At 44.6% G+C, this 57671-nt stretch carries 41 protein-coding genes and 2 tRNA genes (2 of these 43 cut by a window edge); 22 read left to right on the top strand and 21 right to left on the bottom strand.

Annotation, left to right across the window (positions count from 1 at the left end; translation table 11 throughout):
- The 11 genes from ACQEXS_RS05290 to ACQEXS_RS05240 form a co-directional block, all read right to left on the bottom strand.
- A protein-coding gene (locus ACQEXS_RS05290) for a phosphoglucomutase/phosphomannomutase family protein (protein ID WP_427013063.1) crosses the window boundary here: on the bottom strand, positions 1 to 812 show its 5' portion. Its footprint begins 601 nt before the window's first position; the window shows 812 of its 1413 coding nt (coding positions 1-812); its start codon is at positions 810 to 812; the stop codon falls past the left edge of the window.
- A gap of 55 nt (positions 813 to 867) precedes the next feature.
- Positions 868 to 3273, bottom strand: a complete 2406-nt coding sequence (locus ACQEXS_RS05285) for a GH36-type glycosyl hydrolase domain-containing protein (protein WP_427013062.1) — start codon at positions 3271 to 3273, stop codon at positions 868 to 870.
- Positions 3274 to 3367: 94 nt separating this feature from the next.
- Positions 3368 to 5281: a beta-N-acetylhexosaminidase gene (locus ACQEXS_RS05280; RefSeq protein WP_427013061.1), complete on the bottom strand. Its 1914-nt coding sequence runs from the start codon at positions 5279 to 5281 to the stop codon at positions 3368 to 3370.
- 9 nt (positions 5282 to 5290) lie between these two features.
- Entirely contained in the window at positions 5291 to 6166 is an 876-nt protein-coding gene (locus ACQEXS_RS05275; protein ID WP_427009860.1) for a BadF/BadG/BcrA/BcrD ATPase family protein, read from the bottom strand.
- Positions 6167 to 6168: 2 nt separating this feature from the next.
- A complete protein-coding gene (locus tag ACQEXS_RS05270) occupies positions 6169 to 7893 on the bottom strand; it encodes a glycoside hydrolase family 9 protein (protein ID WP_427013060.1) in 1725 nt (574 codons plus the stop codon).
- Positions 7894 to 7970: 77 nt separating this feature from the next.
- Entirely contained in the window at positions 7971 to 8963 is a 993-nt protein-coding gene (locus tag ACQEXS_RS05265; protein ID WP_367987286.1) for an ABC transporter ATP-binding protein, read from the bottom strand.
- Positions 8964 to 8996: 33 nt separating this feature from the next.
- Positions 8997 to 9980, bottom strand: a complete 984-nt coding sequence (locus ACQEXS_RS05260) for an ABC transporter ATP-binding protein (RefSeq protein WP_367987285.1) — start codon at positions 9978 to 9980, stop codon at positions 8997 to 8999.
- 2 nt (positions 9981 to 9982) lie between these two features.
- Positions 9983 to 11008, bottom strand: a complete 1026-nt coding sequence (locus tag ACQEXS_RS05255; RefSeq protein WP_367987284.1) for an ABC transporter permease — start codon at positions 11006 to 11008, stop codon at positions 9983 to 9985.
- A gap of 2 nt (positions 11009 to 11010) precedes the next feature.
- Complete coding sequence (locus ACQEXS_RS05250; RefSeq protein WP_367987283.1) at positions 11011 to 11997, bottom strand: ABC transporter permease; 987 nt, start codon at positions 11995 to 11997, stop codon at positions 11011 to 11013.
- Between the two features lie 172 nt (positions 11998 to 12169).
- The gene (locus ACQEXS_RS05245) at positions 12170 to 13852 is read right to left on the bottom strand and encodes an ABC transporter substrate-binding protein (RefSeq protein WP_367987282.1); all 1683 of its coding nucleotides are present in this window, start codon (positions 13850 to 13852) and stop codon (positions 12170 to 12172) included.
- Positions 13853 to 14787: 935 nt separating this feature from the next.
- The gene (locus ACQEXS_RS05240) at positions 14788 to 16080 is read right to left on the bottom strand and encodes a peptidoglycan DD-metalloendopeptidase family protein (RefSeq protein WP_427013059.1); all 1293 of its coding nucleotides are present in this window, start codon (positions 16078 to 16080) and stop codon (positions 14788 to 14790) included.
- Positions 16081 to 16209: 129 nt separating this feature from the next.
- On the opposite strand from ACQEXS_RS05240, the gene tyrS reads away from it, so the two are divergent.
- The gene (gene tyrS / locus ACQEXS_RS05235; RefSeq protein WP_427009863.1) at positions 16210 to 17397 is read left to right on the top strand and encodes a tyrosine--tRNA ligase; all 1188 of its coding nucleotides are present in this window, start codon (positions 16210 to 16212) and stop codon (positions 17395 to 17397) included.
- A 26-nt stretch (positions 17398 to 17423) separates the two neighbouring features.
- On the opposite strand, the gene ACQEXS_RS05230 is transcribed toward tyrS, so the two are convergent.
- Positions 17424 to 17825 (bottom strand): YbaN family protein, encoded by a 402-nt coding sequence (locus ACQEXS_RS05230; protein WP_367987279.1) that lies wholly within the window; start codon positions 17823 to 17825, stop codon positions 17424 to 17426.
- A 383-nt stretch (positions 17826 to 18208) separates the two neighbouring features.
- On the opposite strand from ACQEXS_RS05230, the gene ACQEXS_RS05225 reads away from it, so the two are divergent.
- Entirely contained in the window at positions 18209 to 19054 is an 846-nt protein-coding gene (locus ACQEXS_RS05225) for a magnesium transporter (RefSeq protein WP_427013058.1), read from the top strand.
- On the opposite strand, the gene dacB is transcribed toward ACQEXS_RS05225, so the two are convergent.
- Both dacB and ACQEXS_RS05215 read right to left on the bottom strand, forming a co-directional pair.
- Positions 19033 to 20460: a serine-type D-Ala-D-Ala carboxypeptidase gene (gene dacB, locus ACQEXS_RS05220; protein WP_427013057.1), complete on the bottom strand. Its 1428-nt coding sequence runs from the start codon at positions 20458 to 20460 to the stop codon at positions 19033 to 19035. The two genes, ACQEXS_RS05225 and dacB, sit on opposite strands and share 22 nt — an antisense overlap.
- 104 nt (positions 20461 to 20564) lie before the next feature.
- On the bottom strand, positions 20565 to 21578 hold the full coding sequence (locus tag ACQEXS_RS05215; RefSeq protein WP_427013056.1) for a porin: 1014 nt from the start codon (positions 21576 to 21578) through the stop codon (positions 20565 to 20567).
- A 554-nt stretch (positions 21579 to 22132) separates the two neighbouring features.
- Here ACQEXS_RS05215 and greA point away from each other — a divergent pair.
- Positions 22133 to 22606 (top strand): transcription elongation factor GreA, encoded by a 474-nt coding sequence (gene greA / locus ACQEXS_RS05210; RefSeq protein WP_367987275.1) that lies wholly within the window; start codon positions 22133 to 22135, stop codon positions 22604 to 22606.
- A 61-nt stretch (positions 22607 to 22667) separates the two neighbouring features.
- Here the strand turns inward: greA and yhbY are convergent, their stop codons facing one another.
- The gene (gene yhbY / locus ACQEXS_RS05205) at positions 22668 to 22964 is read right to left on the bottom strand and encodes a ribosome assembly RNA-binding protein YhbY (RefSeq protein WP_367987274.1); all 297 of its coding nucleotides are present in this window, start codon (positions 22962 to 22964) and stop codon (positions 22668 to 22670) included.
- A 138-nt stretch (positions 22965 to 23102) separates the two neighbouring features.
- Between yhbY and rlmE the strand changes: the two genes are divergently transcribed.
- The 12 genes from rlmE (at position 23103) to truB (ending at position 35279) form a co-directional block, all read left to right on the top strand.
- Positions 23103 to 23732, top strand: coding sequence for a 23S rRNA (uridine(2552)-2'-O)-methyltransferase RlmE (rlmE, locus tag ACQEXS_RS05200; RefSeq protein ID WP_367987273.1), 630 nt, complete (start codon positions 23103 to 23105; stop codon positions 23730 to 23732).
- Between the two features lie 108 nt (positions 23733 to 23840).
- Positions 23841 to 25805, top strand: coding sequence for an ATP-dependent zinc metalloprotease FtsH (gene ftsH, locus ACQEXS_RS05195; protein ID WP_427013055.1), 1965 nt, complete (start codon positions 23841 to 23843; stop codon positions 25803 to 25805).
- 66 nt (positions 25806 to 25871) lie between these two features.
- Complete coding sequence (gene folP / locus ACQEXS_RS05190) at positions 25872 to 26702, top strand: dihydropteroate synthase (RefSeq protein ID WP_427013054.1); 831 nt, start codon at positions 25872 to 25874, stop codon at positions 26700 to 26702.
- Positions 26703 to 26728: 26 nt separating this feature from the next.
- Entirely contained in the window at positions 26729 to 28069 is a 1341-nt protein-coding gene (glmM, locus tag ACQEXS_RS05185; protein WP_427013053.1) for a phosphoglucosamine mutase, read from the top strand.
- Between the two features lie 255 nt (positions 28070 to 28324).
- Complete coding sequence (gene secG, locus ACQEXS_RS05180) at positions 28325 to 28660, top strand: preprotein translocase subunit SecG (RefSeq protein ID WP_367987269.1); 336 nt, start codon at positions 28325 to 28327, stop codon at positions 28658 to 28660.
- Between the two features lie 18 nt (positions 28661 to 28678).
- Positions 28679 to 28762: transfer RNA gene (locus ACQEXS_RS05175), tRNA-Leu, on the top strand.
- Positions 28763 to 28818: 56 nt separating this feature from the next.
- Positions 28819 to 28895: transfer RNA gene (locus ACQEXS_RS05170), tRNA-Met, on the top strand.
- A 203-nt stretch (positions 28896 to 29098) separates the two neighbouring features.
- A complete protein-coding gene (gene rimP, locus ACQEXS_RS05165) occupies positions 29099 to 29554 on the top strand; it encodes a ribosome maturation factor RimP (protein ID WP_427013052.1) in 456 nt (151 codons plus the stop codon).
- A gap of 24 nt (positions 29555 to 29578) precedes the next feature.
- Positions 29579 to 31066 carry a transcription termination factor NusA gene (nusA, locus tag ACQEXS_RS05160; protein WP_427013051.1) on the top strand — a complete coding sequence of 496 codons (1488 nt, stop codon included), beginning with the start codon at positions 29579 to 29581 and terminating at the stop codon, positions 31064 to 31066.
- 23 nt (positions 31067 to 31089) lie between these two features.
- Complete coding sequence (infB, locus tag ACQEXS_RS05155; RefSeq protein ID WP_367987266.1) at positions 31090 to 33810, top strand: translation initiation factor IF-2; 2721 nt, start codon at positions 31090 to 31092, stop codon at positions 33808 to 33810.
- Positions 33811 to 33924: 114 nt separating this feature from the next.
- Entirely contained in the window at positions 33925 to 34332 is a 408-nt protein-coding gene (gene rbfA, locus ACQEXS_RS05150) for a 30S ribosome-binding factor RbfA (protein WP_427013050.1), read from the top strand.
- On the top strand, positions 34332 to 35279 hold the full coding sequence (gene truB, locus ACQEXS_RS05145) for a tRNA pseudouridine(55) synthase TruB (protein WP_427013049.1): 948 nt from the start codon (positions 34332 to 34334) through the stop codon (positions 35277 to 35279). Before rbfA ends, truB begins: the two co-directional genes overlap by 1 nt.
- 60 nt (positions 35280 to 35339) lie before the next feature.
- Here the strand turns inward: truB and ACQEXS_RS05140 are convergent, their stop codons facing one another.
- The 5 genes from ACQEXS_RS05140 to gltB (ACQEXS_RS05120) form a co-directional block, all read right to left on the bottom strand.
- Positions 35340 to 35768 carry a DUF1499 domain-containing protein gene (locus ACQEXS_RS05140; RefSeq protein ID WP_427013048.1) on the bottom strand — a complete coding sequence of 143 codons (429 nt, stop codon included), beginning with the start codon at positions 35766 to 35768 and terminating at the stop codon, positions 35340 to 35342.
- A 91-nt stretch (positions 35769 to 35859) separates the two neighbouring features.
- Positions 35860 to 37272 carry an FAD-dependent oxidoreductase gene (locus ACQEXS_RS05135; RefSeq protein ID WP_427013047.1) on the bottom strand — a complete coding sequence of 471 codons (1413 nt, stop codon included), beginning with the start codon at positions 37270 to 37272 and terminating at the stop codon, positions 35860 to 35862.
- A gap of 20 nt (positions 37273 to 37292) precedes the next feature.
- Positions 37293 to 41756 (bottom strand): glutamate synthase large subunit, encoded by a 4464-nt coding sequence (gene gltB, locus ACQEXS_RS05130; protein ID WP_427013046.1) that lies wholly within the window; start codon positions 41754 to 41756, stop codon positions 37293 to 37295.
- Positions 41757 to 42189: 433 nt separating this feature from the next.
- Positions 42190 to 43659: a glutamate synthase subunit beta gene (locus tag ACQEXS_RS05125; protein WP_427013045.1), complete on the bottom strand. Its 1470-nt coding sequence runs from the start codon at positions 43657 to 43659 to the stop codon at positions 42190 to 42192.
- Positions 43659 to 48209, bottom strand: coding sequence for a glutamate synthase large subunit (gene gltB, locus ACQEXS_RS05120; protein WP_427013044.1), 4551 nt, complete (start codon positions 48207 to 48209; stop codon positions 43659 to 43661). The genes ACQEXS_RS05125 and gltB (ACQEXS_RS05120) overlap by 1 nt, the downstream gene beginning before the upstream one ends.
- 551 nt (positions 48210 to 48760) lie before the next feature.
- Here gltB (ACQEXS_RS05120) and ACQEXS_RS05115 point away from each other — a divergent pair.
- From ACQEXS_RS05115 to ACQEXS_RS05100, 4 genes are all read left to right on the top strand, one after another.
- Entirely contained in the window at positions 48761 to 49705 is a 945-nt protein-coding gene (locus tag ACQEXS_RS05115) for a TIGR01212 family radical SAM protein (RefSeq protein WP_427013043.1), read from the top strand.
- Positions 49706 to 49773: 68 nt separating this feature from the next.
- Positions 49774 to 51519: a sensor domain-containing diguanylate cyclase gene (locus ACQEXS_RS05110; RefSeq protein ID WP_367987257.1), complete on the top strand. Its 1746-nt coding sequence runs from the start codon at positions 49774 to 49776 to the stop codon at positions 51517 to 51519.
- A gap of 81 nt (positions 51520 to 51600) precedes the next feature.
- On the top strand, positions 51601 to 53940 hold the full coding sequence (arcB, locus tag ACQEXS_RS05105; protein WP_427013042.1) for an aerobic respiration two-component sensor histidine kinase ArcB: 2340 nt from the start codon (positions 51601 to 51603) through the stop codon (positions 53938 to 53940).
- A gap of 5 nt (positions 53941 to 53945) precedes the next feature.
- Positions 53946 to 54392: a hypothetical protein gene (locus tag ACQEXS_RS05100; RefSeq protein ID WP_427013041.1), complete on the top strand. Its 447-nt coding sequence runs from the start codon at positions 53946 to 53948 to the stop codon at positions 54390 to 54392.
- An 80-nt stretch (positions 54393 to 54472) separates the two neighbouring features.
- Here the strand turns inward: ACQEXS_RS05100 and tolC are convergent, their stop codons facing one another.
- The gene (gene tolC / locus ACQEXS_RS05095; protein ID WP_427013040.1) at positions 54473 to 55816 is read right to left on the bottom strand and encodes an outer membrane channel protein TolC; all 1344 of its coding nucleotides are present in this window, start codon (positions 55814 to 55816) and stop codon (positions 54473 to 54475) included.
- 237 nt (positions 55817 to 56053) lie between these two features.
- On the opposite strand from tolC, the gene nudF reads away from it, so the two are divergent.
- The 3 genes in view from nudF to cpdA are tightly spaced (at most 14 nt apart) and all read left to right on the top strand, a layout consistent with a single transcriptional unit that may run on beyond the window.
- On the top strand, positions 56054 to 56683 hold the full coding sequence (nudF, locus tag ACQEXS_RS05090; protein WP_427013039.1) for an ADP-ribose diphosphatase: 630 nt from the start codon (positions 56054 to 56056) through the stop codon (positions 56681 to 56683).
- Positions 56671 to 57111, top strand: coding sequence for a DUF1249 family protein (locus ACQEXS_RS05085; RefSeq protein ID WP_367987252.1), 441 nt, complete (start codon positions 56671 to 56673; stop codon positions 57109 to 57111). The genes nudF and ACQEXS_RS05085 overlap by 13 nt, the downstream gene beginning before the upstream one ends.
- 14 nt (positions 57112 to 57125) lie before the next feature.
- Positions 57126 to 57671, top strand: the 5' portion of a protein-coding gene (cpdA, locus tag ACQEXS_RS05080) for a 3',5'-cyclic-AMP phosphodiesterase (protein WP_427013038.1). It continues 276 nt past the right edge of the window; the window shows 546 of its 822 coding nt (coding positions 1-546); the start codon lies at positions 57126 to 57128; its stop codon lies beyond the right edge, outside the window.

The following is a 57671-nucleotide window of genomic DNA, read 5'->3' as shown; positions in this document are numbered from 1 at the left end:
AGCACTTCATTTGGATGAATAAAGTTGCCTTTTTCATCTATGATCCCCAAACGGTCTGCATCACCATCAGTACCGATACCAATGTCGTAACCTTCTTGTTCCACTAAGTGCATCAAGCGGTAGAGCGTTGCAGCACTTGGTGAAGGCATCAAGCCGCCAAAGTCAGGGTTTTTGCCATCGTTGATCACATCAACTTCACAGCGGCCATTGATCAGTACGGTTTGTAGTGCGTTTTTAGCTACACCAAACATTGGGTCGATTAGTACACGAAGATTTGCTTTCTTGATCGCGTCGATATCGATGAAATCGATAATGGAATCGACAAACTCGTTCATCGGGTTGATGACCTGAATCAGTTTATCCTCGATGGCTTGCTCAAAGTCGACACTTTTCACTTGCTGGGCAGTTAGTGTTGCAATTTGCTGTTCAATTTTCTGTGTGATGATTTCATCTGCATCACGGCCACCTTCAATGAAGACTTTAATGCCATTGTAATCAGCAGGGTTGTGTGATGCGGTAATGCATGCTGAATAAGCACAGCCCATTTCCTTTGCTTTAAACATGACAATCGGCGTTGGGACAAATTTGTCGATAAAGCTCACCGGTACATTGTTAGCGGCTAATACTTCCGCAAACCAACGACCCGCTTTATCTGATAAAAAGCGTCGGTCATAACCGATGATGAAACCTTTGTCGGCAACCTTCTCATTGTTGATGATGTTTGCCACAGCTTGGGCAACTAAGCAGACATTGTCTTTGGTGAACTCTTCGCCGATAAACGCTCGCCAGCCACCAGTACCAAATTTGATCATATTGATAATCCTTCATTCAATGGAATGAGCCTCCGTAGAGGCTCATTGCTAGCGATTAACCAAGAACAACGACCACGTCATTAACACTGCCTTCAACTTGAACAGGAACAATGCTGTCCACTTCTTTGCCGTTAACCGTAATTGATTTGACGCCTTTGCTGACTGAGCTTGGGTTTTCGACCTTGATGTTGTACGTTGCGCCTAACCACTGACGAGTGACTTCAAACCCAGGCCAGTTTGTTGGGATACATGGATCGATGGTTAGACCGTCGAAGCCGGTACGTACACCTAGGATAAAGTTAGTGACTGCGAAATATGCCCAACCAGAGGTACCTGTTAACCACGGGTGGTTTGCACGACCATGATCTTGGTGATCGCGACCCATAATGAACTGAACGTATGAATATGGTTCTGCAATACGTTTTTCGATGATGTCGTTTTGGTTGTATGGGTTTAGTGCGTCGTAGAACTTCATTGCACGGTCACCACGACCAAGTTTCGCCTCAGCGACCCATGCCCATGGGTTAGGGTGTGAGAAGATCGCACCGTTTTCTTTTACGCCTTGGTATACGCGAGTAACGAAGCCGATATCATCGTTTGGTGTTGCAAATGATGGTGAGTTTAGGTGCAGACCGTATTCAGAGAATAGGTTCTCGTCTACCGCATCCATCGCCTTTTCACCGCGCTCTTGTGATACTGCGCCAGACAGTACAGCGAGTGTGTTTGACTCTAGATGTACACGGCCTTCTGCTTGTTGCGCAGTACCGATCTTGTCACCATCTTTAGTTAGACCACGGATATACCAGCCACCTTCGTCGTCCCAAAGGTGCATTTCACATGCTTCGCGAACGTTTGCTGCCATTTCAGTGTATTTCGTCACATCTTCTTCTTTGCCTAGGAATTTCGCTAGGTCGATGAACTCTTGTAGAGCCCAGAAATGCAGGAATGACACCATTGAAGACTCACCGCCACCAAGGTTTAGACAGTCATTCCAGTCAGCGCGTAGACCTTTACAGATACCCGTTTGACCAACGTATTCTGCTGAGAAGTCTAGTGCAGCTTTCATGTGATCGTAAACCGATGCATCACCACCATCTGCATAAGGGATCAGTTCGTCGAAGAAGCTATGTTCGCCCGTTTCCATCACGTATTTACAGATAGTTGGAACTAGCCATAAGTGATCATCAGAACAAGTGTCTTCAATACCGTGGATCTTGTCGTCATCCGATGGTGTTGGAACGACGGTTGGAGACTTCGATGGTGCTACATCTGCTTTTTCTGGATCGAACCAGTCTGGATCGAATAGGTGTAAACCGTAACCCGCTTTTACCTGACCACGTAGTAGGTCGACGATACGTTTACGTGTCATTGCAGGGTTCGCATGAGGAACGGAAATTGCGTCTTGCGCGGTATCGCGGTAACCCAAACCAGTACGACCACCAACTTCAATGAATGAAGCAAAGCGAGACCAAACCACACAAGTTTCTGCTTGGTAAAGTGTCCAAGCGTTGATCATAGTGTCTAGACCTTCGTTTGGTGATTTCACTTGGAACTTGTCACAACGCTCATTCCAGTGCTCTTTTATACCAGCAAATGCTGCATCTACATTAGCAAGATCTTGGTACTTCTCACGTAGGCGTTCACCGTTGCCTTTACCAATACCTAGGATGTAAGCAAAACGCACTTCTTCGCCTGGCTGAATAGTGAATTGCTTGTGTAGAGAACCACAGTGGTTGTAGCAAGTTTGCGCAGTGTTAAAGCACTTACCTTGCTCAACGGCTAGTGGGTTAGCTTCGTCACGGTATAAGCCCAGGAAACTGTCACGCTGACCGTCGTATGAATCTGGGTCAAACGTTGATGCTAGGTAGTAGAAGCCTTCAAAATCGTTAGTGTTGTAGTAAAGATCGTACTCAATCACACCATCTTTATATTCTGTGCCGGCAGAGTACAGAGACATCTGATGGTTTTGGTTATCAGATTGAATGTGGCTGAATGAGAACTCCACAAATGAGAACGCACTGATGGTACGTGGTTTGTCTGAAGTGTTTTTTATCACTACGTCCCATACTTCGGCATCTTCACCTTTAGGTACAAATAGTGTTTTCGTCGCGGAGATGCCGCTGTATTCACACTTGAACTTAGAGTAAGACAAGCCGTGACGAACTTCGTAGTTTGCTTCGTCTAAGCTTTTTGCAACTGGTTGCCATGAAATTGACCAGTAATCACCCGTCTCATCGTCACGAAGGTATACATAGTGTCCTGGGCGATCGAATGTCGCGTTAGGACGGAATTTGGTCACACGGTTATATTCAGGAGAGTTGTAAAACGAGTAACCACCTGCATTGTGTGAGATAACCGTACAGAACTTTTCTGTACCTAAATAGTTAGTCCAAGGAGCCGGTACATCCGGTCGAGTGATGACGTATTCACGATTCTCATTATCGAAATAGCCGTATTTCATTGTTAATTTCCTTTTTACCAAGCTGCTTAAATTCGCAGCTAAATTTTCAAAGCTAGAGAAAACTACTAACAGCAAGTGCTGTCAGCTCCTTTTGTTATTTCCATGGATTTCGGTATTCAATACCTTGTCGGTCAAGTAAAGCTAAATGCCCTTTTAACCGAGTCAGATAATCTTGCCAGTTTCGTTGTGGTTTATGGCTCCAGCATGCTTCTGCCATTGCTGTTAACCGAGGGAATACCATATAGTCCATACGCTGTTGATTGGTGACGATTTCACACCACAGCGCACACTGAATTCCTAAAATTCTTTTTCGTAGTGCATCGCTATCTGGTACTTGTGCCAGTGGCTCATAGCAATATGCACTCTCTAATGGGATGACGGCTGCCCAGTCGACACCGGGTTCTTCAGGAGCGTAATCTTGAGCCATATCGAGATAAGTTGTTTGTGCTGGTTGTAAAATTACATCGAAACCTTGCTTGGCGCAGTTCAAGGCGGCATCTTCACTCAACCACGAATAAATGACGGTGTCTTTGCTGACCTTATCTCCGTGTTGTGCTTCTTCCCAACCAACCATTCGTTTGCCAAGCGATTTCAATTTCCTTTCTGCATAGCGCAGCAAATGCCCTTGGAGTTCTTTTGCGCTGTGATAACCATGTTTTTCCATGAGCGCTTGACACTGTGGACTATGAATCCATACACCATCAGGAACTTCATCCGCGCCGATGTGTACCCAAGGGGCAGGAAATAGTTGTGCAACTTCTTCAAGTACTTTATCGAGAAATTCGTATGTCCCAGAAAGTGCAGGAGAAAGTACATTGTCTGAGTAATGTTGAATACTGCGATATTGTGACTTGTCATTGGGGTCGATTAGCATCTCTGGCAATGACTTTATGGCAGCTCGGCAGTGGCCCGGGATATCGATTTCAGGGATAACACTGATTCCTCGCTCTGCAGCGTATGCAATTACTTCACGCACTTCATTTTGGCTGTAGAAACCGCTTAATGTTGAGCCAAGATGGCTAAACTGAGGTTCGATCGCGCAATTTTGTCCGCGTTTTGCACCGATTTCTGTTAACTGAGGAAGTGATTTGATTTCAAGACGCCAAGCTTCATCGTCAGTGAGGTGCCAGTGAAAGTGATTGAATTTGTAGTGCGCCAGTTGATTGATTAGGCGTTTGACACGCTCGACTGGATGGAAGTGGCGTGCGCAATCAAGCATCATTCCACGATAGCGAAAACGAGGAGTATCGCTGATCTTAATATAGGGAATGCTAAGGGTATGGCGATCTTCATTAAATGAAATGAGTTGGAGTAGCGTCGCACTTGCATGCACAAAGCCAACACTTGAAGCAGCCTCTAATCGGATACCTGGTGCACCAACGGTAAGTTGGTAAGCACCTTCGTCCAATGTTGGGTTGGTACGATAGAGAATATGGCTTTGGCCAATGGATGGTGTCTCAAATGCAAAAAGTCGTTCCAATTCTTTCTGTAGCCAAGTCGCTGCTTTTTCAGCAAGTTTTGCCTGCAATGTTATTTGGCTATCGGTAGAAAGCTCAAATTGACCATTGAACTGTTCCATATGGTTTGGCTTTGGAATAAGCGCCAATGCATTGCTTTCTACGCAAGGAATGGTTTCGCGCTCTCGAAATGGGGAAGCCAAGGCTATAGGGGTGACCGATATTGGATGTTGCTCTTTACCGTGATTAGACAGCAGTAGTGCATCCTTCAAGCCATCCGTATAAAAACGTAGTGGTGCAGTACCAATACTAAATTCACAGTAATAGTGCTGGTTGGCGGGTAAGCAACTTGTCTCTGGAACTACGGTACAAAAGCTACCGATTTGGGTAATCTCACCATGGGTGAAGCTGTCTGGCAGAATAAAGCGATCAATAATGAACTGTAGTTTCCAGTCGAATAAATCTCGATCGCTGAGATTATGGATCGTTAATCCAAAGCGACAAAATTGCTTTTGTTCAGATAAAACAGCGAGATCAACACGATAGCTCATAATGCACCTCTAATACAGGTTATGCTCTGGCTTGCCAGCAAACATTAAAGCTCCTTCAATTGCGTCAAATTGAGGGCTCACTATCCAACTTTGAACGGGTGGTGATAGCCACGCAGAAATCCGCTCTGCAATGCTTCCCATTAAGCAAATGCGAGTTGCGCCTTTGCGGTTTAATGCGATAAGAAACATTTCAATGTCGGCTGCGGTTTGTTTGAGCATTTGTATTGCGAGAGCATCACCTTGTTGAGCAAACTGGAAAATAGCTGGAGAAAACTGACCGTAGTCACGGGGCAATGCTGATTTTGACCATTCAACAACTGAATCAACGTCATTATTGAAATGTGCCATGACATGTTGAGCAAGTGGGGTGTTTTCAACGATTTCATCTTGCGCAAGTAAAACTTGCTGGATCAGGTGAAGCCCCATCACCGCGCCGCCACCTTGATCGGAAATTGGGAATTCACGTCCGCCAACTACATGTTGCTGGCCACTCGCAAGGTAGATACCACAAGAGCCGGTGCCAGCGATCATGATCGCTCCATCGTCGCCGTTATGAGCGCCAATACAAGCGCCGTAAGCATCCGTATTTAATGTGATAGAGGCAAAAGGGTGCGCCTGCGCCATAAATGCTTGCCAGGCGGATTTTTGTTCTGCACCCGCAAGAGCTAAGCCGACATGCATTCGATTGAAGTCCGCGTCACTCAAGCCACCTTGTTGCGCCGCATCTTTAATGGCGCTGGTAATGGAACGCATAGCTACGTCAACGCCTAGAAGAATGTTTGCACTGCCACTTTTGGCTTCTCCGATGAAAGTGCCGTGTTCGTCGCGTATGCGGGCGCGGCAAGAGGTGCCGCCACCGTCAATACCTACATAGAATTTTGTCATGATTATGCCTCCGCCTGTAGAGAAGAGTAGTGAGAATACTGGCTAGTAATCGCCAGTAGATACCAGGCTCCGTGAGGAATCCATTGTTCGCCCCAACGCCAGTTTTGCAACATGTCATCTTTTTGCCCTGGAGGGTTAAAGGCGATATCTTCTTCATCTTCAAAGCCAGCAGTAATGCCGTTACAAACGCCGCCTTTAGCGTTGAAAAAACCGAGATGGGGAAGGTAATCTGGATTGTTGTGGCCATGTCCATCGAGCATACACATATCGTATGGATTAAGACCTAAGATCCAGTTGAGAGCGTTCTGGGCGTAACGTGTTAATTCATGTTTGAGCTTCGGATCGCTTAGCAAAGGTTGAATGAGATACGCCATAGTCGCTAGAGAGCCTAAGCGTGCGTTTTCCCCTTGCCACCAATATCCTGTCTCATTGTTATGCGCGACAAAGAAAGCGGTTCTTTTCTCGTTGTCGATGGGCTTAACATACTGACGCGGGTAACCAAATGGGTTTGCCACTTGTTGAGATATATTTAGTTCGAATTGACATGCTTTTTCGATAACAACCAAACAGTCAGCTTGTCGTTTAGCTTCTGGCTCTATTGTGATGTATTCCGCAAGGGCAATGACAGGTAATCCGGCTTCGGCTGCGTGATAGTAAGGGCGAGATCCATCTTGGTTTGCACTCCAAAAATGTTTGATATTACTATCACTGCATTGGCGCTGTGCTAGTCGTTGGGCCCAAATGCGGCTTTCATGCAAATAGCGTTCTTGAGAAGTGGTTCGATATAGCTCGACTACGGCTAGTAGTGCGCAGTATTCGTCAATGATGTTCTCTTCGCCATTATTAAGGTATTGGGTATTAAGCTCTTTTAGGTGCCAGTATCCTTTTTCGGCACATTCAAGATATTGAGCACGACTGAATTCACCTTCGATATCTAATCTCGCTGCAGCAGCAAGTGCGGCAATGCTGATACCTCCACCTTGGCGGAACCCGGCTTGGTAATCATCAGATTTATGGCCATCTTGTGTCGCGTACGCACAAATTTCACGTTGTGTGATGTCCTTTGACCATTTATCAAATACCGTCATGTAGAAGAAGCCTTGTTCGTTTTGCATCCGGACAAGGAAATCAGCACCAAATAAAGCTTCTTCAATTAAGCGAGTCTGGGTAAAACGGGCAAAACTATCCTCTTTCTGAGTGAGCTCAAACGCTTTGAGCATATTCCAAACGACCATTGGTGTTTGCTGAGGATTCAGATAGTTCGAATAGGATAAATGGCTTAGATATTTACTGACATCGCCAGATGCGTCGTACCAACCACCATGTACATCAATTAGCTGTTGTGTTCCGAGCAAAGGTACTTGATGGTCTTGTTTGTCGAAAGTGCCACCACAACGTTGTGATTTGAAATAATGCAGTACGTCAGAGAGAGTGGCGTCTATCAATAGGTTTTCAGCGATTTCGAAGGTTTCTGAACGAGTTTCATTGACTCTGAGGTAGAAGCGTCCACTTTGCTGAATGTCAGAAAAGTCGATGTGACAAAAATAGCCTTGATGCCAATTTGCAACACGCTCCCCTTTACTCACTTTCAACGTTGCAACTGTTTGATGGCTATTTGCACAGACTAATAAAGCTACGTCACAAGAGGGTTGGCTTTCTTGTACCATTAATACTGCTTGTTTGGGGCCAAAAAGGTCATAACCAATATGGTTAGTGAGTAACAGCATGCAAAACTCCGAAATAATCTAATTGTTCTTTTTAGAGGTAGAGAGCCAGAAGCAGGGCTTCTGGCTTTAGTTTGTGATTATTCGTACAAGTAACAGCGTACGAAGTGATTATCTGAAAGCTGAGTCACGCCTGGTAAACGTTCACGACATTTCTCCGTCGCGTGCTGACAGCGACCTGCAAAAGGACAGCCAACTGATTCAGGTGTCCACAGTGGAATTTCACCTTTATTTCCTTTCAGTTTCTCGTGGATGGATTTGCTTGGATCCGGTACGGCTGAAACAAGTAGCTGAGTATACGGGTGTTGTGGGTGATGAATGATTTCTTCAGTATCACCCCATTCAACCATATGGCCGACATACATAACCGCAAGATCTTCCGCGATGTAACGAGCCGTTGCGATGTCGTGAGTGATATAAAGTAACGACATCTTTTTCTCGAACTTCATCTCTTCCATTAGATTTAAAACACCAGCACGGATAGAGACGTCTAACATCGAGGTTGGTTCATCTGCAAGTACCACTTCAGCGCCAACGGCAATATTTCGGGCAAGGTTTACACGTTGGCGCTGACCACCAGAAAGTTGGTGGGGGAACTTCGCAGCGGTTTCTTTTGGCGGGATCAGGCCCACTTGTTCTAGCAGATCATAAACTCGTTCTTCCAACTCCTTCTTATTGCTAGGATCCACTTTTCTATGAATGATCAGTGGACGAGCAATATGATGGAAAATATTGTGTGTTGGGTTTAGTGAGCCAAACGGGTCTTGCCAAACCATTTGAATACCTTCGCGGTAATGCATCAGATCTTTTTTCGAAGTGATGTCTAAAATATCACGACCTTTGTACTCAATTGTGCCTGCTGTTGGTGCATACATCTTTGCAATCATTTTTGCTGTTGTAGATTTACCAGAACCGGATTCACCTACCACAGAAAGCCCGCGAGCTTTGTACATTTTGAAAGATACGTCATTAATTGCACGCATTCTTGATTGCTTTAACGAGTTACTATTCAACGGGAAGTCTTTGACGACATTTTTACCCTCGATGAGTAGTTCTCCATATTCTTTGCTCATAATTGCCTCCAGTAATTTTATACGTTATTGCTTTTACACTTTTGCTTGGGCAATAGGTTCGCCATATAAATGGCAGTTAGATAAACGACCTGGCTCGATTTCACGAAGCTTAGTTGGGACTCTGGTACAAGCTTCATGAACACGGTCACAACGGGCTTGGAAGCGACAACCTTGAGGAATTTCCAGAAGGTTAAGTGGATTACCAGGGATCCCTGTCAACTTGGTTTTAGGGCCAGTCAATGGAGGGAATGAGCTACCCAACCCTTTTGTGTAAGGGTGATATGGGCTAGTTAAAATTTCTTTTGATGGGGCGACCTCGATAAGCTCACCAGAGTACATGATGCCGATACGGTCTGAGAATTCGACCATAAGCGATAAGTCATGAGTGATGAAAAGAATCGAGAAACCAAACTCTTCTTTTAAAGCATAAATCTTTTGTAGGATTTCACGCTGGACCACAACATCAAGTGCTGTAGTTGGTTCGTCCATAATGATCATTTTAGGGTTAAGTGCGAGTGCAATTGCGATCACTAGGCGCTGACGCATACCCCCAGAGAATTGGTGAGGGTAGTCGTTCAATCGGCTAGGGTGGATATCGACTATTTCTAACAAGCCTTCAGCACGACGTTTTGCTTGTTCACGCGTCATGTTGGTATGGCGCATAATAACATCGCAGAACTGCTCTTCCATGGTTAGAACTGGGTTGAGTGCGTTCATTGCACTTTGGAATACCATTGACATTTCGCTCCATCGGAACGATTGCATGCGCTCGTCACTGTATTTCAAGATGTCTTCACCATTGAAGATCACCTCACCTCCGGTAATAAATGCTGGTGGCTTATGTAGGCGCATCAATGAGAAAGCAACGGTCGATTTGCCACAGCCAGATTCGCCAGCTAAGCCAAAGACTTCTCCAGGGGCTAGGTCAAAACTTACGTTATTACAGGCACGGACATCGCCCGCATCTGTAATGTAGTCAACGCAAAGGTTGCGGATAGAAATTAGTGGTGCAGTCATAATTATTTATCTCCGCTCCAAAGTGCATTTTGAGGTGGTAGTTCTGGCTCACGTTCATTTTTGTCTTGCTGTGCAAGCTTTTTCCAGCGCTTCATACCTTTGTGAGAACGAAGCTGTGGGTTCGCAATTTCATCTACTGCAAAGTTCAGTAGAGCAAGGCCAGTAACAAGGAATGTTAGTGCTAAACATGGAGCAATCAATTCCCACCAAGCGCCGATCAACATAGAAGAAGAGGTTTGAACATTGTAAAGCATGATGCCCCAACTAATGGTGTTCGGATCGCCCAGACCTAGGAACGAAATAATGGATTCCATAGTGATGGCGTACATAACTGAACCGATAAAACTCGCACCAACAATTGGGATTAGGTTTGGAAGAATCTCAACAAAAATAATACGGAAAGAAGACTCACCAAGAACTTCTGCGGCTTTCACAAACTCTTTCTCTCTCAACGCAAGGGTTTGTGAACGGATAACCCGCGCGCCCCACGCCCAGGAGGTACAACCAATGATAATGGCTATGGTTAGTGGCCCTGCCTCACCAATGAAAGCGGCCAAAACAAACAATAATGGATATTGTGGAATAACCAGCATGATGTTCATTGCAGCTGTTAACACGTCATCAACGCGACCACCAAAGTAACCAGCAGAAATACCGATAACGGTAGCTAGGAAACATACAGTGATACCAGCACCGAAGCCGACGGCTAGTGAAACGCGAGCACCATAAGCCAGCTGAGACCATACGTCGCGGCCCATACGAGTTGTACCAAGGACGTGGTCCGCTTTTTTCGACATGATGAGTGTGCGGCGATCATCAGCTAGATTTTTTGCTACCCAACCATCTGGATTTGATTGTGCTGATTTCACCACGAAAGAAGGGTATTCATGTGGGTTACCAGTACGCTTGTCTGGTGCATGCTTAGTGACGAGTGGAGCCGCCACTGCCATGAACAAGAACAAGCTAACAATAACTAGACCAACGCGTGCAATAGAGTTACGTAGAATAAGTTTAAATAGTTCTTTCATGATTATTTGCCTCCCTTACGTAGGCGAGGGTCTAGGACAACATAAAGCATGTCAGCAATCAGGTTAAATGACAGCATGAATAGCGTCATGATCAATAGTTGACCTTGAAGTACTTGGTAGTCACGTGCATTGATTGCGTTAAGAAGAACGGTACCGAGACCTGGGTAGTTGAAGATGATTTCAACGATAAGCTGACCACCGATCGCCATACCTAAAGACATAGAAAGTGCAGTGACACTAGGAAGTAGTGCGTTACGTGCCGCATAGTTAAATACAACGCGGTTTTCACTCAGGCCCTTACCTTTAGCCATGGTGATGTAATCTTCTGCTAGCAAGTTAATCATGTTGTTACGCATGTTTACTAGGAAGCCACCAATTTGAACAGCAGCAGCACAGAATAGGGGCAGTATTGCGTGATAAGCGACGTCTTTATAGAAAGCCCAGCTAGTCCAGTCTGGTGTAGTACCTGCCGTGTAAGCGTAGCCCGTTGGGAACCATTTAAGACCGATTGCAAAGATAAATAGGGTAAGCATTGCAATAACAACTTGAGGGACTGCTTGCATGATAAGCATACCTGGCGTTACGAATGCGTCATAACGGCTGCCTCGTTTCCATGCAGCAAAAATACCGAGTATTGAGCCGATAGAGAACGAAAGAATAACAGCAGAACCCGCTAAGAATAATGACCAACCAAATGCGCCACCAAGTAGAGAGTTTACAGATAGCGGATAGAACTGGATAGAAGTACCAAGTTCCCAGCTAAGAATGTTTTTCATGTAAGCAAAATATTGCATCCAAATCGGGCCATCAACGAAACCCAATAGTTGCTTCATCGCTTCAATACGCTCAGGGGTAACCTGAACGGAAGCGTTTGCAAACATCATGGTAACCGGATCACCCGGCATTGCTCTTGGAATAATAAAGTTTAATGTCGCCGCAACTAATAACGCGACCAAATAGAACGACAAACGTCTTAAAAAATAACCCATAACTCACACCTTACTCACCCAGATTTTCCCTGTTTCTGGTTTCAGGTCGCTCCTAGCGAAATTACAAATTTAGAGCGAACAATCCCCTGACGACTTGCGCCACACTGTAAACAGTATCAAGAGGAGATTTATAGCGGCGCACGGAAGTACGCCGCGAGGAATGAACTTCTACTTATTTAACTGGTTTTAGGTCCAGTACGTGAAGTAGACGCTCAGGGATACCAGCCCAAATGTTTGGACGGCCCTTAGGATTTTCTTCGTTCCACCAACCAGTGAAGCGAGTTGTGTTGTATTGGTACATGTATGCACCAGACATTACTGGGATAGTTACCTGATCCGCAGCGATGATCTGCTGAATGCCATGAGCAATCTCAAGCTGTTCGTTCTTATCAGCTGTTTTGTAGAAGCTGTTTAGAAGGCCGTCTAGCTTAGAGTTTTTGTAGAAGTGCATCGCGAAGCGAGGCATACCATCACCAGATTGAAGTGCTGAGTTGTAAGCACTGTTCCAGTATGTGTATGGGTCTGCACCGTGGAAGTAGTTGGTGTATGCAACATCGTATGTACCCTCAAGCATTGCTTGGTTGTACACAGAGAAGTCTGGAGTACGAGCTTTTGCTTTAATACCAACTTCTGCAAGTTGCTCAACAGCTAGCTGAACAGTGTTGTTGAAGTCAGTCCAACCATTTGGCGATTGGATTAGAAGCTCGAAAGACTTGCCTGATGGAGTGTCAACGAATCCATCTTTGTTTACGTCTTTAAAACCAGCTTTCTTAAGTAGCTCTTTAGCACCTTCAACGTTGTACGTGTTGAAAGACTTGTACTTGTTGTGAGTCTTTTCATCAGACCAAGCTTCGAATGCGTAACCTAGGCCAGATGCGAAGTCATTCACCGTACCACCACCGTAAAATGCGATGTCGATGATAGTCTGACGGTCAAGTGCCATAGAGAATGCACGACGGAAGTCTACGTTTGTTAGGGCTTCTTTCTTAGCTGCATCTGGGCTCTTGAAGTTAACTACAAATGCTTGAGTACCTGCTGGCGGGTACCAGTATTGGTGGTTAGGGCTTGCTGCTGCGTAAGTACGGTCAATGTCAGGAATGAACGAAGAAGTCCAGTCCATTTCACCATTTACAACTTTACCTAGGAATTGGTCATTGTTTGCGATTTGAGGTACACGTAGACAGTCAACGTCTAGGTTGTCTGCATCCCAGTAGTTAGGGTTAGCACACTGGACGTATAGCTGTGCAGTGAAAGTGTCGATTTCAGTGAATGGACCAGTACCTACTGGGTTTTCGTTAGTAAACGTTGCTGGATCTTTCACATCTTTCCATACGTGCTCAGGTACTACAGGTACTTTAGCAATTTCGTAAGGAACGTTTGAGTTCGCTTCGCTTAGACGGAATTTAACTTGGTAATCGTTTAGTTTTTCAACGCCAGTAACCCAAGAGTTGATACCACTTTGGTCAAGCTCTGGTTTTTCTTTTACTAGGTTGAAAGAGAATACAACGTCATCAGCAGTAAATGCTTGGCCGTCTGACCATTTAACACCTTTACGAATGTCGAAAGTAACACTCATTAGGTCGTCAGACATTTTGAAGTTTTCTGCTAAACGGAATACAGGCGTATTACCGTGCATTTCGTTGAAAACTACTAGAGGCTCGTAGATAAAATCCGTTGTAGTGTGCAAGTTTGTTGCACCTAGGTACGGGTTAAAGTTACGAACAAAAGTAGTAAATTCCTTAGGGTGGATCGTTAGTTCACTGCGCTCAGCTGCTGTAGCTACTGATGAAAAACCAGTTGTTGCTGTAGCAATGATTGCTGTTGCTAGTGCTGTTTTTTTAATGTTGGCAAGCATAGCTGTTCCTTACTATTTGCTTTCATTTCACTAATGGATAACGAATGTCATCAATTGATAAACACTCACTAAGGCCTACCTCAATGTCTTATCATCAGAGCGGAGGTGCTCATCCAATTTTGAGTGGCCTGTAGGCCTTAGGCAGAGTAAGAAAACACCTTTACTGATAAATAGGCAATTCCACATTCCGTTAAAAACGTTAAAAGGTCTAGTGGTGACGTTAATAACGTCATTTTTTTTGTTTGTCATTAAAAATTGTGTGTTTTTTCCAGTTTGAACTGGGTCGCATTAAGAGTGGTGTTGAAGTTTCTTTGTTAGTGTCCACTTACTTTGAGGGTGTTTTTCTATATTGTTTTGTTTTCTTGTTCTGGTTACTGAGATATCCATCACTCTCGTTAGTTAACGTTAATTTACGTAGATAAATTGAATCTGCCGTCTTGTTGTGATTGTTATCGCAATATGAAGTGTTTTTGTGCGATTTATATTTTTATCTTCATCAATTAGTACAAAAACGACTTTTTTAACCCATCCGTTTATTGTTCAAATGTGCTTATTTTAATGCGCGTAACAAGGTTAAATTAGGTAAGTTAGGTTGTGCTTAAGAAAGGCGGTTCTATTGGTGCAGGTATTGATTCTGTTCCATCTCTTTTTATGGGAGAGTTAGTTCAAGTTCAGCTTCATTGCTTGGACATGGCGTAAAAGTAATTTGATATCCAAACTGACCGTAACGAGACACAATAAGGGTGTATTGCAAAGCAGTGATAGAGGGGCTAAACGATTTGGTGAAGGTGCGTTAGTAAGGATTGCGTTTTAAATGTGCTGGCAACTTAGGAGTCTCTGTCATATTGCCTTGTTATTCCCCAAAAGAGAGTTCTGTTAAGCGAGCACGTAAAAAGCCTAGTCACTATGTGACTAGGCTTTCTGAAAAACTAAATCTAGTTTCGCGCGTATAACAGTTCACTGTATCGCTCTAGCTTAGCTTCGCGTTTTTTCGCATTAGCCAAGAATGTGCTTTTAGCTTTCCCTGTTAATGATTTTGATTGAGGGAGCTTCACCGTTCGAGCATTTTTATGTACACCATTAACTAAGAATTCATAATGGAGGTGGGGACCCGTAACCCGGCCTGTCCCACCTAACGTACCAATAGTCTGGCCTTGCTTTACTCGTTGCCCTGTTTTGACTAACCGACGAGTTAAATGCAGGTATTTAGTCACATAAGTATTACTGTGGCGTATAAAGACGTAATTGCCGTTAAATTTGTTATAGCTTGATTTTTGTACAATGCCGTCACCAGCAGCCCAAATAGGCGTGCCCACAGGTGCCGCATAATCAGTACCGCGGTGAGGACGAACTCGTCCTGTGACTGGATGGAGACGGCGTGGATTGAAATTCGAACTGACGCGACGGAAATCGAGCGGAGAGCGCAAGAATGCTTTTTTCATTGCTCTGCCATTTTCATCGTAATAGTTACCGCTGTTGTCATCGAAGAATGCTTTAAAGGTAGTGCCTTGGTTTGTGAATATAGCAGCAATGATCTTTCCTCGACCAACCACTTCACCTTCCACAACTTTTTCCTGATACAACAACTTAAATTCATCGCCTTTTCGGATGTCTAATGCAAAGTCGATATCCCAACCAAAAATGCCTGCTAACTCCATAATTTGGTTAGCAGATAGCCCTGCACTCTTGGCTGCGTTCCAAAAATTCGAGCTAATATCTGCTTCAGCGTAGTTGTATTGATAATGTACTTCTTTGCTATCGACTTTAGAGCGAAAGTTTTTATCGGCTTTGGTGATGATAAACGTTTCGTAAGGGCTCATTCGTCGCTTTAGTTGAACTAACTTGTTGTTTTCATCAAACCCAAACTCAAGTTTGTCTCCTGGCTTTAGGTGAGTCAGCTGACGCTTAATATCTACATTCGACGATGTAAGGCTATAGAGAAGACGAGAAGATAGTCCTAAGCGTTGAAAGAGTTTTGCAGCACTCTCACCAGACGCGACAGTGTGTTTTTCCCAGCGTAGGAGTGCGATAGGGGACACCGTCGTTTCTGGAGAAAGCGCTTCTGAGTTAATTGTTAATGGATAATGGCGCCCGATTTCCAAGCGTTTTACATTAGGACTGAGATCCTTCGGATCAGGAAGAAAAAACAGTGCGAAGACGATGATGGCACTAAAAAAGACAATTAATGCTCGGTGCATCCATGGTAGTCGAGCCCAAATAGACAACATTTTAAGTTCGTTCTGCAAATTTAAATAAAATTACGTATATAGTTAGTCTAACTGGTTTCAAAAAGCATCGCTATTCAAGTAAGATGGCAAATTATCAAATTTTTGCCAAATCTGTGGGAGTGAACAAGAATGGCGAGTATTGAAGCTGCACTGGCCGAGATTAAGCGCGGTGTTGATGAATTAATTCCAGAAGAAGAGTTGATTGCTAAATTAAAAGAGGATCGCCCTCTTCGTATCAAGTTGGGTGCTGACCCAACGGCTCCTGATATCCACTTAGGTCACACAGTTATCCTAAATAAGCTTCGTGCTTTCCAAGAACTTGGCCATGATGTGACATTTCTGATCGGTGACTTTACGGGCATGGTTGGTGACCCAACTGGTAAGAATACCACTCGTCCACCATTGACTCGTGAAGACGTACTGCGTAATGCAGAAACCTACAAAGAGCAAGTGTTTAAAATCCTTGACCCTGCAAGAACAAAGATCCAATTTAACTCAGAATGGCTATCAGAACTTGGTGCCGAAGGTATGATTCGTCTGGCGGCTAACCAGACGGTTGCACGTATGCTTGAGCGTGACGACTTTAAAAAGCGTTACAGCAATGGTCAGCCAATTGCAATTCATGAGTTTATGTACCCACTCCTACAAGGTTATGACTCAGTTGCGATGGAAACTGACGTTGAGCTTGGTGGTACTGACCAGAAATTCAACCTTTTGATGGGACGAGAGCTACAAAAAGCCAATGGCCAGAAACCTCAGGTTGTGTTGACGATGCCACTTCTTGTTGGCCTTGACGGCGAGAAGAAAATGTCGAAGTCAGCGAACAACTATATTGGCATTAGTGAAGCACCAAGCGAAATGTTTGGTAAGATCATGTCAATTTCAGATGACCTAATGTGGAGCTACTATGAGCTGTTGTCTTTCCGTCCTTTGGAAGAAATTGCTCAATTTAAAGCTGATGTTGAGTCTGGCAAAAACCCTCGTGATATCAAAGTTCTTTTAGCAAAAGAGATCATTGCGCGTTTTCACTCTGCAGCTGATGCTGACATGGCTGAGCAGGAATTTGTTAACCGTTTCGCTAAAAATCAAATCCCAGATGAAATGCCAGAGTTCACTTTTGATGCTGGTCTACCAGTAAGTAACTTGCTTAAAGAAGCTGGATTATGTGCATCAACATCTGAAGCGATGCGTATGGTGAAGCAAGGCGCTGCAAAAATTGAAGGTGAAAAGGTTTCTGATGCGAAGTTTGCACCTGAGTCAGGTACCTACGTGTTCCAAGTCGGTAAACGTAAGTTTGCTCGGATCACGATTCAATAAATCGTTTTTTGTTGATAAAAGCGCCGTTATGGCGCTTTTTTTGTGCATGTTTTAAAGCGTAAGATAAACCAAGTTTCGAACAGTAATAGTGCGGCAATGGCGTATTGCCAATGTGTCCCTAACGCAATGAAGTAAAATACACTGCCCATGGAGAGCCATATCATAATTAAGGAGTGGGTTTTCTCCTTGATCGTTAACCCTTCTTTATTTTTTAGACGTTGAGCTATAGGCCCGAGTGTTGCGTGGTTAAGTAGCCAGTTTTGGAATTTAGGAGATGCAGAACCAAAGCAGTAAAGTGCCAGTAAGATAAAAGGAACGGTTGGAAGTAAGGGAACAGTTATTCCAATCAAACCAAGAATAACGCATGTCCAACCAATACAGATATAGCCTTTACGCTTGATGTAAGCACGTCGCTCGATATTTTTCATGTCGCCCAGCCATTTTAGTTTTGATAGTGATAAGTATGAGCAGTGCTTTAAAGAATAGGCAAACTAATTCTCATTGATAAATAAATTTCAACTGCCACTTTGTATCAGTTTTGATATGATGCCTCGACTGTCGCATCGGCAGTGTCTTTGGAGATTTTTATGAACAATACCGACCATCCTCCTAGTTGCAAGGGAGAAAAATAACCCGCTTTGGTATTGATCATCTCTATCCTACCTTTGCGGTAGGGTAAACGCTTTCCTGTTTTCTCCCTTCTTATTTTTTTCCTTTATCTAGTTAAACAACTGTTTGGACATCATGCCGTTGCACGGTGTGCTAGATCGTTGTTGATGGTCGTTACCTATTGCCAATCGGGAGATTCGCCATGACGGTAATGAGCAATACATACATTGAAAACTGCGCACACTTTTCTCATGAAGAAATTAGTGCTGCGAGAAATGCATTTTTACAGTATGCACAAGAACAACAGTTACATTTGCTGACGGTGATGCCGATTGAAGAGGCAGTTGCAATACTCAATCACTGCTCAGTTGGGTTTGTCCAAGAGTTGATTTATCAGTTGGAAGCGTTAGGCCATGATAGTCTGGCAAGGCACTATGCCCATCAGTTGGGTTTTATTTATTCAGAAGTAGAGACTCCGCAAGGATATTTATCAACGTCAGTATTCGAACATGTTAGGCAGCGTATCGGCTGGATCATTGCACTTGCTTTGCTTGGCATCGTATCTGGTTTAATTATTTCTCATTATGAAAATACGTTAAGCCAATTGGTTTTACTCGCGATTTATATGCCAGTGATTGCCGCTGCCGGAGGTAATACGGGAAGCCAAGCTGCCACGCTAGTTATACGGGCATTAGCAACGGGGGAGCTTAAAAAACGCCAATGGTTGAGGGTGTTTTGGAAAGAAAGTCGTGTAGCTTTGTGTCTAGCTCTTGCAATTTCCGTCGTCATCATTGGTCGGATTTTACTATTTAGCGCCCCTGATTCTGCGAGAGAGTTTGATATTGAAACGGTTGCATTGGCAGTTGCTGTTGCATTATTTATTCAGGTTACGATGTCAACGGTACTCGGTGGACTCTTGCCAATACTGGCACGTGTAATGAAGTTGGACCCAGCCGTATTGGTGAGCCCAGTTCTTGCGTCGATTGTTGATATTTCGGGTATGTGGGTCTACTTTTCGGTCGTTAACTATTTCTTAGAGATAGTTTGACTGAATTTAATGACATCTTGATAAAACAACGTCTCGAATTGGACAATAGGAGCAGCGACAGGTTTGGCGTTGCTCTGTTTTTTGGGATGATAATCAGTGACAAATTGGACAAATAACGAGCTTGGCTTGCCCGTTTGATCTAAGCCGTAACCCGCCATGTTGTAACTGCCGTACAAAGACCCACTTTTCGCGATGAGTTGTCCTTTGATGGGGGGGGTTCTCATGCTACTGCGATACTGAAGCGTACCATTTTGCCCAGAAGTGGGGAGGTGCTCAATAAGGTGAAGTCGGTTATCGTTTTGCCAGATATACTGCAAAATGGCCGCCATGTCTTTGCTATTGAAACGGTTATTACGTGACAAACCAGAGCCATCCGCCATTTGCGCTTGCTCTAAATCAATCCCGGTATTGGCAAAAATGACTTGTTTGATAGCTTGTGTGCCATTTTTGAAGCTACCCGGTTGAATATAAAACTGTGCGCCAATTGTTCGAGTTAGGCTATCAGCGATGAGGTTATCTGATTTTTTCAACATGGTATCTAGCAATTGAGGCAGAGCGGCAGAACGGTGAATGGCTAAAGTTTTATAACGTCGACCTTCTGGGGTGCCAATTTTAACCTCTCCGTTGAGATCAATATCGAGTCGATTCAATTGGGTATAGATCATACGTTGTGCATACAAAGCTGGGTTTTGGATCGCGAATTTCAACGGCAAAGGTTTGCTGCGTGAAACAAGGCAGCCTTGCAACTCATAATGATTATCTGGCGTGGTTACCAGTTCAAGGTCACATTGTGTACTTTCTTGACCAGCTTTAGTGACTGTTTGAGCCGATGTTGTGACATGAATAGGGTAATGCTGCGGAACAAAGACGCGAGTCTGACCATTGTCCTTAGTATAAATTGAGGCTTGAGCGCAATTTTTGTCTAATGTAATTGCACTGGCTGGTGCACTGTAGCATACACCTAGAATATCCCAAGGCCACCCAACGGCACGATCGTACCCAGTAAAGGCCGAATTATCTAACCAAATATCGCCCGAGATACTTTTTAATCCATTCTCTTTGGCCATTTTTAACATATTGGCCAAATCCTCAGTGGTTAATGTTGGATCACCACTGAATTTTATCACTAAATCATTACCGACTTTGGATAGCTCTGTTTGGTAATGAAATTCATCACCTAATTCAAGTTTCGCAGCTAAAGCAGTAACCACCTTTAAAGTACTTGCTGGTGGGAAAAATTGATCAGTATTACCTGTGCTGTGTGACAAATTACGATTATTTAAGTCTTGAATCAGTAAGTTAACTCGAGAACCTTGAGGAAGCTTGTCAATAGGACTGGTCGCACTTACCTGTAGTGAAAGAGCAGAGAGAGTCACAAGTAATGTGGAACGTAGCTGGTATCTCATAAGTTAGAAGTCACAATTTTAGTGGTAATTATGCAAGTATAACGGGGAAAAAAAACGCCTGCTAGTAAGCAGGCGTCTTATCTTTTTGACTAATACAGAATGTATTAGAAGTCGTAACGTAGACCTAGAGCTAGTTCGTCTTCAGCAGCTACTTTACCTACAGTACCAGTACCTAGCTTGTCGCTTTCGTCAAGTAGGTTGAAGTTGTATGAGATGTAAGTACGGAAGTTAGGCTTGAAGTAGTAAGTTGCATCAAGCGCTACGTTGTTTGCAGAAGTGTCATTTGCAGTTTCTGCACTGTTGTACGTAGTTGTGAACACTGTTTGGCCTAGTGTGTAAGCTGCTGCAACTTCGTAACCAGTGTAATCTTGAACACCAGAGAAGTTTGAGCTTGCTAGGTTAGCATCATCAAAGTTCTTTTCACCGTCAGTGAATAGACCAGCGATGTAGAAATCTGCAATTGAGTAAGATGCCGCAGCCATGTACTCGTTGCTCTTGTTTTGGTCTGCGTAGCCAGCACCTAGCTGAAGACCAGTATCACCGATTGCATAGATAGCAGATAGTGAGTAACCGTCTTGTTTGTTATCAGTGAAACCATTTGCATCAGTTTCTTGATCAGCAAAACGGTAGCTTGCTTTAACGCCTAGGTTTTCGAATTGACCAGCGTATGCAACCATGTTGTCTGTACGGTCAGCTACAGCTAGTTTGTCTGCTGCAGAGTTACCGTGGTAAGCCATGATATCAGTGAAGTCTGTGATTACACCTAGAGCACCAGCTGTTTTACCGTAAGTAACTTCACCAAAGTTACCGCCTAGACCTGCGTAAGCGTAACGAGTGTTTAGATCGTTGTTGCTGTCTACTGCGCCATTTTCGCTAGTTGTGAACTCACCTTCGTAGAAACCAACACCGTATAGGCTATCGTTGATTGCAGCTTTACCTAGGAAGTTAAGACGTACGCGAGATTTGTCTTCTGCTTTACCGTCTTTTAGAGACATACGTGCTTCAGCACGGCCGCCCATTTCGATAGAGTTGCCATCTTGGTTGTAGATTTCTGCTGCGTTAACGCCAGTAGCCACTGCTGCAGCTGAAACTGCTAGAGCAATCAGAGTCTTGTTCATCTTATTAGTCCTAATTTACTGTCCATAAATAGTCATTTATTTTGCGAGTCATACCTCACAACGTAGGGGGTATACTCCACACATCGCTCAAGTCAATCAAGTTTCATATGTAAGATTTAAGTCAGTAATATGAAATGCTTAAATTGCAGTTCGAGCAATCCGTGAGCAATGTTTTAACGCTAAAGTTCCACTATGGGTTAGTAAAATGATATAAATCAGACTGATGAACACTGTTTTATTGTGGGTGAATTTTTATCAAGTTGATGATTATAAAGGACATTTGTTGCTATTGTTAAATTTCTATCAAGATGTGAATTTTATTTTTTTTTACCTAAAATACGTGAATAAATGTTTAGTAGACCGCAATTTCAAAAGCATAATTTGACTATCTACAATCTGAGTCACAGAGATAAGACGCGGGTGAACAAATTTGGATGATTTAGTTGAGGAGTTTGTTTACACTAGATGAAATTGATTCGTTAAACGACTACCTAATCCTACTGGGTTGGGTAGTTTTGTTTTGTCCAAAGATAACTTTGGCCTAGAGGTATAAAATGGAAAAAGTTCCAATGACTGTACGTGGCGAACAGCAGCTGCGTGAAGAGTTAGACAGACTGCTAAAGCTTCGTCCAAAGATTTCTGAAGCGATTGCTGAAGCTCGTGAACTTGGTGATCTGAAAGAAAATGCAGAGTACCATGCTGCGCGCGAAGAGCAGGGGATTTGTGAAGCCCAGATTCGTGATATTGAGTACAAGCTTTCAGTAGCCCAAGTTATCGATGTCACTAAAATGGACAATACAGGCAAAGTGATTTTTGGTACAACGGTTACTCTCATTGATGTTGATACAGATGAAGAAAAAACGTATCAAATCGTGGGTGATCATGAAGCCGATATTAAACAGGGACGCATTTCTGTTAGTTCCCCAATGGCTCGTGGGTTGATTGGCAAAATGGAAGGTGATGAAGTTTCTATCGTCACACCAGGCGGTGCTAAAGACTACGATATTGATAAAGTAGAATATCTTTAATCTGTCATATAAGCACAAAAAAGGTCGCAAGTGAGCGACCTTTTTTATAATGAGCTAAAAACTATTTGCGAGGTAGCTCAATTTTACGTTCTTCGGAAGGGCGGTATAACACCAATACTTTACCGATAACTTGCACTTTTTCTGCTTCAGTTTCGCGCACAATGGCTTCGATAATCAGGTTTTTTGTTTCGCGATCTTCTGCTGCAACTTTGACTTTGATTAGCTCATGATGGTTGAGTGCGATTTCGATTTCTGCAAGAACGGCCTCGGTTAGTCCATTAGCGCCGAGTAGCACGACAGGTTTTAAATTGTGTGCTAGGCCTTTCAAGTGCTGCTTTTGTTTTGTGCTTAGGTTCATTACGCGGCCAAATTTATTTACTATTAGGGTTGAAAACCACCATTTTAACGCCATCTAACGTTGAAGACTATAATTTATTGAGTGATTGAAAAAGCCTATTACAACGATAGATCCTTTTTCATCCTTATTAGGATTAGAATGAGTAAACAGAAACATTCAGCCAGTTCTGGCCGTTGGCTCAAAGAGCATTTTGATGATAAATACGTAAACGAAGCGAAGAAAAAAGGCTATCGTTCTCGAGCAATATTTAAAATCGAAGAGATTCAGAACAAAGATAAGTTGCTACAACCTGGAATGACCGTTGTCGATCTAGGTGCGGCACCTGGTGGCTGGTCACAATACGCAGCAAAAATTGTAGGCGATGAAGGGCAGGTTATTGCATGCGACATCTTACCTATGGACTCAATTGCTGGCGTAGCGTTTCTCCAAGGTGATTTCCGTGAAGAAGCAGTACTTGATGCACTATTAGATCGCATTCAACCAGATATGGTTGATATTGTGATGTCTGATATGGCACCAAATATGGCAGGAAATTTATCGGTCGATCAACCTCGTGCTATGTATCTTGTTGAACTAGCATTAGATATGTGTCGACAAGTTCTGGCTCCTGATGGTAGCTTTGTCGTCAAAGTATTTCAGGGCGAAGGCTTTGATCAATACGTAAAAGATGTTCGCGACATGTTTAAAGTTGTGAAAATTCGAAAACCAGATTCTTCAAGAGCACGTTCTCGAGAAGTTTACATTGTAGCCACTGGTTACAAAGGTTAACCATTTCCCTTGATGGGGCGTAGGTTAACAGTATAGCTACAGGTGTTAAACTGTAGTACCCTACCTTTAATTACAATTAGTTATCGAGAGGCTTACACCTTGAGTGACATGGCAAAAAATTTAATTCTGTGGCTTGTGATTGCCGTCGTTTTGATGTCGGTTTTCCAGAGTTTTGGACCTGGAGATAGCAACGGCAGAGCGGTTGATTATACAACCTTTGTACAGGAAGTTGGCCAAGGCCAGATTCAGGAAGCAACGTTCAAAGAAGGTGAAATTACATTCACTCGACGTGGTGGTGGTGGCCGTTATGTTACTTACATGCCAGTGCGTGACCAGAAGCTTCTAGACGATTTAATTAATCAGAATGTAAAAGTTCAAGGAACGCCTCCTGAAGAGCAAAGTTTACTTGGCAGTATTTTCATTTCTTGGTTCCCAATGATCTTACTGATTGGTGTTTGGATATTCTTTATGCGCCAAATGCAAGGCGGTGGCGGTAAAGGTGCCATGTCTTTTGGTAAGAGCAAAGCTCGTATGATGAGCGAAGAACAAATCAAAACAACCTTTGCTGACGTAGCAGGTTGTGATGAAGCTAAAGAAGATGTGAAAGAGCTAGTGGATTACCTACGCGATCCAAGCCGTTTCCAAAAGCTAGGCGGTAAAATTCCGACTGGTGTGTTGATGGTTGGTCCTCCTGGTACTGGTAAAACGCTGCTTGCAAAAGCTATTGCGGGTGAAGCAAAAGTTCCATTCTTTACAATTTCTGGTTCAGACTTTGTTGAAATGTTTGTGGGTGTTGGTGCTTCTCGCGTACGTGATATGTTTGAGCAAGCGAAGAAAGCCTCTCCATGTATCATCTTTATTGATGAGATTGACGCCGTAGGTCGCCAACGTGGTGCAGGTGTTGGTGGTGGTCATGATGAGCGTGAACAAACACTAAACCAAATGCTAGTAGAAATGGATGGTTTTGAAGGCAATGAAGGCATTATTGTCATCGCTGCGACTAACCGCCCTGATGTACTTGACCCTGCACTTTTACGTCCTGGTCGTTTTGACCGCCAGGTCGTCGTAGGCCTACCAGATGTACGTGGTCGTGAGCAGATCTTGAAAGTTCATATGCGTAAAGTACCGCTAGCGGGTGATGTAGAGCCTTCTCTAATCGCACGTGGTACACCTGGTTTCTCGGGTGCAGATCTTGCCAACTTAGTTAACGAAGCCGCACTATTTGCTGCACGCGGTAACAAGCGCAATGTTTCGATGGTTGAGTTTGAACTGGCAAAAGATAAGATCATGATGGGGGCTGAACGTCGTTCTATGGTGCTTTCTGAAGAAACCAAAGAATCAACAGCATACCATGAAGCAGGTCACGCGATTGTTGGTCGTTTAGTACCTGAACATGATCCTGTGTACAAAGTCTCGATCATTCCACGTGGCCGCGCGTTGGGTGTGACTATGTACCTACCAGAGCAAGACCGTGTCAGTATGTCTCGTCAACATCTAGAATCGATGATTTCGAGCCTATATGGTGGTCGTCTAGCAGAAGAACTTATCTACGGTGCAGATAAAGTATCCACTGGTGCGTCAAACGATATCGAACGTGCAACAGATATAGCACGTAAGATGGTGACTCAATGGGGCTTCTCTGAAAAACTAGGTCCGCTACTTTACGCTGAAGATGAAGGTGAAGTATTCCTTGGTCGTAGTGTAACCCAGACTAAGCATGTCTCTGACGATACTGCGAAGCTAATCGATGACGAAGTCCGTAAGATTATCGATCGCAACTATGACCGCGCGAAGAAAATCCTAGAAGAAAATATGGATATCATGCACGCGATGAAAGATGCGCTAGTGAAATACGAGACTATCGATGCAGGTCAGATTGATGATTTGATGGAGCGAAAAACGGATATTCGTGAACCTGCTGGATGGGGAGACAATCAAAATGGAACTCCTAAATCAGAAGTGAAGGAAGACGTTAAAGTTGAAGAGGGTAAAGCTGAGCCCGCCAATAACGAAACTTCAGCGCCTCAAGAAGCCACATCAAATGAGTCTGCGGATAAAAAAGACGCAGAATAACTCTCATTGAGAGAAAACCCCGAGCTCGCTCGGGGTTTTTGTCTTTCTAGTTAAAAGAAAATCGATATGTTGATCTATGCAAATGGTAAGCAACTTGACTTGAGTAGCCCCCAAGTCATGGGAATTCTCAATATTACGCCAGACTCTTTTTCTGATGGTGGTAAATTTAACGCCTTAGATAGTGCTTTGCATCGTGTTAAGGCAATGATAGATGCAGGTGTGACTATTATTGACATTGGTGGTGAATCAACCCGCCCTGGCGCGCCAGAGGTTACGCTTGAAGAAGAGCTTACGCGGGTTATTCCAGTCATCAAAGCCATACGAAGCCAATATGATGTTTGGATTTCGGTAGACACAAGTAAAGCTGAAGTAATGCGTCAGGCAATTGAAGCCGGCGCTGATATTATTAATGATGTCCGAGCGTTAAGAGAGCCTGGTGCTTTGGAGGTTGCAGCTCAGTCTGGATTACCTGTCTGTTTAATGCATATGAAAGGACAGCCTCGTACGATGCAAGCAAATCCGCAGTACACAGACTTGTTAGCTGAAGTTGAAGAGTTTTTGTCTGAACGAGTTGCTGCGTGTGAAACTGTAGGGATCAAACGTGAGCAGCTCATTCTTGATCCGGGCTTTGGCTTTGGTAAAACCTTAGAGCACAATTATCAGATGCTTGCACATCTTGAGCAACTTCATCAATTTAATATGCCGATCTTAGCGGGCATGTCTCGTAAATCGATGCTCTTTAAATTGCTTAATAAGGCCCCTTCGGACTGTATTGCTGCTAGTGTTGCTACTGCGACGATCGCGGCGCAAAAAGGTGCTCAAATAATTCGAGTACATGATTTTGAAGAAACCATCGACGCACTAAAAGTTGTTGCTAAGATGAAAATGAATAGTTAGTCAAAACAATAACTAAAGGAAATACTATGTCTAATAAAAGACGTTATTTTGGTACAGATGGAGTTCGTGGCAAAGTAGGCCAATATCCAATTACTCCTGACTTTGTACTTAAGCTTGGTTGGGCTGCTGGACGTGTGCTGGCGAAACAGGGCACAAAGAAGGTTATTATTGGTAAGGATACTCGCATATCCGGTTATATGTTGGAGTCTGCTCTTGAGGCGGGTTTGGCTGCAGCAGGGCTAAAAGCAACTTTTACCGGCCCAATGCCAACACCTGCGGTTGCGTACCTAACGCAAACATTCCGTGCTGAAGCCGGAATTGTTATATCTGCATCTCACAATCCTTATTACGATAACGGCATCAAATTTTTCTCCTCGGAAGGCACTAAGTTACCCGATGATATTGAGCTAGCAATAGAAGCTGAGCTGGATAAAGAGATTGAATGTGTCGAGTCTGCAATGTTGGGTAAGGCATCTCGCTTAAATGATGCTGCTGGCCGTTATATTGAATTTTGTAAAAGTACCTTCCCATCAGCATTGAGTCTTGCGGGGATGAAAGTCGTGGTTGACTGTGCCAATGGTGCGACTTATCACATCGCACCAAGTGTTTTCAAAGAGCTAGGTGCAGAAGTTATCCCTATGGGTATTGAACCAAATGGTTTAAATATCAATGATGAAGTTGGCGCTACAGATGTCCGTGCTTTACAAAAACGTGTGGTTGAAGAAAAAGCACATCTTGGCTTAGCTTTTGATGGTGATGGCGACCGCATTATTATGGTTGATCACCTTGGAAATAAAGTCGATGGGGACCAAATTGCGTATATCATCGCACGCGATGCCCAACGTCGTGGTGAGTTGAAGGGTGGTGTTGTTGGTACACTGATGACCAACCTAGGTATGGAAAATGGCCTAAAAGAATTAGGCATCCCGTTTGTACGCGCCGCTGTTGGTGACCGCTATGTGATGGAAAAGTTATTAGAGAATAACTGGACGATCGGTGCTGAAAACTCTGGCCACGTTATTTTATTGGATAAGGTAACCACAGGTGATGCAATTGTAGCAGCACTTCAAGTTCTTGCTTCTGTTGTCGGTAGTAAAACATCATTGCATGAGCTATCGAAAGGCATGACGCTATACCCGCAAGTTTTAGAAAATGTGCGTTTTTCTGGTGGAAGTAATCCAATGGAAGCTGAAGCGGTAACAGTAGCTGTTGCAAAAGTTGAAGCGGAATTAGGCGATAAAGGACGTGTATTGTTGCGCAAATCAGGAACTGAGCCATTGATCCGAGTAATGGTTGAAGGTGAAGATGCACAACTAGTACAAAATTCAGCGTTAAAAATCGCTGATGCTGTTAAATCAAGCTGTTAGCCTTTTCTGATAGCTTGTTTTTAATCCCTCTTCAGCGTGTGTCTGTGGAGGGATTAAGATAAAAAAGTACGCTTTGCCCTTTTTTTGACCATTTAAAGCGTAACTTGTGCTTTTTTTCTAAATTCCACTTGTCAGAGAGTACTGCTTTCGCTAGTATTGCTCGGCCTTCAGTAAGGAGGTCGCTAGCCTTGTTTTAAAATCTTAATAGATTATTAGAATGGCGCTGGCTCAACAATTTGGAACATAGGTGGAAAAATGTTTACAGTTCTACTTGTGATTTACCTGTTGGCAGCGCTTGGTGTAATCGGCCTGGTGTTGATTCAACAAGGTAAAGGCGCAGATATGGGAGCCTCATTCGGTGCTGGTGCTTCAAACACAGTGTTTGGTGCGAGCGGCTCAGGTAACTTCCTAACCCGAATGACTGCAATTTTTGCAACAGTATTTTTTGTCGTCAGCTTGGTGCTAGGCAATATGTCTACACATAAAACTGAATCTCAGTGGGTTGATCCTACTCAAGGTCAGGTTATCCAACAAGCTGATGAAGCTGCGAGTGAAGTTCCAGCCCCTACGGGTGATGAAATTCCTCAATAAGCTGAAGAGATTTAGCTTGCCGAGATGGTGAAATTGGTAGACACGCTAGCATGAGGTGCTAGTGCCTTTGGTGTGAGGGTTCGAGTCCCTCTCTCGGCACCATTGATTTACAAACTTGTAAAACACCTTGGAGAGCGTATAATGCTCGACAAGTCGGACGCGGGGTGGAGCAGCTTGGTAGCTCGTCGGGCTCATAACCCGAAGGTCGTCGGTTCAAATCCGGCCCCCGCAACCAATCCTTTAGGATTCGGACAAGTTTGCGCAGTGTTGACACTGCGGGTTAGATGGCATTGATATCATCTAACATATCAGGGTCCAGCAATAAAAAACCCCGACTTTCGGGGTTTTTTATTATCTGAATGTTTGTATAGAGATTCAGATTTTGCTTGGTATTTAAATTGGGCTCTGAGCCCTTTTTTTGTTTCTGGAGTGGTTTAAATGACTGGTTTAGAAAGACAACTTACTGAATTGCTTGAAGCTCCTGTAGCAGCATCAGGTTATGAGTTAGTTGGATTAGAATTTATTCGCGCAGGCGAACACTCAACATTACGTATCTATATTGACCATGAAAATGGTATTACGGTAGACGATTGCGCTGAAGTGAGCCATCAAGTTAGTGCAGTTATGGATGTTGAAGATCCAATCACAGTGGCTTACAACCTAGAAGTGTCTTCACCTGGTTTAGAAAGACCACTTTTCAAAGCAGCACACTACGAACAATTTATTGGTCACGAGGTAAGCATCGTTTTGAAAATGGCTGTTGGTAACCGTCGAAAATGGAAAGGTATTATCCATTCCGTTGATGGCGAAACGATCTCAATTACCGTTGAAGGTAATAACGAAGAGTTCGCACTTAGCAACATTTCAAAAGCTAACCTGATCCCTAAATTTTAATTTGAGTCTTAGAGGCTATTTAAAATGAGTAAAGAAATTTTAGCGGTAGCAGAGGCGGTATCGAACGAAAAAGCGGTACCTCGTGAGCGCATCTTTGAAGCCCTGGAAATTGCTCTTGCTACTTCTACAAAGAAAAAACATGAAATCGAAATTGATGTACGTGTAGCGATCGATCGTAAAACAGGTGAATTTGAAACTTTTCGTCGTTGGTTGGTTGTTGAAGAAGTTGAAAACCCAACAAAAGAAATCTCATTCGAAGCTGCTCGCTACGATGATGAGTCAATTGAGCTTGGTGATTACATCGAAGACGAAATTGATTCAGTAACGTTTGACCGTATTACGACACAAACAGCGAAACAAGTGATTGTTCAAAAAGTACGTGAAGCGGAACGTGCGCAAATCGTAGAACAATTTATTGATAACGAAGGTGAACTGGTTACTGGTGTTGTCAAAAAAGTGAACCGCGATACTGTTGTGCTTGATCTTGGTAACAACGCTGAAGCTGTGATCCTTCGTGATGACCAACTACCACGTGAAAACTTCCGTCCAGGTGACCGTGTTCGTGGTCTATTATACCGCGTAGCTCCAGAAGCTCGTGGCTTCCAGCTATTTATTACTCGTTCAAAACCAGAAATGCTTGCTGAGCTTTTCCGTGTTGAAGTGCCTGAAATTGCGGAAGAAATTATCGAGCTTAAAGGTGCAGCTCGTGACCCAGGTTCTCGTGCAAAAATTGCTGTTAAAACGAATGACAAACGTATCGACCCAGTAGGTGCATGTGTTGGTATGCGTGGTGCACGTGTTCAAGCTGTTTCTGGTGAGCTAGGTGGCGAGCGTATCGATATTGTTCTTTGGGATGATAATCCAGCACAATTTGTTATCAACGCGATGGCGCCAGCAGATGTTGCCTCTATCATTGTTGATGAAGATGCTCATGCGATGGATATTGCTGTTGAAGCAGATAACTTGGCACAAGCAATTGGTCGTAATGGCCAAAACGTACGTCTAGCATCTCAGTTAACTGGTTGGGAACTAAACGTAATGACAGTTGCGGATCTTCAGAAGAAACATGCTGAAGAGTCTCAGGCTTCAATTGAAAACTTCATGAAATATCTAGATATTGAAGAAGACTTCGCTCAGCTTCTTGTTGAAGAAGGCTTCTCTACGCTAGAAGAAGTTGCATATGTACCAGTAAATGAGCTTCTCGAAGTAGAAGGCCTTGATGAAGACTTGGTCGAAGAGCTGCGTAATCGTGCAAAAGATGCACTAACAACATTAGCTCTAGCACAAGAAGAATCTTTTGAAGGTCTTGAGCCAGCTGAAGACCTATTAGGTCTTGAAGGTCTTGAGCGCGAAATGGCATTTAAATTGGCAGCAAAAGGTGTTGCAACACTAGAAGATCTTGCTGACCAAGGTATTGATGATCTAGAAGGTATTGAAGGACTAACAGACGAGCGTGCAGGTGAGCTTATCATGGCTGCTCGTAATATTTGTTGGTTCGGCGAAGAAGCATAAATTTCAGCAAGGGAGAAAGCGGCATGACACAAATTACTGTTAAAGCACTGAGTGAAGAAATCGGTACACCAGTAGACCGCTTATTAGAGCAACTTGCTGATGCTGGAATGAAGAAGTCGGGATCAGACGTTGTATCAGATGAAGAGAAGCAAAAATTGCTGACTCATTTGAAAAAAGAGCATGGTGACACTACGGGTGACGCTGCTCCTACTCGATTGACATTGCAGCGTAAAACCCGCAGCACACTAAGCGTAAATGCTGGTGGCGGTAAAAGTAAGAATGTTCAGGTTGAGGTGCGCAAGAAACGTACTTACGTAAAGCGCAGCACAATTGAAGATGAAGCAAAACGTGAAGCTGAAGAAGCAGCAAAACGTGAAGCTGAAGAAGCGGCAAAACGTGAAGCTGAAGAAGCAGCAAAGCGTGAAGCTGAAGAAGCAGCAAAGCGTGAAGCTGAAGAAAAAGTGAAGCGTGAAGCTGAAGAAAAAGCGAAGCGTGAAGCTGAAGAAAAAGCGAAGCGTGAAGCACAAGAGAAAGCAAAACGTGATGTTAGTAAAAATACAGAACGTGATGCTGAAGAGAAGTTAAAGCAAGAAGCAGCGCGAAAAGAGGCCGACGAGCTTAAACGTCGTCAGGAAGAAGAAGCTAAGCGTAAGGCTGAAGAGGAAAGTCAGCGCAAGCTTGAAGAAGCTCGCGAAATGGCTGAGAAGAATAAAGAGCGTTGGTCTGCTGCAGAAGAGAAAAAGGGTGATATGGAAGATACAGATTACCATGTAACGACTTCACGTTACGCGCGTGAAGCCGAAGATGAAGCAGACCGTCGTGAAGAAGGCGGTGGTCGTCGCAAGAAGAAGAAAGCTGCTTCAAAAACAGATGAGCAAGCTCGCGGTGGTCGTAACCAGCGTGGTAAAGGTGGCCGTAAAGGTAAACTGGCTAAGCCAGCAAAACCTGCTTCAATGCAGCATGGTTTTGATAAAACGGCAACCGTTGCAAAATCTGATGTTGTGATTGGTGAAACAATCGTTGTTTCTGAGCTGGCAAACAAAATGTCGGTTAAAGCAACGGAAGTTATCAAAGCGATGATGAAGATGGGCGCAATGGCGACTATCAACCAAGTTATCGATCAAGAAACAGCTCAGCTAATCGCTGAAGAAATGGGCCACAAGGTTATTCTTCGTAAAGAAAATGAACTTGAAGAAGCAGTACTTAACGATCGTGATAGCAACGAAGAAGCAGCACCACGTGCTCCTGTTGTAACTATCATGGGTCACGTTGACCACGGTAAAACGTCAACACTTGACTACATTCGTCGTACTCACGTTGCTTCGGGTGAAGCTGGCGGTATTACGCAGCATATCGGTGCTTATCACGTAGAAACTGATAACGGTATGATTACTTTCCTTGATACTCCTGGACACGCAGCATTTACTGCAATGCGTGCTCGTGGTGCTCAAGCGACGGATATCGTTGTTCTTGTTGTTGCTGCTGATGATGGTGTAATGCCACAGACAGTCGAAGCGATTCAGCACGCGAAAGCGGCAGAAGTTCCTTTGATCGTTGCGGTAAACAAAATCGATAAAGAAGATGCTAACCCAGACAACGTTAAGAATGAGCTAGCTCAATACGACGTTATCCCTGAAGAATGGGGCGGTGAGAACATGTTCGTTCACATCTCTGCAAAACAGGGTACAAATATCGATGGTCTTCTAGAAGCGATCCTTCTTCAGTCTGAAGTTCTTGAACTTACAGCGGTTAAAGAAGGTATGGCATCTGGTGTTGTAGTTGAATCTCGCCTAGATAAAGGTCGTGGTCCTGTTGCAACAGTACTTGTTCAATCAGGTACGCTAAACAAAGGTGACATCGTTCTTTGTGGTCAAGAATACGGTCGTGTTCGTGCAATGCGTGACGAACTAGGTCAAGAAATTACAGAAGCTGGTCCATCTATCCCTGTAGAGATCCTAGGTCTTTCAGGTGTACCATCTTCGGGTGATGAAGCAACAGTAGTACGTGATGAGCGTAAAGCGCGTGAAGTAGCAAACTACCGTGCTGGTAAGTTCCGTGAAGTGAAACTTGCTCGTCAGCAGAAATCTAAGCTAGAGAACATGTTCTCGAACATGACAGCTGGTGAAGTTGCTGAACTAAACGTTGTTCTGAAAGCTGACGTACAAGGTTCTGTGGAAGCGATTGCAGACTCACTACTGAAACTGTCTACTGACGAAGTGAAAGTTAACATCGTTGGTTCTGGTGTTGGTGGTATTACAGAAACTGATGCAGTACTTGCAGAAGCTTCAAACGCAATCATCCTTGGCTTTAACGTACGTGCTGATGCATCAGCTCGTCGTGCTGTTGAAGCTGCAAGCGTTGATCTACGTTACTACTCAATCATCTACCAATTGATCGACGAAGTGAAACAAGCGATGGGCGGTATGCTTGCACCTGAATTCAAGCAAGAAATCATTGGTCTTGCTGAAGTTCGTGATGTATTTAAGTCGCCTAAACTTGGTGCTATCGCTGGTTGTATGGTTACTGAAGGTCTGATTAAGCGTAACAACCCAATCCGTGTACTACGTGATAACGTTGTTATTTACGAAGGTGAGCTAGAATCACTACGTCGCTTTAAAGATGACGTTCAAGAAGTTAAGAGTGGCTACGAATGTGGTATCGGCGTTAAGAACTACAATGATGTTCGCGTTGGTGACCAAATCGAAGTATTCGAAATCGTTGAAATCAAACGTACTCTTGATTAATTGACTAAAATTACTTACGAAATCTGATACAGATAAGTGGTAATTGGTTGTTGAATACACCATGGGGGGCTGGTTTAAACCATCCCCCCATTCTTTCTATTTGTGAGAAAAGATATGTCAAAAGAATTTAGCCGCACGCAGCGTGTTGCCCAACAGCTGCAAAAAGAACTTGCGATGATCCTACAGCGTGAAGTTCGAGATTCTCGTTTAGGGATGGTGACTATTTCAGATGTAGAAGTGTCTCGTGACCTTGCTTATGCAAAAGTTTTTGTGACATTTTTATGCGTGGGTGAGCAAACTCCAGAATCTTGTTTAGCAGCACTACGTGAGCACGAAGTGCACATCCGTATGATGCTTGGTAAGCGTATTCGCCTACGTCTAACGCCTGAAATCCGTTTCTACTACGACAATACATTAGTTGAAGGTATGCGTATGTCGAATCTGGTTTCTGAAGTAGTAAATGAAGATAAGCGCAAGCAGAAAAACTCTGGCCGCGAAGATGATCAGGCAGGGGACGAGTAATGGCTCGTCGTCGTAAAGGTCGTCCAATTAATGGTGTTGTCCTTTTGGATAAGCCTACAGGCATTTCATCTAATGATGCACTGCAAAAAGTAAAACGTATTTATTTTGCAGAAAAAGCAGGTCATACCGGTGCACTGGATCCTCTAGCGACAGGTATGCTGCCAATTTGTCTTGGTGAGGCAACCAAGTTCTCTCAATTTCTATTAGATTCAGATAAGCGCTACCGTGTTATCGCTAAATTGGGTGAACGTACCAATACATCAGATTCTGATGGTGAAGTCGTTGAAACTCGCCCAGTTAACGTGGTTCTTGAGCAGCTAGAAGCGTGTATTGATAAGTTTCGTGGCGAATCTGATCAAATACCATCAATGTTTTCTGCGTTAAAATACCAAGGAAAGCCTTTGTATGAATATGCGCGGCAAGGTATCGATGTTCCGCGTGAATCTCGCAAGATCACGGTATACGAAATTATTCTGCATCGTTTTGAAAACGATGAAGTTGAGATGGAAGTCCATTGCTCGAAAGGTACTTATATTCGAACGATCGTCGACGATCTTGGTGAGATGCTTGGTTGTGGTGCTCATGTCACTATGCTGCGTCGTACTGCGGTTGCAAACTACCCGTATGAGAAAATGGTCACACTTGAGCAGCTTTACGACTTGCTTGAACAAGCGCAGAGCGAAGAGATTCCTCCACGAGAATTGCTTGACCCTCTATTGCTGCCAATGGACACAGCCGTTGAAGATTTACCGGAAGTTAATCTCAATGCAGAGCTGACCAATTTAGTTCAGCACGGAATGCCGGTACAAGTATTTGGAGCCCCTGAAGGAACGCCACTGCGTATGACATCTGGTGAAGAGAAGCTTTTCATTGGAGTTGCAGAAGTGAATGATGACGGGAAGGTTGCTCCGAAACGCTTGGTTGTGTTTCGTAACGAAGCTGAGTGATTTGCCATTCATAAATAAAAACCGAAGTCTTAGCTTTGGTTTTTTTATGTCTATCCGTTATCAGTGTATAAGGTTGCTCATTTTTAATAGCTCTCGAAGCTCAGCCGCTCGCTTACGGTTCACACCAAAGTCTGAATAGCCAACGCGAGATTCTGAGCGAACAATTAACTGGTTGTCTTCAATCTTGAGCTCCAAATCATCCACAAAGCGCATGATTTTAGATGTGCACTCGATTCGCAGGTAATTACCTTCTTTCACCGCTGTTTTCGCCCCCGGCAGTTCAAGTGCCACTTGCTCAATAGCATCGGTGTTCGCTGAATCAGCTAGGATGAATGGCGTTAGGTTGTATTCTGCACGCGTGTCTTGGGTGGAAACGCAGTTTGGTTTGTCACCACAAGGTGATTGAGAACGATCCGTCATGGTTGTGACTCCTTGGCTACAAGCAGTTAAGCCGAGCAAAGTGATGGAAAGGAGAGCGGCTTTTTTCATTGTATTTACTCTTATAATTTTGCTTCTAATTATATGGATACAAAAGAAAAAGGATCCAATAATAGGATCCTTTTTGTGATGTTAGCTGTGATTAAACTTCGAGGTAATCGAGAATGCCTTCTGCCGCTTTTCGTCCTTCATCAATGGCAGTGACGACCAGATCTGAGCCTCGCACCGCATCGCCACCCGCGAAGATCTTTTCGTTGCTGGTCTGGAATTGGAACTCTTGCTTCGCAGGGGCTTTGATACGACCCCACTGATCCAAATCGACATCAAACGGTGCTAACCAATCCATTTTGTGTGGTTGGAAACCAAACGCCATGATCACTACGTCTGCTGGTAGAACGTGCTCGCTGCCTTCGACGGGCTCTGGACGGCGACGACCTGCGTCATCAGGTTCACCAAGTGCGGTTTTCACCACTTTGACCCCCGACACTTTGCCTGATGCATCCACTTCAATCCCCAAAGGCTGAAGGTTGAACATAAACTTAACACCTTCTTCCTTAGCGTTTTTCACCTCGCGGCGAGAGCCGGGCATATTAGCTTCATCACGACGGTAAGCACATACCACGTTTGACGCGCCTTGGCGGATAGAGGTACGAACACAGTCCATCGCGGTATCACCACCGCCGAGTACCACTACGCGCTGCTTTGCCATGTCGATAAAAGGTTTGTCGTGCTCCAGGCCCATGACCTTGTAAGTATTTGAAATCAAGAATGGCAGAGCATCGTAAACACCCGGCGCACCTTCATTTTCTAGTCCCGCACGCATGTACTTGTAAGTACCAACCCCCAAAAAGACGGCATCGTACTCATCAAGTAGCTCTTGCATTTGCACATCTTTACCTACTTCGACATTCATCTTGAACTCTACGCCCATCTCGGTGAAGACCCGACGGCGGTTTTCCATCACGCCTTTTTCAAGCTTGAACGAAGGGATACCGAAGGTCAGTAGGCCTCCAATTTCAGGGTAGCGGTCAAATACCACAGGTTTCACGCCATTGCGCACTAGGATATCAGCGGCTGCCAAGCCTGCTGGGCCTGCGCCAATGATGGCAACCTTTTTGTCAGTCCACTCCACCTTAGACATGTCAGGCTTCCAGCCCATTTCGAAGGCTTTGTCGGTAATGTATTTTTCAACGTTACCTATGGTGACAGCGCCAAAGTCCTCATTGAGAGTACAAGAGCCTTCACACAGACGATCTTGCGGACATACTCGTCCACAAACTTCAGGCAAGCTGTTAGTTTGGTGCGATAGCTCAACGGCTTCGAGGATACGACCTTCATTGGCTAACTTTAGCCATTGCGGGATGTAGTTGTGGACAGGGCACTTCCATTCACAATATGGGTTACCACAGTCCAAACAGCGATCCGCCTGCGCAGTCGCTTGTTGCTTGGTAAACGGTTCATAGATTTCAACGAACTCGATCTTACGAACTTTGATAGGCTTCTTCGCAGGATCTACGCGTTGAACATCGATAAATTGATAAACGTTCTGACTCATGATTTAAACATCCTCCATGATTACTGGGCTTGAACGCGCAGTTCTGCGGCACTGCGACTCTGGTGACCAAGTAGCGTGCGCAAGTCCGCCGCTTGTGGTTTCACCAAGTAGAACTTTGGAATCCATTCATCAAAGTTCGCCAAGATATCTTCTGCGTGGCTAGAATTGGTTTCTTCAAGATGTTCGGCAATCAGACCACGTAAGTGCTCTTGGTGGATGTAGAGATCCGACAGAGAAATCGCTTCAACAGACTCGTTGTTCACGCGACCTTGGAAGTCTTGGTTCTCATCCAATACGTAAGCAAAACCGCCAGTCATACCTGCGCCAAAGTTCACGCCCGTTGCGCCAAGAATGGCAACAATACCGCCGGTCATGTACTCACAAGCGTTATCGCCAGCGCCTTCGATGACGGCAATCGTACCTGAGTTACGTACGCCGAAACGCTCACCGGCTTTACCTGCCGCAAACAACTTACCGCCGGTCGCGCCGTACAAACACGTGTTACCAATGATGGTCGCTTCATTACATTTAAATGCAGTGCCAAGGTGAGGTTTTATAACCACCTTACCGCCAGCCATGCCTTTACCTACGTAGTCGTTTGCATCACCAGTGAGATAAAGCTCTACGCCACCTGCGTTCCAAACGCCAAATGACTGACCAGCAGTGCCATCCAAGTGCAGTTTGATTGGCGTTGCCGCCATGCCTTGGTTGCCGTAACGCTGAGCGATTTCACCTGATAGGCGAGCACCCACAGAGCGATCAGTGTTGATCACGTTGTAGAAGAAGCTAGCAGATTGACGTTTTTCAACCGCTTGCAGTGCGTCTTCGATGATCTTGTTGTTTAGCTCGGCTTTATCAAATGGTGTATTTGGCTGTGTCCAGTAAAGAGGGTGTCCTTCTGGAGAGACTGGTGCCTCGAGAATATTCGACAAATCCAGCTTGGTTTGTTTTGCTGTCAGACCTTCAACGGTTTCCAACAAATCGGTACGACCAATCAAGTCAGTCAGTTTTCCAACACCAAGTTCAGCGAGCAATCCGCGCACTTCGTCCGCCAGACCGATGAAATAGTTCATCACCATTTCCGGTAGACCTTTGAAGTACTCTTTACGCAGCGTCTCGTCTTGAGTTGCAACCCCTGTGGCACAGTTGTTGAGGTGACAAATACGTAGGAATTTACAACCCATTGCCACCATTGGCGCAGTACCAAAACCGAAGCTTTCTGCACCGAGAATCGCCGCTTTCACCACGTCTAGGCCAGTCTTTAGACCGCCATCTACTTGCAGGCGAATCTTATGACGTAGACCATTAGCAACCAGTGCTTGTTGTGTCTCTGCTAGTCCCAACTCCCAAGGGCTACCTGCGTATTTCACTGAGGTTAGTGGGCTTGCCGCGGTACCGCCGTCGTAACCCGAAATGGTAATGAGATCAGCGTAGGCCTTTGCGACACCTGTTGCGATGGTGCCGACGCCTGGTTCAGAAACTAACTTCACCGAAACCAGCGCATTTGGATTGACTTGTTTTAGGTCAAAGATCAGCTGGGCTAAGTCTTCAATCGAATAAATATCGTGGTGCGGAGGAGGGGAGATCAGAGTCACCCCCTGTACCGAATAACGCAGTTTTGCAATTTCTGCGGTGACTTTGTGTCCTGGTAACTGACCACCTTCGCCCGGCTTCGCACCCTGTGCGACCTTGATCTGCAGTACGTCTGCATTGGTTAGGTAGTGAGGGGTAACACCAAATCGACCTGAAGCAATCTGCTTGATGCGCGAGTTACGCTCTGTACCGAAGCGACGTGGATCTTCACCGCCTTCACCCGAGTTAGAGTAACCGCCAAGGCGGTTCATCGCTGTTGCAAGTGCTTCGTGCGCTTCTGGGCTAAGTGCGCCAATGGACATCGCCGCAGAATCAAAGCGTTTGAAGAGCTCAGTGCTAGGCTCAATTTGCTCTAAAGGTAGCGGTGAGTCTGATTTTTTCAGCGCCATTAAGTCTCGTAGCATGGCAACAGGGCGTTGGTTCACCTGCTTAGCAAAGCTCTGATAATCGTTGCTTTCGCCTGACTTCACTGCGGTTTGCAGTGTGCCAACCACGTCTGGGTTGTAGGCGTGATATTCACCACCATGGACATATTTCAATAAACCACCATGCTCGATGGCTTTACGTTTCGCCCAAGCTCTACGAGAAAGGTTGTACAAGTCTTGTTGGAAGTCGTCGAAGTTTGCGCCTTCAATACGAGTGGTTACACCTTTAAAGCATAAATCGACCACTTCTTGGCTCAGGCCAACTGCTTCAAACAATTGCGAGCAACGGTAAGAGGCGATGGTAGAAATCCCCATTTTCGACATGATCTTGTACAGACCTTTGTTGATGCCGTATTGGTAATTTTGCATCACATCGCGATAGTCTTTTTCTAGCGCTTTATCATCAATCAGCTTACCTAGCGCTTCATAAGCTAGGTATGGGTAAACGGCAGTGGCGCCAAAGCCAAGCAAGACAGCAAATTGGTGTGGGTCACGTGCCGTGGCTGTCTCAACAACAATGTTGGCATCACAACGTAAGTTGGCATCGATCAGGCGAGTTTGAACCGCACCGACCGCCATTGCTGCAGGAATTGGCAGTTTGCCTTTGACTAAAGCACGATCCGAAAGCACAACCAGAACCGTGCCTTCACGTACGACCTGTTCGGCTTGCTCACACAGATCATCAATGGCTTGTTTGAGATCTTTCTGCTGTGGATCGTAGTTGATATCGAGAATGGTATTACGGTAGTGATCGTCACCAAGCTCGAGCAATTGCTGCATGTCTGAGTAAAGTAATACCGGCGAATCGAAGGTCACTCGGTAGGCGTGGCCATCGGTTTCACAGAAGACGTTCATCTCCTGACCAATACTGGTCGCCAGTGACATGACGTGTTTCTCACGCAGCGGATCGATTGGTGGGTTGGTGACCTGAGCAAACTTCTGACGGAAGTAATCAGTCACCAAGCGCTCTTTAGAGGATAAGACGGCCATTGGGGTGTCATCACCCATAGAGCCGACTGCTTCTTGGCCCATATCACCAAGAACACGCAGTACTTGATCGACTTCTTCATTGCTCATGGCGAATTGCTTTTGATAAGTCTTAAGTAAGTCTTCATCAAAGCTGCGTTCGCCAACTTGATCTTCAGGTAGCTGAGCAAAAGGTGTGAGTTTGCGAACGTTGTTTTCCATCCACTCGCGGTAAGGGTGACGAGATTTCAGATCGTTATCGATCTCGCTCGATTGCCAAAGTTTACCTTTTCGAGTGTCGACAACCAGCAGTTCACCCGGACCAACACGGCCTTTTTCGGCAACTTCATCGGGAGCGTAATCCCAAATCCCTACCTCTGATGCTAGGGTAATAAATTTGTCTTTAGTAATCACATAACGTGCAGGGCGCAGACCATTTCGGTCTAGGTTACATGCAGCGTAACGGCCGTCGGACAGTACTATACCTGCCGGACCATCCCATGGCTCCATGTGCTTGGAGTTGAAGTCGTAAAACGCTCGCAGATCCGGATCCATATCTGGGTGGTTTTGCCATGCTGGTGGCACAAGCATGCGCATGGCACGGAAGATATCCATACCGCCAGCTAAAAAGAGATCCAACATATTATCTAAGCTGGAAGAGTCTGAGCCTGTCTCGTTCACAAATGGTGCCGCAGTTTGAAGATCTGGCAACAGTGGCGATGAAAACTTGTAAGCACGAGCTCGCGCCCATTGACGGTTACCTTCAATGGTGTTGATCTCACCATTATGAGCAAGGTAGCGGAACGGTTGAGCCAGAGGCCAACGAGGCTGAGTGTTCGTTGAAAAACGCTGGTGGAACAGGCAGATAGCAGATTCCATGCGTAGATCAGCGAGATCAAGGTAGAAGCGCGGTAAGTCCGCAGGCATGCACAAGCCTTTGTACACCAAAACTTGTGTCGACAAGCTACAGATGTAGAAATCTGGATCTTCAGTGATTTGTTTCTCGATGCGACGACGTGCGATGTAGAGACGACGCTCAATGTCACGCTCGCGCCAACCTGCCGGAGCAGAGATAAAGACTTGCTGAATGTTTGGAAGTGAATCGGCGGCGATTGGGCCGAGTACTTCTGAATTGGTTGGTACTTCACGCCATCCTGCCACCGTCAGAGTCTCTTGTGCGAGCTCTTTGTTGATGATGTCTTTGGCGAGTTGAGCTTTCACCGGATCTTGGTTGAAGAAAATCATCCCAACGGCGTATTGCTTGCCAAGGTTGAAGCCATTTTCTTCAGCGATAAGGCGTAAATAGGAATCGGGCTTTTGTAGAAGAAGACCACAACCATCACCGGTTTTTCCATCGGCGGCGATGCCACCACGGTGGGTCATGCGATCAAGTGCAGAAATTGCTGTACGTACCAGCTTGTGACTTTGCTCGCCTTCCATGTGTGCGATCAAGCCAAATCCACAGTTGTCTTTCTCAAGACTTGGATCATAAAGAGCCATTGCAATTCTCCCTTTGCTTATCTGTCATCCCGACAGATATATCAACACTGCTCAAGTTGATAATGATGACTAACTATGCGTCATAATTGCTTTATCTTGGTTTTTTATGCAATAAAGCTTTCTTAAAATATTAACAATTTTAGTCGTTTTATTTTTCATCGACTTCACAACGTATAGCTTATTATGAATTACGTCAAGTTTGTGGTGGAAAATCACGTCAATATGCGATTTACCACTTAATGAGCTGTAATTACATTTTAAATTCAGTTGGTTAGCTTTTGTGTGATTACATTTATGTAACATGAACTGGTTGAGAAATAAAAAAAAGGCCAGCATAATGTGCTGGCCAAGAGATAAAATTCGGAAGGAATGTTTATATATTTTATCACTGAGGGTTAAAGAGCTTAGCTCATCAGCCTTCAGCGATATTCAATTAAGCAGAAAGCATCAATGAATTTGCTTTTGCTTCTAGGTTTGTGCCACCCATTAAGTAATCATCAATAGCACGGGCACACTCGCGACCTTCGTTGATACAACGAACGACTAGAGACTGACCTGTTCGCATATCACCAGCAGCAAATACACCTTCTTGGTTTGTAGCAAAACCTTGAGTTGTTACGTTACCACGATCGTCTAGCGCGATATCCAGTTGAGCAAGCACGCCTGTTGGTTCAGGATGCAGGAAGCCCATCGCTAGGAATGCCATATCACATGGGATCACTCGCTCGCTGCCTTCAACTTCTTTGAAGCTCGGGCGCTCGCCTGGTTTCGCATCTTGCCAAACGATGTCAGCTAAACGAAGACCTGTGACTTCACCCTTATCATTACCAATGAACTCTTTGGTCAGGATGTTCCAGTGACGATCAACGCCTTCTTCATGAGAGGTTGAAGTACGTAGGATCATTGGGTACTGTGGCCATGGCATGTTAGCAGGGCGCTTCTCTGGTGGAATCGGCATGATTTCAACCTGAGTGATGCTTGCTGCGCCATGACGGTTAGATGTGCCCACACAGTCAGAGCCGGTATCACCACCACCGATAACGACAACATGTTTGCCCGCGGCGTGAAGTTCTTCACCCTTAAGATCCATGTTGTTGGCACGGCGGTTGTTTTGACCTAGGAATTCCATTGCGAAGTGAACGCCTTTTAGTTCACGACCCGGAACTGGCAGATCACGAGGAACAGTTGAACCACCAGTCAGTAGAACCACATCGAATTCTTGACGCAGCTGCTGGGCATTCACATCAACACCAACGTGTTGGTTAACTTTGAATTCAATACCCGCTTCTGCCATCAGGTTGATCTTACGATCTATCACGTCCATACCCAGTTTAAAGTCTGGGATACCAAAACGTAGCAGACCGCCCACCTTTTCGTCTCGCTCGAATACCGTTACAGTATGACCAGCGCTGTTTAGCTGCTCAGCAGCCGCAAGGCCAGCAGGGCCCGAACCGATGATCGCAACGGTTTTGCCAGTGCGAGAACGTGGTGTTTTTGGTTTGGCGTACCCTTCACGATACGCCGTTTCCACGATGGTTTTCTCGATATTACAGATAGTGATTGGATCTTGGTTGATACCAAGTACACAAGCACTTTCACATGGAGCAGGGCAAACACGACCAGTGAACTCTGGGAAGTTATTAGTCGAGCTTAGAATGTTCCATGCTTCTTCCCAGCTATCACGATAAACTGCGTCGTTAAACTCTGGGATGATGTTACCGATAGGGCAGCCGTTATGACAAAACGGCACACCACAATCCATACAACGAGAAGCTTGAGTATTGATCTTGTCACCAAACTCCTCGTTCAGAACGAACTCTTTGTTGTTCTTGATGCGTTCAGCTGGGTCGATCTTCTGTGGTAGTTCACGACCATGCTCTAAAAATCCAGTAGGCTTACCCATTATACGGCCTCCGCTTGAGTTTCGTTTCCTTGAGACTGTGCTTCAGCTTTGCGTTTTTGAAGAACCGCTTTGTAGTCACGCGGCATTACCTTAACCATAGAGGCTAGGCTAGCTTCAAAGTTGTCTAGGAAAGACTGAGCGACTTCACTTCCTGTGAATTGAACATGCTTAGTTAGCATGTCGAGTAATAGATCTCTGTCTTCTTGCTCGATTGGATCTAGGTCTACTAGCTCTGGGTTCAGTTTTGACTCAAAGTCGCCTGATTTATCCCATACGTAAGCCACGCCGCCACTCATACCTGCGGCAAAGTTACGACCTGTTGAACCAAGGATGATGGCTGCACCGCCAGTCATGTATTCACAACCGTGGTCACCGACGCCTTCTACTACTACTTTTGCGCCTGAGTTACGAACACAGAAACGTTCGCCAGCCATACCGCGAATGAAAGACTCACCCGAAGTTGCACCGTAGAAACACACGTTACCAACCACGATGTTGTCTTCCGCGACAATGCTTGATTTTGCGTCTGGGTAAAGTACCAACGTACCGCCAGATAAGCCTTTACCCCAGTAGTCGTTCGCGTCGCCTTCCACTTCGAACTTCACGCCCTTAGCTAGGAATGCACCGAATGATTGACCCGCAGAACCTTTGAACTTCACGTTCATTGGCTGAGGTAGACCGGCATCTTTATACACTTTCGAGATTTCGTTCGACAACATGGTACCTGCAGAGCGGTCCGTGTTGACGATAGGGAACTCGGCATTTACCGCTTCGCCTTTCTCGAGTGCAGGAATCGCTGCTTGAATCAGCTTACGGTCTAGTACTTCTTCTAGGTTGTGGTTCTGCTGAGCTTGGTTGAATACACCATCAGCTTCGCGTGGTTGTTCAACGTGGAGAACAGGAGACAGATCTAGGTTCTTGTATTTCCAGTGAGAAACGTCTTGGCGAATCTTCAGTTTCTGACCTTGACCGACCATCTCATCGATAGTGCGGAAGCCAAGTTCAGCCATGATTTCACGTAGACCTTGTGCCATGTATTGGAAGAAGGTTACGACGTCTTCTACGCGACCATCAAAGCGCTCGCGAAGCGTCTTGTTCTGAGTCGCGATACCAACAGGGCAGGTGTTCTTATGACACTTACGCATCATGATACAACCTTCAACCACCAATGCTGCGGTTGCCACGCCCCATTCTTCTGCACCAAGTAGTGTTGCCACTGCAAGGTCGCGAGGTGTCTTCATCTGACCATCCGCTTGAACCACGATACGGTTACGTAGACCGTTCTTCAGTAGCGTTTGGTGCGTTTCTGCCAAGCCAAGTTCCCAAGGAAGACCAGTATGACGGATTGAAGACATTGGGGATGCACCAGTACCGCCGTCGAAACCTGCGATAAGTACAACGTCCGCTTTCGCTTTCGCTACACCAGAAGCGATCGTACCTACGCCTGCTTCTGATACCAGCTTCACGTTCACACGACCCGCGCGGTTCGCGTTCTTCAAGTCGTAGATAAGCTGAGCCAAATCTTCGATTGAGTAGATATCGTGGTGTGGCGGTGGCGAGATAAGACCGACGCCCGGAGTTGAGTGACGTGTTGCACCGATCCAGTCGTCTACTTTATCGCCTGGTAGCTGACCACCTTCACCTGGCTTCGCACCTTGAGCCATTTTGATTTGCAGCTCTTCAGCGTTAGTGAGGTAGTAAGAGGTTACGCCGAAACGACCTGAAGCCACCTGCTTGATCGCAGAGCGTTCCCAATCGCCGTTCTCTTTGCGCTCGAAACGCGTTGGGTCTTCACCACCTTCACCAGAGTTCGATTTCGCGCCAAGACGGTTCATCGCAACAGCCAGTGTGGAGTGTGCTTCGTAAGAAATAGAACCAAATGACATAGCACCCGTCGCGAAGCGTTTCACGATGCTTTCAATTGGCTCGACTTCGTCGATAGAGATAGAACCTGCAGGGTTCTTGATGAATTCTAGTTGGCTACGCAGAGTTACCGCGTTGTCACCTTGCTTATCTACTGCTGCCGCGTATTGCTTGAACTGATCGTAGTTCTTGTTGCGCGTAGACTCTTGCAGCAGAGAAATGGTTTCTGGGTTGAATAGGTGCTTCTCACCACGCTGTTTCCATTGGTAAACACCACCAACATCCAGCATTTGAATTGGGATTTCGCGTTGTGGGTAACCGATGCGGTGACGGATCAGCACTTCTTTGGCGATATCATCAAGGGTTAGACCTTGGATACGAGAAACCGTACCAGTGAAGTATTTGTCTACCACTGATTTGTGGATACCCAAGGCTTCGAAGATTTGTGCACCATGGTACGACTGTAGCGTAGAGATACCCATCTTCGAGAAGATCTTCAGAAGACCGCCATTGATCGCTTTACGGTAGTTGTTGAACAGATCGCGAGGGTTCGCTTCTGGATCCAACTTCTTCGTACGTTGAAGCTCAATGATGGTTTCAATTACTAGGTATGGGTTAACTGCGTTTGCACCGTAACCAAGTAGCGTTGCAAAGTGGTGCGTTTCACGCGCATCACCAGTTTCAACCACGATGTCACACTTCGCACGTAGACCTTTGCGGATCAAGTGGTGGTGCACTGCACCAACTGCCAGCATTGCTGGGATCGCCGCGTGGTTTGAGTTCACTGCACGGTCAGTTAGTAGGATGATTGAGTAACCATCGATAACTGCGTCTTCTGCGTATTGGCAGATACGTTTTAGTGCACGTTCAAGCTTGCCTTGATCTTCATTGGCTTGGAACACGATATCCAGCGTCTTCGCTTGTAGGTGCTCGTTATCGATCGCACGCAGTTTTTCAAGCTCAGAGTTCGCCAGAACAGGCGATTCCAATTCGACTTTCTGACAGTGAAGTGGTGTTTCAGTCAGAAGATTTTGGTCTTTACCCAAGTAAGTGTTCAGCGACATAACCATACGCTCACGGATCGGGTCGATCGGAGGGTTGGTTACCTGTGCGAAAAGTTGCTTGAAGTAGTTTGAAAGATGTTGAGACTGATGAGATAGAACCGCAAGAGGCCAGTCTGCACCCATGGCTGATAATGGCTCTTTCGCGTCATTCGCCATTGGAACGATGATTTCGTTCACTTCTTCAGTGCTCACACCGAAAGCTTGCTGACGATGTAGCAAACGCTCAGGAGAAGGTTGGCTGAACTGGTTGCTCGCATCTGGTAGCTTCTTCAAGCTCAGTAGGTTTTCTTCTACCCACTTCTCGTAAGGCTGCGCCGTTGCGATGGTGTCTTTCACTTCTTCATCAGAGATGATGCGACCTTGCTCTAGGTCCGCAACGAAGATACGACCTGGTTGCAGACGACCACGGAACTCAACGTTCTCTGGCTCAATATCCACAACACCAGATTCTGATGCCATCACTAGGAAGTTGTCTTTGGTCACTGTGTAGCGTGAAGGGCGCAGACCGTTACGGTCTAGCGTTGCACCAACTTGAACACCGTCAGTAAAACATACTGAAGCTGGACCATCCCATGGTTCCATGATGTTCGCGTGGTACTGGTAGAACGCGCGACGCTTAGGATCCATGTTTTTGTTTTCTTGCCATGCTTCCGGGATCATCATCATCAATGCGTGTGGCAGGCTGCGACCAGAAAGAACTAGGAGCTCAAGTGCCATGTCAAAGTTAGATGAATCCGAGCTGCCTTCCTGACAGATTGGAAGAAGCATGTCGATTTCAGCTTGAGTAAACAGGTCTGATTCTATGATTGCCTCACGGGCTTTCATCCAGTTCAAGTTACCGCGAACTGTGTTGATTTCACCGTTGTGGGCAATGTAACGAAAAGGCTGTGCAAGACGCCATTTCGGGAAGGTATTAGTAGAGAAGCGAGAGTGTACCAGTGCCAGTGCGGTCACCATGGTCGGGTTTTGCAGATCAAGGAAGTACTGAGGTACTTGCTCGGTCGTTAACTGACCTTTGTACACCAATGTCTTGTAAGACATTGAGTTAATGTAGAAGTCGTCACCAATGTTCGAAACGCTTTCTAGGCAAACTCGCACTGTGTAGTTACGAAGTACGTACAGTTTTCGCTCTAGCTCTTCAGGTGTGATGCCAGGGCCACCAGAGATAAACACATGCTCAAACTGAGGCTCTGTGCTTAGTGGGTCTGCACCAATCATTGAGTTGTCGGTTGGCAAAACGCGGTAGCCGATGATCTCAAGATCTAAACGTTGTGCATTACGCTCAAGAATGTCACGGCACTGCTCGCGTTTGTATTCGTCTTTCGGGAAAAGAACGACACCCACACCGTACTTTTCAAACGAAGGCAGCTTAATGCCTAGTTTTACGGCTTCTTCTAGCAGAAATTCATGGGGTTTTTGAAGCAAGATACCCGCACCATCACCACTGCATGGGTCACAACCTTGACCACCTCGGTGTTCCATACGGGCAAGCATATCCAATGCTTGAGTCACTACTTCATGAGATTTACGGTTTTTTAGGTGAGCAACAAAACCGATACCACAAGCGTCATGCTCCAGTTCAGGAGTGTATAAACCTTGTGAACTTTGCTCTCTATCTACCATAGATACATCCTTCCAGTTCAAGTAGACGCAATTTTCCAGACAGATCTATGCCGCTCGGGAAGTTCGTTACGCGTCTTGTCCTTTATAGTTATGAATCGCAACTGATCAGGGATTGATCAGCTTTGAGTCCTTTCCGTCTCTCACAGGAAAAGTTTTGTGAGAAAAACAATCCTTAGTGATATCCATTTTATTAGTGCCACTATTTAGTGGTTTATATTGGTGAAGGGTGGATATCGCCGACTTTTATACGTTAAATATGTAATTAAAATCACAAATTTAAACAAAATCTGTAAGTATCCTACAATTTTGTTGGCTCAAAATGCAATCAAAAACTGGCGCTTGTTGCCCATTTTTTCCGCCTAAAAATGCATTTGCAATTAACAATTACGCAACATTGATGGTTTTTCTTTATGGTTTTTGAATGTTTATTGATATTTGTTAGGTCGTGGAATAAGCGAAAGGAGTAGATTGACTGGTTTTCTCTTGCAGATTGGTAATTTTGTTACATTAATCGTAGTGAGATTTGTTTTTATTTGACGTGGTGAGCTTTTATGCAACTTCATGAGCTAGTTAATACCCTTGGACAAGATCTACAACGTCGTTATGGAGAGAAAGTTCATAAGTTAACACTTCATGGTGGTTTTAGTTGCCCAAACCGAGATGGCACCATTGGGCGTGGCGGATGCACTTTTTGTAATGTGGCTTCTTTTGCGGACGAAGAGGCTCAAGTTAAGAGTATTAACGAGCAATTGAAAGATCGTGCAGGCGAGATCCATCGAGCGAAGCGATATCTTGCCTACTTTCAAGCTTACACCAGTACCTACGCAGAAGTTCAGGTACTTAAGAACATGTATGAAGAAGCACTTAAGGCTGCGGATATTGTGGGCCTTTGTGTGGGCACTCGTCCTGATTGTGTACCTGATGCCGTATTAGACTTGTTATCGGACTACGTGAACCAAGGCTATGAGATCTGGTTAGAACTGGGTCTTCAAACTGCCAATAACGGAACATTAAAACGTATTAATCGTGGTCATGATTTTGAGTGCTACGCCGAGATCACCAAGCGTGCTCGTGCTCTAGGAATCAAAGTGTGTACTCATTTAATCGTGGGCTTACCGAAAGAAACTCATGATGACAATATCGAAACACTGCGCAAAGTCTTAGCGGTTGGCACGGATGGCATCAAGCTTCATGGCTTACATATTGTAGAAGGCAGTACGATGGCTAAAGCGTGGCGTGCAGGGAAGTTAGATGCGCCTGAACTTGAAGAGTATGTTGCGATTGTGAGCGAGATGATCCGCATGACTCCGGCGGATATTGTGTTTCATCGGGTTTCTTCTTCCGCACGTCGTCCGACGCTACTATCACCGATTTGGTGTGAAAACCGTTGGCTTGCAATGACAGAAATTGGTCGAGCATTAGATCGTGACGGAGCTCAAGGCTCGTTAACTGAGCAAGTATTTGTCTACCAGAAACCTGAGTTAAAAGCAGATTAAACTGCAAGAAACTGATATCTTTTGTAGTCTGTTTATAGACAAGTCAAACGAGCAATAAGAGATAGCTGATGGAGTCGTTCGTATTCAAAGTGTGGGAATCTTTTGTTGCACACAGTTTTGATGTGGCTTTTTTTGTCTTATGTTCTCTCATTGTCATCTGGGTTTACGCCCGTTACCAACAACAATTAAACCGTTTTATTCTTGATTCACCGACCGCATTGATGCTTGTAGATAGCGAGTCAGGAAAGGTTTTTCTGGTAAGTGGCTACGCAATGCAGCTACTGGGAATAAGGCAAGTCGGTAAAGCTTATCTACTTCCTGCTTCGGTGCCTGAAGGCTTTTTTTCTTCGATATTAGCTAATTTCTCTGGTCATTCATTTTCAGGTTATATGCAGAACTGGATGGTGACAGAAAACAGCAGTTTGGGAATTGAGCTTTCTGGCCGAAAGACACTGCATAGAGGAAAGCCAGCATGGCTTATCTATATTAAAACCTGCCAAACATCAGAATTTAATAAGCAAGAATTACAGACTTTATCTATTGCTCAAAGTGCTTTTGATAACCTTTCTGAGCTGATTTATATCAAAAATAACCAAGGTGAGTTGATTTCAACTAACCGAGCGTTTGATCGTTTTTGGCGTGAACGAGAAGAGGAAGGGAGCGCTGAAATCAAAGGTGTCATGAAAGGTCGTGTTAGTAATCGGCGCTGGACAACAACTCCGGATGGGCGTAGCTGCTTACTCGAAACCTATCAAAGTATACTTATGTCTGCCGAGGGCGAGAAACTTGGGACGCTTGGCATCAGTCATGATGTGACTGACTGGCATCAAATGCAGCAAAACCTGCGTGATGAGATGGAAAAGCGCAAAGATACCGAAGTAGCCTTGGCGCAGAGGGACACTATTCTTCAAAATATTCTAGAATCTAGCCCTGATTCTATCGGCATCTTTAATGAGAACTTAGTTTATCAAGCGTGTAATGAGCCATTTGTCAAAGCGCTTGGAATTGCTGATGTGAATGAGCTTATTGGTAAGCGTCTTCGGGATGTTGTCTCAGGAGAAATGTATCAACGTCTGTCTGAAACGGATAGCAAGGTGCTGCATGAAGGTAAGTCGTTACGTTATATCGACCGCGTGAAAGCGAGTGATGGCGGCTTTGTTTGGTATGACGTCGTGAAGTCGCCTTTCCGTGACCCAGCATCGGGCACTAATGGTGTATTGATCATGGCTCGTGATGTAACAGAGCGCTATCTAGCAGAGCAAAAACTTGAGGAAGCGAACCAAGAGCTGGCAAGGTTAAGTTTTATCGACGGTCTGACTCAAATAGCTAATCGACGTAAATTTGATGAGCAACTGGCGATGCTATGGCATTTGCATGTACGAGAAAAAACACCATTGACGGTTATGCTATGTGATATCGACTTCTTCAAAGGATACAACGATCGGTACGGACACCAGAAAGGTGATGATGCGCTTATCAAAGTCGCAAATGTCTTTAAGAAAGTATTGTCTCGGTCGACAGACTGTGTTGCTCGTTATGGGGGAGAGGAGTTCGCCTTTTTGCTGCCCAATACAACTTCAGAAGGTGCATTATTGGTGGCTAAGCGAATCCACTTGGAAATAGAGAACCTAGCAATAGAGCATTTGGCTTCCGATGTTTCGAGCCTACTGACGGTTAGTATTGGTATCGTAAGCTATGCACCTAAGCCTATCGACAATATGGAATCTATCGTTGCCCTTGCTGATAGCGCGCTTTATCAGGCTAAAGCAAATGGGCGAAATCAAACTTGCGTGCATCACACATCAGATAATTAGCCGCGTCTTGACAGTGTGGATGGTTACGTGTGGTGATCAAAACAGGTAGAATTTCTACTAGGTTATCGCACGGAGTTTTTGATGAAACCGATAAAAAATCTCGCACAGTATTATGTAGATTTACTCGTAAAGCTGGGTATTCTGCGTTTTTCTATTTTATTAGCTTTAGCTCTGGTGGCTTTAGCGGTTGTTGTGCAGGTCGGTATTACGTTGGTGCTAAGTGGCCACGTTGACGATATTGACATTGTTCGCTCGGTATTTTTTGGTTTGATCATTACTCCTTGGGCTGTTTATTTTCTCTCGGTTGTTGTTGATCAATTAGAGGAATCACGACAACGCCTTTCTAAACTGGTCTCAAAGCTCAAAGATATGCGCTCTCGAGATCAAGAACTAAACCATAAACTTCAACAAAACATTTCTAAACTGAATCAAGAAATTGAAGAGCGTATAAAAGCAGAAGAAGCGCGTGAAGAAGCAATGAAAGACCTTGAAAATGAGGTTTATCAGCGCGAACGAACCCAATTGGAGCTCGCTGAACGTACTGCGTTATTACGATCATTCATCGATGCTTCTCCCGATCTGATTTACTACCGTAATGCGGATGGTGTTTTCTCCGGTTGTAACCGTGCGATGGAAGAACTGACTGGTAAAAAAGAGAGCCAATTGGTTGGGTTAACACCTTGGGATGTCTACAGCAAAGAAGTCGCGCAGCAGATCGTCGATACCGATCAGCGTGTATTTTCTGACAATAAAGCACTGACTTACGAACAGTGGCTTGAGTACCCTGATAGTCGTAAAAGTTACTTTGAACTGCGAAAAGTGCCATTTTATAGCAAAGAAGGCCGCCATCTCGGGTTGGTTGGTTTCGGTCGTGATATTACTGAACGCAAACGCCATGAAGAATCACTCGAAAAAGCCAGCAGAGATAAGACGACATTTATTTCCACGATTAGTCACGAGCTTCGTACGCCACTCAATGGCATTGTGGGTTTGAGCCGAATGTTGCTCGATACGCAAATGACCGCTGAACAACGCAAACACATGCAAACCATTAATGTCAGTGCAATTACGTTGGGTAATATTTTCAACGATATCATTGATATGGATAAATTTGATCGTCGCAAACTAGAGCTTTTACCTGAACCGTTGAACTTTGAGGAATTTGTAGCAGAGATGGAGAGTATCTCTGCATTAATGGCGGAACAAAAAGGGCTTCGATTTGATCTTGAAAGGTTAAGTGCGCTGCCAAGTGCAATTGAAGTGGATGCAACTCGCCTGCGTCAGGTGCTATGGAACCTAATTAGTAATGCTATGAAGTTTACTAAGGAGGGGGGCGTTGTAATGACTGTGAGTGCCGAAGTCGAAGGTGAAATGGCCCATATCACAATGGAAGTGGAAGATACGGGTATTGGCATTCCTGAGTCGGAATTAGATAAGATTTTTGCCATGTATTATCAAGTGAAATCTGGCAAAGATAACTTACATGCCGTGGGGACTGGGATTGGTCTTGCTGTCTCAAAACAACTAATAAAAATGATGAACGGCGATATCACGGTCAGCAGTGAAGAAGGTTTTGGTAGTACATTTACCGTGACCATCAGCGTTCCAACAGCTCAAGCTACTCAGCTTAATCAAACCTTAGTAACCGAGCAACCAAGCTTAAATATTTTTATGGTAGAAGATATTGAGTTAAACATTACCGTCGCTCGTTCACTGCTTGAAAGTTTGGGCCATTCGGTGTCTGTTGCAATGACAGGCGAGGAAGCGAAAGCTCAGTTTGATCCTAAATTGTATGATTTAGTGCTTTTAGACATCCAGCTTCCAGATATGACTGGCTTTGATGTTGCAGCGTATTATCGCGCTCAATATAAACAATTGCCTCCTCTTGTGGCCTTGACGGCAAATGTCCTTAAGAACAAAACTGAATACCTAGAAAAAGGAATGGATGATGCGATCAGTAAGCCTTTATCTGTTATGGCTATTCAGGAAGTTATTACTAAGTTTTCTACCAAAGAGCAAAGCGAATTACTCACACAAGAGTCTGTTGAAGAAAGTGAAGACCGCTCTGATGTGTATGCTCGTTTGCTGGATATCGACATGTTGGAGTCGTATGTAGGGATTGTTGGTGCTAAGCCCGTTCAGGAGAGCATCACGATGTTTGAAGATATGATGCCTGAATATATTGAAGTGTTGGACTCAAATATGACGGCTAAACACCAAGAAGGAATCGTATCCGAAGCCCACAAAATTAAAGGGGCTGCGGGTTCCATTGGTTTAAAGCGAATTCAGAGTGTCGCACAGAAAGCACAATCACCGGATCGCCCAGCATGGTGGAAGAATATCAACGATTGGGTTGAAGAAATCAAAAATGAATATCAAAACGACATAATAATATTGAAAGAGTGGCTAGCTCAAAGGTGAATTGAATGAAAAATATGATGTCCATTGCTCTCGGTAGTATTTTGTTAATGGGGTGCACAAGTTCAGTACCCATGTGGGAACAAGAAAATCAAATTAGTGTTTCTGGGGTGACCATGACGTTAAATAGCCACCTTTGGGTCGATAATATGCCGATAATTGGTGAAGAGCAGAAAAGAGTCTTGCATGGCGCGCTATATATAGAATCACCTCAATTATTGCCTGCAGAATTGGATGTTAAAAGTGTCGTCATTCGGCAAGGGGAAGATGTTTGGATTGTCGATAATGAACTTCTTGAACTAAGAAACCACAATGAAAACCGTTGGGAGATTGCGTTTACATGGCAGTTAAGCGTCGATGAAGCTCAACCACTTGATATTGCAGTCTCATTTGATGGCTCTGTAGCAGAGCAGTGGCTTATTGAGAAAAATATAACGATTGAACAAGTACACTAAATCGATATTGTTTCTAGCAGAAATAAAAAAGCTTGCTCCTTATGAGCAAGCTTTTTTTGTTTGATATGAAATTAAAGGGCTTAACCTGCTTTCAGACCAGTATCAATATCAAGGATATCTTGTTCGTTAAGACTGCCCACAGCCTGACGTAGCTGAAGAACACTTAAAATATAGTCGTAACGGGCATTGGATAGGCTCTTGTTTGCATCGTAAAGGCGGCGAGTTGAGTCCAATACATCAACGATAGTACGTGTACCTACATCAAAACCAGCTTCTGTTGCTTCGAGTGCAGATCTTGCAGATACAACAGTTTGTTCGTAAGCACGAAGCGCACCGATAGAGGCACTAATGTTGTTGTTGTACGCACGAACATCTTTGACGACGCTGCGGTATGTCTTTTCAAGATCTTGGCTTGCAGCTACGTATTCGTATTCAGCTTGCTTTGTTAATGAAGTCGTTTTACCACCGCTATAAATAGGAACAACTAAGTTTAAGCCTACGTTGAAGTTTGTTGCGTTAGCATCACTAGAAGAGCTGTTTAGGTTATCTGTTTCTTGATAGCCGTAACCACCATCTAAAGTAAGATATGGCAGGTGACCAGAGCTGGCTAGAGAGATGTTGTCGCGAGCAATATCTTGTTTGATTCGTGCACTTAGGAGCGTTAAGTTTTTCTGTTGAGCATCTTCAACCAGTGCTTCAATGGCTTCTTTGGTTTTGCTTGCAGAAAAACGTTTGGTATCCAGAGCGTTTAGTTCCGAGTGCTCTTGTCCTGTAATTTCACGTAAGCTCTCGTAACTATTAGTGAGTTTGTTTTTAGCAATGACTTCATCGGCCAATACAATATCGTATTGAGCTTGAGCGTCATGAACATCGGTAATTGCGGATAGACCCACTTCAAAGCGTTGCTTAGTTTGCTCTAGTTGACGTGCAACGGCTGCTTTTTCTGCGCGAACAAAGACTAAGTTATCTTGCGCTCGAAGTACTTCAAAATATGCCTGTGCAGTACGTAAGATCAAAGACTGCTGCACGGCAGCATAGGCTGCATCAGCTTGGCGTGCACGTTTTTCCGCAGTGTCTAGAGCTATCCAACTAGAACGCTTATAGATTTCTTGAGAGAAAGTTAACCCAAGTTCCATATCGTTTGTATCGACATCTGTTTTTTGCTTGTGAGAGCTAAACATTGGAACACTTTCTCTTTCACCACGATTCAAGTCGTAACTTGCTGACAGGTTAATTTGAGGAAGAAGGGTACTGCGCGTAGAAGTTACCGCTTCAAAGGCTGCATCACGCTGCGCCGCTGCGCTAAGAAGCGTCGGATCATTGTCTTTCGCCTGAGTATAAACTTCACCCAGTGTGTCAGCTAAAGCTGATGTACTTAAGCTGCCAAGAGCGGCACTAATAAATAGAGGAAGCAGTTTTTTCATGGATTCAAGTTCCTGCCAGAATAAGATGATAAGGATTGACTTCGAAAGAGTTTAACTCAATTTGGTGTTAATTCACTCAGAACTTTGCAAAATTTTACAGTGAGCGCCTCACTCAAGCCTTACAAATGAGTCGCCGTTTAACAAAATATATAATAATTACATAAAAAGTTGAGCCACGTCCTTGGTGGTTTTTGTGAACTCTGAGTAAACTATATGATTCACTCAGAGAGGTGCCCAATGCAACAGTCTGACCAGCCACAAGCAAGCTTTACGAGTAAAGATTTAGAGATAATCTCAAAAGAGACACTGTTTAAAGGTTTTTTCAAGATGGTGAAGTACCGTTTTAAGCATCGATTGTTTAAAGGGGGATGGAGCCCATCGATCGAAAGAGAGATGTTTGAGCGTGGTCATGCTGCAGCAATGCTACCTTATGATCCTAATACTGACCAAGTTGTGATCATTGAGCAAATTCGGGTAGGAGCGTTAGAGCATGAACACCCATGGCAGCTCGAGATCGTTGCTGGCATTATTGATGATGGAGAGAGTGCTGAAGATGTTGTTCGGCGTGAGGCCATCGAAGAAGCGGGGATCTGTACAGGGCAGGTGGAAAAAATCACCTCTTATTATCCGTCTTCGGGTGGGTGTTCTGAAAAGTTAGAGGTTTACATTGGCGAAGTGGATGCGTCTAAAGCGCATGGCGTTCATGGTTTAGACTATGAAGGAGAGGACATTCGCGTTCAAGTGATTTCGAGACAACAAGCTTATCAATGGGTTGTTGAAGGGAAATTTGAGAATGGGGCCTCAATAATAGCTTTGCAATGGCTTGAGTTAAATTACCAACGATTACAATCACAATGGCAGAAGTAGCAGTAAAAAAAACGTATCACGTCGATTTAGCGGAATTGATGCGTGTGTACGAAACAAATTATGCAAAATTAAACGCTTTGCTCCCATCGAGCCCAAGTGTTGGTGATGTACGTTGTTATCAAGCCGCGAGCATGTCTTATCAAATAGAAGTGGGCGAAGTCACAAAGTACACAACTTTGGTCGATATTTGTCAAAGCGATGACGTGCCAGTATTTCCATTGCCAAAGATGTCTGTCAGGCTTTACCACGATGCGAGAGTGGCTGAAGTATGTAGCAGCGAGCATTTGAAAAGAGTTAAAGCGCGTTATGACTACCCAAATACCCAAATGGTCCAAAGAGACGAAAAGGCACAACTAAATCGCTTCTTAGGGGATTGGTTGTCATTTTGCCTAAGAAACGGAATTAGTCGAACGCCATTAAATATCTAGTCAGGTTTTATATTTTGAAGTTATCGTCAAGCTTAACAGACAAAAGCAGTATTAAGCTGTTGCAAATCACAGATACCCATCTGTTTGCTCCGGATGACGGGAGTTTATTGAGCGTGAATACTCAAGACAGTTTTCATGCAGTTGTTGATGCTATTGTGGAAAGTGGTTCTATTTTTGATGTTGTATTGGCAACCGGAGATATATCCCAAGATCACAGTGAGGAATCGTATCAACGTTTTGAGAAGGGAATTGAACCACTTGAAAAGCCATGTTTGTGGTTACCGGGAAACCATGACTACAAGCCCAATATGGGAGCGATTCTGCCGTCTACACAGATTAAGCAATCTGAACATGTGTTACTCGGAGAACACTGGCAGATAGTTTTGTTGGACTCTCAAGTCTCTGGTGTTCCTCATGGGCGTTTAAGCGATCAGCAGTTGCAACTACTCGATGAGAAACTAGCGCAATACCCTGAGCGTTATACCTTGGTCTTGTTACACCATCATCCTTTATTAGTGGGTAGTGCGTGGCTTGATCAGCACAGCTTAAAAGATGCAGAC

The sequence above is a fragment of the Vibrio sp. TRT 17S01 genome, from assembly GCF_050113695.1.
GTDB lineage: Bacteria > Pseudomonadota > Gammaproteobacteria > Enterobacterales > Vibrionaceae > Vibrio.
This window is presented reverse-complemented; position numbering and strand designations above follow the sequence as displayed.

Coding starts and splice junctions, on each gene's coding strand:
- ACQEXS_RS05285 (WP_427013062.1), bottom strand. CDS start 3,273: ATGAAATACGGCTATTTCGATAATGAGAATCGTGAATACGTCATCACT.
- ACQEXS_RS05280 (WP_427013061.1), bottom strand. CDS start 5,281: ATGAGCTATCGTGTTGATCTCGCTGTTTTATCTGAACAAAAGCAATTT.
- ACQEXS_RS05275 (WP_427009860.1), bottom strand. CDS start 6,166: ATGACAAAATTCTATGTAGGTATTGACGGTGGCGGCACCTCTTGCCGC.
- ACQEXS_RS05270 (WP_427013060.1), bottom strand. CDS start 7,893: ATGCTGTTACTCACTAACCATATTGGTTATGACCTTTTTGGCCCCAAA.
- ACQEXS_RS05265 (WP_367987286.1), bottom strand. CDS start 8,963: ATGAGCAAAGAATATGGAGAACTACTCATCGAGGGTAAAAATGTCGTC.
- ACQEXS_RS05260 (WP_367987285.1), bottom strand. CDS start 9,980: ATGACTGCACCACTAATTTCTATCCGCAACCTTTGCGTTGACTACATT.
- ACQEXS_RS05255 (WP_367987284.1), bottom strand. CDS start 11,008: ATGAAAGAACTATTTAAACTTATTCTACGTAACTCTATTGCACGCGTT.
- ACQEXS_RS05250 (WP_367987283.1), bottom strand. CDS start 11,997: ATGGGTTATTTTTTAAGACGTTTGTCGTTCTATTTGGTCGCGTTATTA.
- ACQEXS_RS05245 (WP_367987282.1), bottom strand. CDS start 13,852: ATGCTTGCCAACATTAAAAAAACAGCACTAGCAACAGCAATCATTGCT.
- ACQEXS_RS05240 (WP_427013059.1), bottom strand. CDS start 16,080: ATGTTGTCTATTTGGGCTCGACTACCATGGATGCACCGAGCATTAATT.
- tyrS (WP_427009863.1), top strand. CDS start 16,210: ATGGCGAGTATTGAAGCTGCACTGGCCGAGATTAAGCGCGGTGTTGAT.
- ACQEXS_RS05230 (WP_367987279.1), bottom strand. CDS start 17,825: ATGAAAAATATCGAGCGACGTGCTTACATCAAGCGTAAAGGCTATATC.
- ACQEXS_RS05225 (WP_427013058.1), top strand. CDS start 18,209: ATGACGGTAATGAGCAATACATACATTGAAAACTGCGCACACTTTTCT.
- dacB (WP_427013057.1), bottom strand. CDS start 20,460: ATGAGATACCAGCTACGTTCCACATTACTTGTGACTCTCTCTGCTCTT.
- ACQEXS_RS05215 (WP_427013056.1), bottom strand. CDS start 21,578: ATGAACAAGACTCTGATTGCTCTAGCAGTTTCAGCTGCAGCAGTGGCT.
- greA (WP_367987275.1), top strand. CDS start 22,133: ATGGAAAAAGTTCCAATGACTGTACGTGGCGAACAGCAGCTGCGTGAA.
- yhbY (WP_367987274.1), bottom strand. CDS start 22,964: ATGAACCTAAGCACAAAACAAAAGCAGCACTTGAAAGGCCTAGCACAC.
- rlmE (WP_367987273.1), top strand. CDS start 23,103: ATGAGTAAACAGAAACATTCAGCCAGTTCTGGCCGTTGGCTCAAAGAG.
- ftsH (WP_427013055.1), top strand. CDS start 23,841: ATGGCAAAAAATTTAATTCTGTGGCTTGTGATTGCCGTCGTTTTGATG.
- folP (WP_427013054.1), top strand. CDS start 25,872: ATGTTGATCTATGCAAATGGTAAGCAACTTGACTTGAGTAGCCCCCAA.
- glmM (WP_427013053.1), top strand. CDS start 26,729: ATGTCTAATAAAAGACGTTATTTTGGTACAGATGGAGTTCGTGGCAAA.
- secG (WP_367987269.1), top strand. CDS start 28,325: ATGTTTACAGTTCTACTTGTGATTTACCTGTTGGCAGCGCTTGGTGTA.
- rimP (WP_427013052.1), top strand. CDS start 29,099: ATGACTGGTTTAGAAAGACAACTTACTGAATTGCTTGAAGCTCCTGTA.
- nusA (WP_427013051.1), top strand. CDS start 29,579: ATGAGTAAAGAAATTTTAGCGGTAGCAGAGGCGGTATCGAACGAAAAA.
- infB (WP_367987266.1), top strand. CDS start 31,090: ATGACACAAATTACTGTTAAAGCACTGAGTGAAGAAATCGGTACACCA.
- rbfA (WP_427013050.1), top strand. CDS start 33,925: ATGTCAAAAGAATTTAGCCGCACGCAGCGTGTTGCCCAACAGCTGCAA.
- truB (WP_427013049.1), top strand. CDS start 34,332: ATGGCTCGTCGTCGTAAAGGTCGTCCAATTAATGGTGTTGTCCTTTTG.
- ACQEXS_RS05140 (WP_427013048.1), bottom strand. CDS start 35,768: ATGAAAAAAGCCGCTCTCCTTTCCATCACTTTGCTCGGCTTAACTGCT.
- ACQEXS_RS05135 (WP_427013047.1), bottom strand. CDS start 37,272: ATGAGTCAGAACGTTTATCAATTTATCGATGTTCAACGCGTAGATCCT.
- gltB (WP_427013046.1), bottom strand. CDS start 41,756: ATGGCTCTTTATGATCCAAGTCTTGAGAAAGACAACTGTGGATTTGGC.
- ACQEXS_RS05125 (WP_427013045.1), bottom strand. CDS start 43,659: ATGGGTAAGCCTACTGGATTTTTAGAGCATGGTCGTGAACTACCACAG.
- gltB (WP_427013044.1), bottom strand. CDS start 48,209: ATGGTAGATAGAGAGCAAAGTTCACAAGGTTTATACACTCCTGAACTG.
- ACQEXS_RS05115 (WP_427013043.1), top strand. CDS start 48,761: ATGCAACTTCATGAGCTAGTTAATACCCTTGGACAAGATCTACAACGT.
- ACQEXS_RS05110 (WP_367987257.1), top strand. CDS start 49,774: ATGGAGTCGTTCGTATTCAAAGTGTGGGAATCTTTTGTTGCACACAGT.
- arcB (WP_427013042.1), top strand. CDS start 51,601: ATGAAACCGATAAAAAATCTCGCACAGTATTATGTAGATTTACTCGTA.
- ACQEXS_RS05100 (WP_427013041.1), top strand. CDS start 53,946: ATGAAAAATATGATGTCCATTGCTCTCGGTAGTATTTTGTTAATGGGG.
- tolC (WP_427013040.1), bottom strand. CDS start 55,816: ATGAAAAAACTGCTTCCTCTATTTATTAGTGCCGCTCTTGGCAGCTTA.
- nudF (WP_427013039.1), top strand. CDS start 56,054: ATGCAACAGTCTGACCAGCCACAAGCAAGCTTTACGAGTAAAGATTTA.
- ACQEXS_RS05085 (WP_367987252.1), top strand. CDS start 56,671: ATGGCAGAAGTAGCAGTAAAAAAAACGTATCACGTCGATTTAGCGGAA.